Origin of the sequence: Paenibacillus sp. FSL M7-1046, assembly GCF_038007405.1 — a bacterium.
Taxonomy (GTDB): Bacteria; Bacillota; Bacilli; order Paenibacillales; family Paenibacillaceae; genus Paenibacillus_AQ.
Genome location: NZ_JBBOXB010000001.1, coordinates 1,844,655 through 1,902,325 on the forward strand (window position 1 = coordinate 1,844,655; position 57,671 = coordinate 1,902,325).

53 protein-coding genes and 2 riboswitches (2 of these 55 cut by a window edge) are annotated in these 57,671 nt (G+C 50.5%); of the genes, 17 read left to right on the forward strand and 36 right to left on the reverse strand.

The window, feature by feature from the left end; all coding sequences use genetic code 11:
- The 3 genes from NYE29_RS07910 to NYE29_RS07920 form a co-directional block, all read right to left on the reverse strand.
- A protein-coding gene (locus NYE29_RS07910) for a heavy metal translocating P-type ATPase (protein WP_340895241.1) crosses the window boundary here: on the reverse strand, positions 1 to 1,730 show its 5' portion. 724 nt of this gene lie to the left of the window's left edge; only the first 1,730 of its 2,454 coding nucleotides appear in the window; the start codon lies at positions 1,728 to 1,730; its stop codon lies off the left edge, out of view.
- 115 nt (positions 1,731 to 1,845) lie between these two features.
- Positions 1,846 to 2,046, reverse strand: coding sequence for a copper ion binding protein (locus NYE29_RS07915; RefSeq protein ID WP_038585127.1), 201 nt, complete (start codon positions 2,044 to 2,046; stop codon positions 1,846 to 1,848).
- 124 nt (positions 2,047 to 2,170) lie between these two features.
- Entirely contained in the window at positions 2,171 to 2,512 is a 342-nt protein-coding gene (locus NYE29_RS07920) for a metal-sensitive transcriptional regulator (protein WP_038585124.1), read from the reverse strand.
- 171 nt (positions 2,513 to 2,683) lie between these two features.
- Here NYE29_RS07920 and NYE29_RS07925 point away from each other — a divergent pair, with 171 nt between their 5' ends.
- From NYE29_RS07925 to NYE29_RS07950, 6 genes are all read left to right on the forward strand, one after another.
- The gene (locus tag NYE29_RS07925; protein WP_038585121.1) at positions 2,684 to 3,271 is read left to right on the forward strand and encodes a DUF5317 domain-containing protein; all 588 of its coding nucleotides are present in this window, start codon (positions 2,684 to 2,686) and stop codon (positions 3,269 to 3,271) included.
- Between the two features lie 256 nt (positions 3,272 to 3,527).
- Positions 3,528 to 5,366, forward strand: a complete 1,839-nt coding sequence (locus NYE29_RS07930; RefSeq protein ID WP_340895246.1) for a bifunctional diguanylate cyclase/phosphohydrolase — start codon at positions 3,528 to 3,530, stop codon at positions 5,364 to 5,366.
- A 214-nt stretch (positions 5,367 to 5,580) separates the two neighbouring features.
- Positions 5,581 to 7,101, forward strand: a complete 1,521-nt coding sequence (locus NYE29_RS07935) for an MDR family MFS transporter (protein WP_340895247.1) — start codon at positions 5,581 to 5,583, stop codon at positions 7,099 to 7,101.
- A gap of 6 nt (positions 7,102 to 7,107) precedes the next feature.
- A complete protein-coding gene (locus NYE29_RS07940; RefSeq protein ID WP_340895249.1) occupies positions 7,108 to 7,671 on the forward strand; it encodes a PadR family transcriptional regulator in 564 nt (187 codons plus the stop codon).
- A 146-nt stretch (positions 7,672 to 7,817) separates the two neighbouring features.
- A complete protein-coding gene (locus NYE29_RS07945; RefSeq protein ID WP_340895250.1) occupies positions 7,818 to 8,030 on the forward strand; it encodes a hypothetical protein in 213 nt (70 codons plus the stop codon).
- 51 nt (positions 8,031 to 8,081) lie between these two features.
- Complete coding sequence (locus NYE29_RS07950) at positions 8,082 to 9,059, forward strand: aldo/keto reductase (RefSeq protein ID WP_340895251.1); 978 nt, start codon at positions 8,082 to 8,084, stop codon at positions 9,057 to 9,059.
- Positions 9,060 to 9,149: 90 nt separating this feature from the next.
- On the opposite strand, the gene NYE29_RS07955 is transcribed toward NYE29_RS07950, so the two are convergent.
- The 4 genes from NYE29_RS07955 to NYE29_RS07970 form a co-directional block, all read right to left on the reverse strand.
- Positions 9,150 to 9,971, reverse strand: coding sequence for a TasA family protein (locus tag NYE29_RS07955; RefSeq protein ID WP_076111632.1), 822 nt, complete (start codon positions 9,969 to 9,971; stop codon positions 9,150 to 9,152).
- 82 nt (positions 9,972 to 10,053) lie between these two features.
- Entirely contained in the window at positions 10,054 to 10,557 is a 504-nt protein-coding gene (locus NYE29_RS07960; protein WP_076111630.1) for a TasA family protein, read from the reverse strand.
- 86 nt (positions 10,558 to 10,643) lie between these two features.
- Positions 10,644 to 11,237 carry a signal peptidase I SipW gene (gene sipW, locus NYE29_RS07965; protein WP_340895252.1) on the reverse strand — a complete coding sequence of 198 codons (594 nt, stop codon included), beginning with the start codon at positions 11,235 to 11,237 and terminating at the stop codon, positions 10,644 to 10,646.
- A gap of 18 nt (positions 11,238 to 11,255) precedes the next feature.
- The gene (locus tag NYE29_RS07970; RefSeq protein WP_340895254.1) at positions 11,256 to 12,356 is read right to left on the reverse strand and encodes a hypothetical protein; all 1,101 of its coding nucleotides are present in this window, start codon (positions 12,354 to 12,356) and stop codon (positions 11,256 to 11,258) included.
- Between the two features lie 421 nt (positions 12,357 to 12,777).
- On the opposite strand from NYE29_RS07970, the gene NYE29_RS07975 reads away from it, so the two are divergent.
- A complete protein-coding gene (locus tag NYE29_RS07975; RefSeq protein ID WP_038585105.1) occupies positions 12,778 to 13,110 on the forward strand; it encodes a helix-turn-helix domain-containing protein in 333 nt (110 codons plus the stop codon).
- Positions 13,111 to 13,209: 99 nt separating this feature from the next.
- On the opposite strand, the gene NYE29_RS07980 is transcribed toward NYE29_RS07975, so the two are convergent.
- On the reverse strand, positions 13,210 to 13,362 hold the full coding sequence (locus NYE29_RS07980; RefSeq protein WP_081965649.1) for an anti-repressor SinI family protein: 153 nt from the start codon (positions 13,360 to 13,362) through the stop codon (positions 13,210 to 13,212).
- A 27-nt stretch (positions 13,363 to 13,389) separates the two neighbouring features.
- A riboswitch (cyclic di-GMP riboswitch) is annotated at positions 13,390 to 13,474 on the reverse strand.
- Between the two features lie 488 nt (positions 13,475 to 13,962).
- Between NYE29_RS07980 and NYE29_RS07985 the strand changes: the two genes are divergently transcribed.
- Positions 13,963 to 16,830 (forward strand): 2-oxoglutarate dehydrogenase E1 component, encoded by a 2,868-nt coding sequence (locus tag NYE29_RS07985; protein WP_340895257.1) that lies wholly within the window; start codon positions 13,963 to 13,965, stop codon positions 16,828 to 16,830.
- Positions 16,831 to 16,884: 54 nt separating this feature from the next.
- Positions 16,885 to 18,198 (forward strand): 2-oxoglutarate dehydrogenase complex dihydrolipoyllysine-residue succinyltransferase, encoded by a 1,314-nt coding sequence (odhB, locus tag NYE29_RS07990; protein WP_340895258.1) that lies wholly within the window; start codon positions 16,885 to 16,887, stop codon positions 18,196 to 18,198.
- A gap of 166 nt (positions 18,199 to 18,364) precedes the next feature.
- Here odhB and NYE29_RS07995 read toward each other — a convergent pair whose 3' ends face one another.
- The 5 genes from NYE29_RS07995 to NYE29_RS08015 all read right to left on the reverse strand — a co-directional run bounded on the left by NYE29_RS07995 (position 18,365) and on the right by NYE29_RS08015 (position 23,900).
- Positions 18,365 to 19,354, reverse strand: a complete 990-nt coding sequence (locus NYE29_RS07995) for a hypothetical protein (RefSeq protein WP_340895259.1) — start codon at positions 19,352 to 19,354, stop codon at positions 18,365 to 18,367.
- Positions 19,315 to 19,893: an RNA polymerase sigma factor gene (locus NYE29_RS08000; protein ID WP_076111618.1), complete on the reverse strand. Its 579-nt coding sequence runs from the start codon at positions 19,891 to 19,893 to the stop codon at positions 19,315 to 19,317. The genes NYE29_RS07995 and NYE29_RS08000 overlap by 40 nt, the downstream gene beginning before the upstream one ends.
- 284 nt (positions 19,894 to 20,177) lie before the next feature.
- Positions 20,178 to 21,446 (reverse strand): L-lactate MFS transporter, encoded by a 1,269-nt coding sequence (locus tag NYE29_RS08005; RefSeq protein WP_340895261.1) that lies wholly within the window; start codon positions 21,444 to 21,446, stop codon positions 20,178 to 20,180.
- A gap of 124 nt (positions 21,447 to 21,570) precedes the next feature.
- On the reverse strand, positions 21,571 to 22,299 hold the full coding sequence (locus tag NYE29_RS08010) for a LytR/AlgR family response regulator transcription factor (RefSeq protein ID WP_038585089.1): 729 nt from the start codon (positions 22,297 to 22,299) through the stop codon (positions 21,571 to 21,573).
- Positions 22,296 to 23,900 carry a LytS/YhcK type 5TM receptor domain-containing protein gene (locus NYE29_RS08015; protein ID WP_445322200.1) on the reverse strand — a complete coding sequence of 535 codons (1,605 nt, stop codon included), beginning with the start codon at positions 23,898 to 23,900 and terminating at the stop codon, positions 22,296 to 22,298. The genes NYE29_RS08010 and NYE29_RS08015 overlap by 4 nt, the downstream gene beginning before the upstream one ends.
- 619 nt (positions 23,901 to 24,519) lie before the next feature.
- Here NYE29_RS08015 and NYE29_RS08020 point away from each other — a divergent pair.
- A complete protein-coding gene (locus NYE29_RS08020) occupies positions 24,520 to 25,122 on the forward strand; it encodes a nucleotidyltransferase family protein (protein WP_340899641.1) in 603 nt (200 codons plus the stop codon).
- Positions 25,123 to 25,129: 7 nt separating this feature from the next.
- On the opposite strand, the gene NYE29_RS08025 is transcribed toward NYE29_RS08020, so the two are convergent.
- Both NYE29_RS08025 and NYE29_RS08030 read right to left on the reverse strand, forming a co-directional pair.
- Positions 25,130 to 26,080, reverse strand: coding sequence for a VanZ family protein (locus tag NYE29_RS08025; protein ID WP_340895267.1), 951 nt, complete (start codon positions 26,078 to 26,080; stop codon positions 25,130 to 25,132).
- 148 nt (positions 26,081 to 26,228) lie between these two features.
- A complete protein-coding gene (locus NYE29_RS08030; protein ID WP_076111610.1) occupies positions 26,229 to 27,665 on the reverse strand; it encodes an NAD(P)/FAD-dependent oxidoreductase in 1,437 nt (478 codons plus the stop codon).
- A gap of 122 nt (positions 27,666 to 27,787) precedes the next feature.
- A riboswitch (purine riboswitch) is annotated at positions 27,788 to 27,887 on the reverse strand.
- 371 nt (positions 27,888 to 28,258) lie between these two features.
- On the opposite strand from NYE29_RS08030, the gene NYE29_RS08035 reads away from it, so the two are divergent.
- Entirely contained in the window at positions 28,259 to 28,675 is a 417-nt protein-coding gene (locus tag NYE29_RS08035; RefSeq protein ID WP_340899642.1) for a GGDEF domain-containing protein, read from the forward strand.
- 120 nt (positions 28,676 to 28,795) lie between these two features.
- On the opposite strand, the gene NYE29_RS08040 is transcribed toward NYE29_RS08035, so the two are convergent.
- Positions 28,796 to 31,906, reverse strand: a complete 3,111-nt coding sequence (locus NYE29_RS08040; protein ID WP_340895268.1) for an EAL domain-containing protein — start codon at positions 31,904 to 31,906, stop codon at positions 28,796 to 28,798.
- A gap of 314 nt (positions 31,907 to 32,220) precedes the next feature.
- Between NYE29_RS08040 and NYE29_RS08045 the strand changes: the two genes are divergently transcribed.
- The 6 genes from NYE29_RS08045 to NYE29_RS08070 all read left to right on the forward strand — a co-directional run bounded on the left by NYE29_RS08045 (position 32,221) and on the right by NYE29_RS08070 (position 38,829).
- Complete coding sequence (locus NYE29_RS08045; RefSeq protein ID WP_179091777.1) at positions 32,221 to 32,364, forward strand: hypothetical protein; 144 nt, start codon at positions 32,221 to 32,223, stop codon at positions 32,362 to 32,364.
- 452 nt (positions 32,365 to 32,816) lie between these two features.
- The gene (locus tag NYE29_RS08050) at positions 32,817 to 35,051 is read left to right on the forward strand and encodes a TPM domain-containing protein (protein WP_340895273.1); all 2,235 of its coding nucleotides are present in this window, start codon (positions 32,817 to 32,819) and stop codon (positions 35,049 to 35,051) included.
- Positions 35,052 to 35,415: 364 nt separating this feature from the next.
- On the forward strand, positions 35,416 to 36,600 hold the full coding sequence (locus tag NYE29_RS08055; RefSeq protein ID WP_340895275.1) for an acetyl-CoA C-acetyltransferase: 1,185 nt from the start codon (positions 35,416 to 35,418) through the stop codon (positions 36,598 to 36,600).
- 33 nt (positions 36,601 to 36,633) lie between these two features.
- Complete coding sequence (locus tag NYE29_RS08060; RefSeq protein ID WP_340895278.1) at positions 36,634 to 37,374, forward strand: acetoacetate decarboxylase; 741 nt, start codon at positions 36,634 to 36,636, stop codon at positions 37,372 to 37,374.
- 137 nt (positions 37,375 to 37,511) lie between these two features.
- Positions 37,512 to 38,180 carry a CoA transferase subunit A gene (locus NYE29_RS08065; RefSeq protein ID WP_340895280.1) on the forward strand — a complete coding sequence of 223 codons (669 nt, stop codon included), beginning with the start codon at positions 37,512 to 37,514 and terminating at the stop codon, positions 38,178 to 38,180.
- Positions 38,173 to 38,829, forward strand: coding sequence for a 3-oxoacid CoA-transferase subunit B (locus NYE29_RS08070; RefSeq protein ID WP_340895281.1), 657 nt, complete (start codon positions 38,173 to 38,175; stop codon positions 38,827 to 38,829). The genes NYE29_RS08065 and NYE29_RS08070 overlap by 8 nt, the downstream gene beginning before the upstream one ends.
- 103 nt (positions 38,830 to 38,932) lie before the next feature.
- On the opposite strand, the gene NYE29_RS08075 is transcribed toward NYE29_RS08070, so the two are convergent.
- The 20 genes from NYE29_RS08075 to yfcE all read right to left on the reverse strand — a co-directional run.
- A complete protein-coding gene (locus NYE29_RS08075) occupies positions 38,933 to 39,739 on the reverse strand; it encodes a formate/nitrite transporter family protein (RefSeq protein ID WP_340895283.1) in 807 nt (268 codons plus the stop codon).
- 434 nt (positions 39,740 to 40,173) lie between these two features.
- Entirely contained in the window at positions 40,174 to 41,274 is a 1,101-nt protein-coding gene (locus NYE29_RS08080; protein ID WP_038585067.1) for a toxic anion resistance protein, read from the reverse strand.
- Positions 41,275 to 41,285: 11 nt separating this feature from the next.
- Positions 41,286 to 41,996, reverse strand: coding sequence for a hypothetical protein (locus NYE29_RS08085; RefSeq protein ID WP_445322201.1), 711 nt, complete (start codon positions 41,994 to 41,996; stop codon positions 41,286 to 41,288).
- Between the two features lie 34 nt (positions 41,997 to 42,030).
- The gene (locus NYE29_RS08090; protein ID WP_340895288.1) at positions 42,031 to 43,086 is read right to left on the reverse strand and encodes an ATP-grasp domain-containing protein; all 1,056 of its coding nucleotides are present in this window, start codon (positions 43,084 to 43,086) and stop codon (positions 42,031 to 42,033) included.
- The gene (locus tag NYE29_RS08095) at positions 43,083 to 43,916 is read right to left on the reverse strand and encodes an HAD family hydrolase (RefSeq protein ID WP_038585059.1); all 834 of its coding nucleotides are present in this window, start codon (positions 43,914 to 43,916) and stop codon (positions 43,083 to 43,085) included. The genes NYE29_RS08090 and NYE29_RS08095 overlap by 4 nt, the downstream gene beginning before the upstream one ends.
- Positions 43,913 to 45,073, reverse strand: a complete 1,161-nt coding sequence (locus NYE29_RS08100; protein WP_340895289.1) for a cysteine protease StiP family protein — start codon at positions 45,071 to 45,073, stop codon at positions 43,913 to 43,915. The genes NYE29_RS08095 and NYE29_RS08100 overlap by 4 nt, the downstream gene beginning before the upstream one ends.
- The gene (locus NYE29_RS08105) at positions 45,057 to 46,370 is read right to left on the reverse strand and encodes a phosphoribosyltransferase family protein (RefSeq protein WP_340899644.1); all 1,314 of its coding nucleotides are present in this window, start codon (positions 46,368 to 46,370) and stop codon (positions 45,057 to 45,059) included. Before NYE29_RS08105 ends, NYE29_RS08100 begins: the two co-directional genes overlap by 17 nt.
- Before the next feature lie 76 nt (positions 46,371 to 46,446).
- On the reverse strand, positions 46,447 to 47,655 hold the full coding sequence (locus NYE29_RS08110) for an HpcH/HpaI aldolase/citrate lyase family protein (RefSeq protein WP_340895291.1): 1,209 nt from the start codon (positions 47,653 to 47,655) through the stop codon (positions 46,447 to 46,449).
- Positions 47,656 to 47,868: 213 nt separating this feature from the next.
- A complete protein-coding gene (locus tag NYE29_RS08115) occupies positions 47,869 to 48,621 on the reverse strand; it encodes a TerC family protein (RefSeq protein WP_038585053.1) in 753 nt (250 codons plus the stop codon).
- 27 nt (positions 48,622 to 48,648) lie between these two features.
- Entirely contained in the window at positions 48,649 to 49,953 is a 1,305-nt protein-coding gene (locus NYE29_RS08120) for a TerD family protein (RefSeq protein ID WP_340895293.1), read from the reverse strand.
- An 81-nt stretch (positions 49,954 to 50,034) separates the two neighbouring features.
- Complete coding sequence (locus tag NYE29_RS08125) at positions 50,035 to 50,616, reverse strand: TerD family protein (RefSeq protein WP_038585047.1); 582 nt, start codon at positions 50,614 to 50,616, stop codon at positions 50,035 to 50,037.
- Positions 50,617 to 50,684: 68 nt separating this feature from the next.
- Positions 50,685 to 51,260 (reverse strand): TerD family protein, encoded by a 576-nt coding sequence (locus NYE29_RS08130; RefSeq protein ID WP_038585044.1) that lies wholly within the window; start codon positions 51,258 to 51,260, stop codon positions 50,685 to 50,687.
- Positions 51,261 to 51,290: 30 nt separating this feature from the next.
- Positions 51,291 to 51,887 (reverse strand): TerD family protein, encoded by a 597-nt coding sequence (locus NYE29_RS08135; protein ID WP_038585041.1) that lies wholly within the window; start codon positions 51,885 to 51,887, stop codon positions 51,291 to 51,293.
- Positions 51,888 to 52,010: 123 nt separating this feature from the next.
- Positions 52,011 to 52,457 (reverse strand): tellurite resistance TerB family protein, encoded by a 447-nt coding sequence (locus tag NYE29_RS08140; protein ID WP_076111584.1) that lies wholly within the window; start codon positions 52,455 to 52,457, stop codon positions 52,011 to 52,013.
- A gap of 155 nt (positions 52,458 to 52,612) precedes the next feature.
- Entirely contained in the window at positions 52,613 to 53,335 is a 723-nt protein-coding gene (locus NYE29_RS08145; RefSeq protein WP_340899646.1) for an amino acid ABC transporter ATP-binding protein, read from the reverse strand.
- 15 nt (positions 53,336 to 53,350) lie between these two features.
- A complete protein-coding gene (locus NYE29_RS08150) occupies positions 53,351 to 53,998 on the reverse strand; it encodes an amino acid ABC transporter permease (RefSeq protein ID WP_038585035.1) in 648 nt (215 codons plus the stop codon).
- A gap of 92 nt (positions 53,999 to 54,090) precedes the next feature.
- Positions 54,091 to 54,906 (reverse strand): transporter substrate-binding domain-containing protein, encoded by an 816-nt coding sequence (locus NYE29_RS08155; RefSeq protein ID WP_340895299.1) that lies wholly within the window; start codon positions 54,904 to 54,906, stop codon positions 54,091 to 54,093.
- A gap of 254 nt (positions 54,907 to 55,160) precedes the next feature.
- Entirely contained in the window at positions 55,161 to 56,036 is an 876-nt protein-coding gene (gene aguB, locus NYE29_RS08160; RefSeq protein ID WP_038585030.1) for an N-carbamoylputrescine amidase, read from the reverse strand.
- 25 nt (positions 56,037 to 56,061) lie between these two features.
- Positions 56,062 to 57,090 carry an agmatine deiminase family protein gene (locus NYE29_RS08165; RefSeq protein ID WP_340895302.1) on the reverse strand — a complete coding sequence of 343 codons (1,029 nt, stop codon included), beginning with the start codon at positions 57,088 to 57,090 and terminating at the stop codon, positions 56,062 to 56,064.
- Positions 57,091 to 57,201: 111 nt separating this feature from the next.
- Positions 57,202 to 57,671, reverse strand: the 3' portion of a protein-coding gene (gene yfcE, locus NYE29_RS08170; protein WP_340895304.1) for a phosphodiesterase. The gene runs 73 nt beyond the window's last position; only the last 470 of its 543 coding nucleotides appear in the window; the start codon falls outside the window, past its right edge — the gene reads right to left on this strand; it ends in the stop codon at positions 57,202 to 57,204.

Here is a 57,671-nt window from a genome sequence, read left to right on the forward strand (position 1 = left end):
GCTTCAAACTGCTCGGCACCCGGCAGGTCCAGGCTTCTTTCCGCAGCACCAGCCACGATGGCATCCGCCAGCGGATGCTCCGACAGCTTCTCGGCAGCCGCCGTAACGGACAGCAGCCGGTTCTCGGCCAGTACTCTGCCATGTGCGGCGATTCCCGTTGTCGTTATAATATCCGTCAGCACTGGCTTGCCGCTGGTTACAGTTCCCGTCTTATCCAGTACAACGGTCTTGATCCCCTGTGCGGCTTCAAGATGTTCGCCGCCCTTGAACAGAATCCCGAATTCAGCCGCGCGTCCCGATCCGGCCATAATGGAGGTTGGTGTAGCCAGACCCAGTGCACAAGGACAGGCGATGACCAGTACAGCGATGGCTTTCTCCAGTGCATCGGCGAACTGGCCCGGCGCTCCCCAGATATACCAGACTCCAAAGGTTACAGCTGCAATTACGACCACTATCGGCACAAAGATGCCGGAAATCACATCGGCAATCCGCTGAATCGGAGCCTTCGAGCCTTGCGCTTCCTCCACTACTCTGATGATTTGCGCCAAGGCGGTGTCACGGCCAACTTTGAGTGCCTTAATCTTCAGCATTCCGTTCTTGTTCAGTGTTGCCCCAATGACAGTATCTCCCGGCTTCTTCTCCACCGGAATGCTCTCGCCTGTCAGCATGGATTCATCCACAGATGACAGCCCTTCAACGACCTCGCCGTCCACCGGCACCTTCGTTCCCGGCTTAACCAGCACAATATCTCCCGAAATGACCTCTTCCACAGAAATGCTGAGCTCAACACCGTCACGGATGACCAGCGCCGTCTTAGCCTGAAGGCCCATCAGGCTTTTAATGGCGTCGGAGGAACGGCCCTTGGCCAGTGCTTCGAACCATTTGCCGACTAGAATCAGCGTAATCAGAATCGCGCTGGTCTCGTAATATAATTCCACCGAATGGCTCATGCCTGCCATCGACAAGGAATCTATCGTCAGGTACAGACTATAGAAATAAGCAGCCGAGGTGCCCAGAACAACCAGCACATCCATATTGGCACTGCCGTTCTTCAGCGCCTTATAGGCGCTGACATAGAACTGCCAGCCGATAATGAACTGCACAGGGGTCGCCAGTACAAGCTGGAACCAGGGGTTCATCAATATATCCGGTGCCGGAATCCATGAAGTGAAGGAGAAATGCGCCGCCATCGCCCAGAGCAGGGGAAAAGACAGAACTGCGGAAATGATCCATTTATTCCGCTTGCGCACAATTTCCCGGCTGCGCTGATCGGCCGTGTCCTTGCGGTCCTGTTTCAGCGCAGCCTTATATCCGATGCTGCTTACTTTCTCCATGATCTCAGCCGTGCTGATGTTTCCGGGTGTATATTCCACATGCGCCGTCTCCAGGGCCAGATTCACATTGACCGCCGCGATTCCGGGCATGCGCCCAACCACCTTCTCAATCCTTGCCGAGCAAGCGGCACAGGTCATTCCTGTAATATCAAAATCTGCCGACTCCTTCAGCGTATCGTATCCCAGCGAGCGGATCTTCTCTTCAATTTGCGGCAATCCCGCTACCGCTGGATCAAAGCCCACTGTCGCTTGCTCCAGTGCCAAGTTTACGTTGGCCCGCGATACCCCCTCCATCCGGGATAGCCCCTTCTCGATCCGGGCCGCGCAAGCCGAGCAAGTCATGCCGGTAATCTGCAGCGTTGTCTGCTGCAGGCCGGATTCTGTCGTCTTCTCCACGATCTCCGCGCCTCCTCATACCCCTTAGGGGTATATTGTTGTGTAAAAGAAAAGGCTGAAGCCTGCGGAACCTGCAAAGTTCCCCCGCCCCAAGCCTCCTATTCATTCATCCGACTTAAACCACATCGTATCCTTGGTCCTCAATTGCTGTCTTAATCGCACTAAGGCTTACCTTGTTCTCATCGTATTCAACAGCGACAGTCTTCGCAGGCAGGTCGACTTTGGCGGCAGCGCCAAGACCGCTTACGGCTTTCTCCACAGCACTGACACAGTGACCGCAGGACATTCCTTCTACAGTTAACGTTACGTTTGACATATTAAAAACCTCCTAAAAGTTTTGTGAGCTTAACTTCATTGATTCTACTTCGTACAAAACTGTCTTCGAAAGCATACGCTTAGTTTTGTGGGCTTTACTTCATTGATTCTACTTCGTACAATCCTTATTTCATAAGCTTGTTAACCGTGATCAGCAGCTCATCAATAACCTCATGCTCACCGGCTTCAATGCGCTCAATAATACAGCTCTTCATATGTCCTTCAAGCAGCAGCTTTCCGACACCATTCAACGCAGCCTGTACTGCTGCGAGCTGATTAAGCACATCGTCACAGTAGGTATCCCGTTCAATCATGCCCTTGATGCCGCGAATCTGCCCTTCGATCCGGTTGAGGCGGGTCGTGAGCCCATTCTTGAATTCCGGTGAATGGTGGCTCTTGCGTTCTCCGGGGGTATGACAACTGCTATCACATGATTCAGGAGACAGCTTCTCTTCTTTTGGCGCCATCTACGCACCTCCTTGTATCCTGGCTGCTACTTAAGTCTAATATACCCCCCATGGGTATGTCAAGAAAAATCATTTTCCTAAAAAAGGTATTTTGACGAAGCATAACGAATGAAAGACTCAGGGATCCATTTATTTCATATTTTCTATTCTTGAACAGAGGCAGGTAGGGTAATGGTTTACGATGGCATCATTCTTGGTCTAATTGTAGGGTTCTTCCGGGGCGGTTTAAGACACGGCCTCGTCCAGTTCAGCAACATTCGGCTCAAGGCAGGATGGATCTTCCCGCTGCTACTGGTATTCCAATTTTTTATGTATTATATTCAGGAGCGGTCGTCCACTGTAGCCGCAGCCAGCGGTTATATCTTTACCGCTGTGTATGTGGTTGGGCTGATTTTTTTATGGTTGAACCGGCACAACAAAGGATTCTGGCTCATTATGACGGGTGTATTCCTTAACTTCCTGGTTATGCTCGTCAACGGAGGGAGAATGCCGGTATCCTTTGAAGCGGCTTCTGTACTCGATCCGGTTTATCTGGAGATGCTGCAGAGCGGCGATGTGGTGACCAAGCACTATCTGCTTGACGCCTCAACACGCCTGCCGTTTCTTGGCGATATCATCCCCCTGTCCAGCCCTTATCCGCGTACCCAGGCGATTAGCATCGGAGATGTAGTGATGAATCTCGGGATTTTCCTCTACATTCTGTCGATAATGACACCGGCTGCTGCAGACCTGAAAACATTGCCCAAAGTACAGGGATAAGCCGTTAACCAAGTGAAAGGAGGAGTTCCCATGAAAAAGAAACTGGAAGGCATCAAATATTCCCGTCTTGCGATCAATGCTATTATTGTAGCTTCCGTAGTTATCGCTCTTACTTCGGGTTTCAGAATCGGCGGACACTAATTGCTCCACAAGAAGCAGGCTGAAAACAGCCTGCTTCTTTGCAAATTACTATTCATTTATCCCTAAAACCATTATTATGTACACAGGCACATTTTGTTAATAAAGAGGGGTAATCATGACCAAGCTTAAAACGTTTGCAGGCAATATTAATTCAGGCCATATCTATGCACTGCTCATATCTCTTCTGGGAGTAGCGCTTTTCACGTATAGCAATCATTTGGAATTTCTGCAGTATCCAACCCCAAGGTGGGTATGGATTTATGCGCTTACCGGAGCCAGTTTAATACTCACCTTTTCCCTGGTGCAGCTTCCTCCGGAGGGCAACGAACTGACCATGGAATCAGCGGTGTATTTGGCCTGCATTTTTGTCTTTGGCGGCTCTACCACTTTGACTGTTCTTCTTCTCAACTGCCTGATCTTTTTCTTTTTTGACACAAGCACCAGCTGGTGGAAACACCTGACGAATTTCTCGATTTACTCGATTATGATCTGTCTTTCTTCCTACACCTTTGATTTGTTTGGAGGACATCCCGGACCGCTGATCAATGACGAACTGCCGGCTTATCTGATGACACTTGCGGTCTATTTTATAGGTAACACCCTCTTGATCGGACTATATTACTACATCATATATAAAGGCACCCTTTATGAGACGATTAAGGATATTATAAAAGATTCTTTCGTCGTTTATCTGTGCACATTGGTTCTTTCTCTGGTTCTCGTTGTACTGATCGTCCATAACAGCTTTTTCGGGCTTGTCCTATTCTTGTGCCTGAGCACGCTGCTCTGCTACTCCTTCAAGAGATTGTTCTCCATGTACCGCAGCATTGAGGAACGGGCCAATACCGATCAGCGGACCGGGCTATTCAATCACAGCTACTTTGAGGAAGCTTTGGAACAGGAAATCCAGAAATCAAGGGCATCGGGCGTTCCGCTTTCGCTCGCCATGATCGACCTTGACGACTTCAAGAAATATAATGACCATTTCGGCCATCTGCAGGGGGACAAGCTGATCGCATTTGTCGGTGAGACGCTTAAGAGCGAAGCCCAGCAGCATGGGATTATTGCCGCCCGCTATGGCGGTGAGGAATTTACGCTGCTCATGCCGGCCTACGATATCCTGCAAGCCCGTGTTTATATCGACCAGCTGCGCAAAAAGCTGAACAACAGCCGGTTTGACGGCGTTGAAATTTTCCCGCTTGGCTGCCTCGCCTTTTCCGTCGGCATTGCCTCCTGCACCAGCGATATCCACGATAAATCACAGCTCGTCGACCAGGCCGACCAGGCTCTCTACTATTCCAAGCGCCAGGGCAAGAATACAGTGCATACGTATGGAGCATACTCCTCACTGGAGCAGGAGCTTGACTTCAGCCAGGATGTACGCGACATCGAGCAGCAGCTGAACCTGTTTATGTATAAGGATATGGAGACCTTCCGCCACTCCAAACGCGTATTCCGCTATGCGATGGATATCAGTGAGCTGCTCGACATCGACGCCCTTTCCAAAAGAAACTTCACACTCGGCGCGCTGATCCATGATATCGGCAAGCTGGAAATTCCGTGGGGCATCCTCAATAAGAAAGACAAGCTGGAGCCTGAGGAGTGGGAAATGGTCAAGTGGCATGTCACCTGGGGCAAAAAAATGGCGCTCACCAACGACAAATTCAAGGATCTCGCCCCCTACATCGAGCTGCATCACGAACGGTATGACGGCAAGGGATATCCCTACGGGTTTAAGGGTGAGGAAATTCCCCGCTTATGCCGGATGCTGACCATTATCGATTCCTTTGACGCCATGACTACGGAAAGGCCCTACCAGCCAACCAAGTCCGTGGAGGAGGCGATCATTGAGCTGAGAGCTTGTGCGGGAAGCCAATTCGACCCTGAACTGACTGAATTTTTCATTACCTATATTGAAGCCAGAGAGCTTAGCGCCGGAGATGCAGCTATATAGTTGCAGAGTTCCCCGGCCGTAGCTCTTTTTTTGTTCCCTCGTCTAGAAGCCCCCAATCCTGACCACAATACAAAAAGCTATACTTTAATTACTTAATTCCCCCTAAAAAAATAACTCTTGCTCACCTATTCAAATTTGAATATAATGAGTTCTGTTCCACTTGCCGTTTTTCCTTAAGGAAATCATTAACTTTACAAAAAGGAGTCTGCGAAGCATGCACACTAAAGAAAGCAATCTCAAACTTGTAGTTGTCGGTCTTCTGCTTGGTATTCTAATGTCCGCTATGGACAATACCATTGTTGCCTCAGCTATGGGTACTATTGTTTCCGATCTTGGCGGACTCGATAAAATCGTCTGGGTCACCTCGGCTTATATGGTCATGGTCATGGCCGGAACGCCGATCTTCGGCAAGCTGTCCGATATGTACGGGCGCAAGCGTTTCTTCATTTTTGGCCTCGTCGTGTTTCTGGCCGGCTCGGCACTCTGCGGGATCGCAACCAGCATCACGCAGCTTAGCATCTACCGCGCTATTCAAGGCGTGGGCGGCGGCGCACTTATGCCAATCGCCTTCACTATCGTATTTGATATTTATCCGCCGCAAAAAAGAGGCAAGCTGACCGGACTTTTTGGTGCCGTCTTCGGCATCTCCAGTGTAATCGGCCCTTTGCTCGGAGCCTACATTACTGAGTATGTCGGCTGGCAGTGGATCTTCTATATCAACCTGCCGATCGGCATTGTCGCTTTTATTCTTATCTCCATGTTCTATAAGGAATCCGTCTCCCATGCCAAGCAGCGGATCGACTGGGGTGGAGCTTTTACCCTTGTAGGCTCCGTCATTTGCCTGATGTTCGCCCTTGAGCTGGGCGGCAATGAATATGCCTGGGACTCCCCGGTCATCCTTGGCTTATTCGCCGGCTTCGCAGTACTGCTGATTGCGTTCCTCTTTATAGAACGGACAGCAGCCGAACCGATTATATCCTTCGCCATGTTCCGCAAGAAGCTGTTTGCAACGAGCAGCATCATCGGTTTATTCTACGGCTCGGCCTTTATCGTAGCTACCGTGTATATCCCGATTTATGTACAGGGTGTATATGGAGGTTCCGCCACCAACTCGGGACTGATTCTGATGCCGATGATGATCGGCACGGTAATCGGCAGCCAGACCGGGGGGCTGCTCACCACCAAAACCAGCTTCCGCAATATTATGATGCTGTCAGCCGTTTGCTTTGTGGCAGGCGTCTTCTCCTTAAGCACCTTGTCGCCGGATACTTCCCGCCTGCTGCTTAATGTATTTATGGCGTTGACCGGCTTCGGTGTAGGCTTCTCCTTCTCCGTGCTCAGCATGTCCTCGATTCATCATTTCGAGATGCGCCAGCGCGGTTCGGCTACTTCTACCAGTACCTTCATGCGTTCTCTGGGCATGACGCTGGGCATTACCATCTTCGGAATTATCCAGCGCAACGGATTCACAAGCAGCCTTAGTGATGCCTTTGGCGGTGGTGCCGAAGCTTCCTCGTTCGGCGATCCACGCGCCGCCCTGACACCGGAAGCCAGAGCACAAATTCCGGCTCCGGTACTGGAGAAGATTACGGGCGCATTGTCCAGCTCCATTGCCCACACCTTTATGTGGGCGCTGATTCCGGCGGTGCTGGGTCTGGCCTTTGTACTGCTGATGCCTAAAGACCGGCTCACCGATCACAGTAAGGAAACTCAGCCTTCGGGCGGAAGAGGGTAAGCGGAAATGTCCATGAAGATGGTCATTCTCGGGCTGCTGCTGGAGAAGGACAGGCATCCCTATGAGATTACACTCGTAATGAAAGAGCGCATGTATGACCGGATGATAAAGCTGCAGATGGGGTCGCTGTACTACGCTGTTGATAAACTGGCACAGGAGGGACATATCGAAGCTGTAGAGACCATCTCCAGCAACGACCGCCCGGATAAGACCATCTACCGGATTTCCGATAAGGGCAAAGCCCTGTTCGAACAGCTTGTCATTCAGCAGATCAAGAAGACCGATGAGGTCTTTCACCCGCTGTACATGGCTCTTGCGCTCTCGCGGTACATCGATCAGGGCAAGGTGGAGAAGCTGCTGCAGGAGCGGATACGCGAAGTTGAGCATCAGGTCAATTATGCTTATCAGGTGTACGAGGAGCATATCTCCATCGTCCCCCGGTCCGCGCTGCACTTGATGTACGGCAGATATGAGCATAGCCTCACTGAGCTGAAGTGGCTTAAGCGGCTCTATGACGACGTAGCCGCCCGCAAGCTCAGTGACATTGGAACACCGCTCGATTTGCAATAAACGTTATACACTGGAGGCCCTCAGGGGCCTCTTTGCTGTTTAACACCGGTCAAAACCGTTTATTAACGAGCAACTGCAACTGAACACCAGGCGGATATATAGGGCAACTCCGCCTCCTAACTTATAAGAGAGCGAGGAACTCACACATGAGTGAAGAAAAGAAATTTCAAGGAGACAAACGCGACCATCCCGAGCAGTATCCAACCGACACTCCCAGTCTGTTCGACCTGGACGAAAGCGAGCAAAATGTGGATCCGATTCCGCTGGAAGACCTGAAGCTGGAGAAAGAAGAAGAGAAGGATAAAGAGGGCACGAAACACCGCTCCTCCAGCGACAAAAAATACCATACCGGTTTCTAAAGGTGTACAATATCCGGTATAACGTTAATCCTATTTCACGGAGGGATATTATTGCTGAAAACGCTGCCACTGCATACGCGCGGGATTCCAGCCAGCCGCATTGCTCTGGGCTGCATGGGACTGGGCGGAGGCTGGGACCATGAGCCGGTCACTGCCGGGAATGTCAGACAGGGACATGAGGCTGTTGAGGCTGCCCTGTCCATTGGAATCAACTTTTTTGATCATGCAGATATCTACACCCGCGGAAAAGCGGAAAAGGTATTCGGACAGCTCTTCAAAGACCGCCCCGGACTGCGGGAAGAGATTATTATCCAGTCCAAATGCGGCATCAAGCTGATTGAGCCAGGCGATACCTCTAACAGCTTCGACCTCTCCGGGGAGCATATTCTGAAGAGTGTCGACGGAACCCTCTCCCGGCTGGGCACGGAATATATTGATATTCTGCTGCTGCACCGTCCCGATCCGCTTATGGACCCCGAAGAAGTAGCCGAAGCGCTGCGGAAACTCAAAGCGGCGGGAAAGGTGCGTCACTTCGGCGTTTCCAACATGAGTGCCGCCCAGATCCGGCTGCTGGAGCATTATTGTGACGAACCGTTCGTCGTGAACCAGCTGCACATGAGTCTGGCCAAAATAAGCTGGCTGGATGCCATGGTCAGCGTAAACCGTGAACCCTGGAAAGACATCACCTTTCCCGAAGGTACCCTCGAATACTGCAGGACGCAGAACATCCAGCTGCAGGCGTGGGGTCCACTGGCCCAAGGCTTATTCAGCGGGCGTTCACTTACAGGCCAGCCTGAGAGTGTCGTGAACACGGCGGCAATGGTCCAAACGCTCGCCGAACAGAAGAACACCACCCCTGAAGTGATTGTCCTGTCTTGGCTGATGACTCATCCTGCGGCCATCCAGCCGGTAATCGGGACGGTGAATCCGCAGCGGATCGCCGCCTGTGCGGGCGCGGACAAGCTGGAGCTTACGCGCAAGGAATGGTACGACCTGTATGTCAGCTCGCGCGGCGAGAAGCTGCCGTAAGCCTCACATCCTCATTCGCATACCAAAAGGAGCGTCATCTCCGGTTCATGAAGCCGGAGATGACGCTCCTTTTATGTTCTATTCCTGATTCTAATTATTCTTCACCTGCTCAAAGTTGTTCTTGAAGGTGAAGTTAACCGATTTGCCTTGCAGACTGTCATTATCAAAGCCGAGGCCCGTATCATCAACAAAAGTCACGTTATAGGCCAGATGCATCGTCTTCTTGGCAGGAAGAATCAGGTTCGGGAGGTTGGCATCCCGGCCTGCCCCGCTGTTGTACAAATCCTTAAGTGAACCTACATAAGCATCGGAAACGCTAACCAGTACAGTCTGGCCGTTATTGTCTACGCGGTATGTCCAGTCGAGCACGGCTTCTCTGGCAATTGCGAAGGCTTCCTGTCCGTTGCGTGCCAGTGCCTTCAGGAAGGAAGGACCGTTAATCAACGATTTGAACAGCCGGTCTGCAGCTTCGTTCACCTCATTGAGTGCATCGGCATTAAGAGTGACGCCGCCTGGTGCAGCCAAAGCGGCTACAGTAACTACCGCTTGCTCACCGAATGCGAGCGCATCGGCCTGCTGTGCAGGTGTTCCTTCCGGGATGGCAATCAGATCGGTCAGTTTGGCATCCAGCGTTCCGGTATTTTTGATCAGCATGGCGCGGGTGTGGGTATCTTTCGGTGCCCACAATCCTGTTCCCATACGTCCGGCATCGGAGTCGCCCGTATAGAACATCGGGCCTTCAACCGGCACGTCATTGCGGTGAGTACTTAAGGACAACGTACCGGAAGCAAAGGTGTTGCCGGTGTTTTGGGCGGAGCTGGTGAACAAGGCATACGTGCCTCCACCAATGGCGGCGCAGAGCAGCACCACGGAGGAAAATGCGGCAATCAGCATTTTTTTCTTTTTCATCATTGAAGTAAGCTCTCCTTATTAAAAAAGGGGGGCAACCCCCTTTTTATTTGATTTTTAGTTATAGACCCGTTCGTTATAGTGCTTAGTTATTTTTAGTCTGCTCTGCATCTACTTTAATGGAGGCTGTACCCGACTTACCTTGGTAGCTGTTGTCAGCTGCTTTCGGGAACTCTGCTTTGACATAAATCGTCTCCGATCCGCCCACAGCAAGCACACGGTCGGCGACGGTAAGCGGTACCGTTCCAGCCGCATCAGAGTACGCGGTAATGACCAGCGGGGTTGCTCCGCCGCCGAGGTCGCCGCCTGCAGCCAGCGAGAGATCATAACGCAGCTCAAGCGTTCCTTTGTTACTAACTACTACAGGCTGGATTTCAGAATCTCCCGGAGCCCAATTTGTGATGTTGAAATATTTCTGCTGAGCTTCATCCTTCTTATCCAGTTCAATCTTGAGCGTGCCAGCAGCAAACGTATTGCCTGTATTCTGTGCGGAACTCGTAAAGATAGCGAAGGATCCCCCGGCAATTAATGTTGCCCCCAGTGCTGTAGTCGCCATTGCCATTGCCATCGTTTTTTTGAGATTTGCCATTGTTATTTGTCTCCTCCTGGATCTCCATGAATGGAGTATGTTATGAATTATTTATTGAATCTTCCCTAACCACGTTAGGAGAAGCATCAACCGTTCGTAACAGGCGGGGATTCTCCGGGCGCAAGCTGCACCTCTACAGGATCCTCCATGCGCATGATCGATTTGAAGATTGTAATAAGGGAAGAGATGACGAGGAAAATTCCCGGAATAACCATTACGACAATAATCCCGGCGGTCGATTTTACCCAGTTCATGAAATATCCCAGAAACGGAACGGTAAAGTCCGCGTACTGTGCAACAACATTACTCGAAGGAATAGGATCTGCATCCTGCGCATCGTTATTGTCGCCTTTGGTGATATACCGGGTGTTTTCTCCCGAGCCGAGCACGCTGACAATGCGGTGGGTAATCAGGCTGTTTGATCCATCCAGGGCTTTGTAAGTGATTACATCTCCTGGTTTAAAAGATCCCTGACTCTGTTCACTCACCGGTTTGACGGCAATGACAGCCCCCGTCTGGATTCCGGGCTCCATGGAGCCGGAGAGCACCGTTAGAATTTCCTTGCCCAGAATCTTGGGTGTTCCGCCATTCATCCGGCTAGTGATTGCAGATACCAGCGTAAGTAGAAAAATGAGAATTAACACATACATCAATAGGTTACGAGTCCATTTAAGTATCACTGGAGAGCACCGCCTTGTTTAGAATACGCCTTGCTTTTCGCCTATTTTTACCGTTATGCTGTCAGGATTCGCGTCCGGGGCAGGGGCTTCAGGCTTTGCTTGCTCCTCAGCTTCGAGCTTCGCTTTCTCCTCGGCTTCGAGCTTCGCTTTATCCTCAGCTTCGAGCTTCGCCTTCTCCTCAGCTTCGAGCTTCGCTTTATCCTCAGCTTCGAGCTTCGCTTTATCCTCGGCTTTGAGCTTCGCTTTATCCTCAGTTTCGAGCTTCGCCTTCTCTTCGGCTTCGAGCTTCGTCTTCCTCTCAGCTTCGAGCTTCGCTTTCTCCTCGGCTTCGAGCTTCGCCTTTTTCTCAGCTTCGAGCTTCGCCTTTTCTTCCGCTTCGAGCTTCGCCTTCTTCTCAGCCTCTTTCAGTCCTTGGATTACGTCAGCGGCCTCTGTATGCATCAACGAGGTTTCGTCCGCATAACTCCTAGCCTGTTCGGCCGCGTTCGATGCCTGATGATAGGCTGCCTGCACATAAGCGTCCACTCTTCTGATGGAGCTTAGCTTTCTAACCATCTCCTGAAATTCGCCCAGCGTTAGATTGGCTTGGCTGAGCAATTGTTCGAATACCGGGATATCGTTATTTTGTGCGGCTGTTAATTGATTAAAATCGACCTCATATGGAGAAAGTCTCTGGTTCACTTCATTGACTTGCTGCTCCAGCTCTAATTGCGAGCGTGTTAGATAGCCTTGAAGCTCAGCTAAAAAAGCAGCCGCGCCGGCCGCAGCCTCACGCGTTTGTGCAGCAGCCTCTTGAATACCTCCAATACGTCCCTCTGCGGTCTCCGAGTCCGTATTCTTATCCGTTATCTCCGCCAGCACCTCTCTCGCCGCTTCACGCTGCCAGGCAGCAAGCTTCATCGCTTCGCTGGCTTGGTTGGCAATATGATCGACCGTGCTTGGAAACACAAATGCTGTGGTGATATTGGAGGATTCGGTTGCTGCGACGTTAGTCAGCAATGCATACGTGGGCGTTGTAATTTGGCCGATGCCATAAGCCGAAATCACTACGATCCCTGCAATTTGGGGAAGCGTATACCGACGGATATTTCTATTCCGGGAAGAACGTGAAAGCCTCACAGGAGCCTCTCCTTTAGCTGCTTGCAATTTCCTGCAAACAAAGTAATCTATTAACACCCAGCCTTTATGACGAACGTTATTCGTTCGTTATTAAGAACTATGACGTAAGTATATGCCATTACTCCTACAAATCAAAAATCTCATTTTGTTGCAATATTCTTAATAAAGAACGATTTATAGTTAATTTTCTGCTTTTAGCTTCATTTTCCTCAGCTTATCGTACTTTTTAACGAACGTTTTCGCATGAAAAATCTAAATGATACCGCAGAGGGAATAAAAATAATGGGGATGTGGAGTGGAAACGACATAAAAGGGGGATCATTCATACCGGAACTGATTCTATAGTGCTTTGTCCGTCTTCCGGTTATTTGTTATACTGTAACAAAAAGTACGGAGGGGCGTTTTTATCGTGCCAGATAATATGGGAAGTCGCATCCACCATCTCCGTCTGGAAAAAGGCTTGTCTCTTTCGGAGCTTGCGGATAAGGCTGATGTGGCGAAATCATACTTAAGCAATGTGGAAAGAAATATACAATCTAACCCCTCTATTCAATTTATTGAAAAAATCGCTGACGCACTTCAGGTGTCCATTCATGCGCTGCTTTACGGCGAGCCTTCCGATGTGCAGGAGTCACCTCTGGATGGAGAATGGTCCCGGCTCGTACTGGAAGCTATGGCTTCGGGTATAAGCAAGCGGGAATTCAAAGAGTTCTTGGACTATCAAAAATGGCGGCTGGAGCAGAAGGATTCCTGATTCATGCAGGTTCCTTCTACTGCCGGTCATACAGAAAGGGCACAGCGGAGAGATCCGCTATGCCCTTTCTGTATGTACAAAACTTTTAGCAACCAACCGCTACATCGCCTGTAAAGTCTTCTCATTAAAAAATTGGCGGATTTCATCCGCTTTGATGCCCGCCTGCTTAGCCGACATCAGCAAATATACCCATTCTAAATCCAGATCAACTGTCTGCAGTTCTCCGTTGTTCCCCTGGTTGGACTTATCCAAGAAATCTCCTCCTAAGATTACGCGTCCCCAGGCAGTCCGGCCGTCGTAGTATTTCTACATTAGACCCGAGACTTTGTGCCCCTGTCTTTCGGCAGGTTTACCCTTTACTGGATCCTTTACATGAAAGGATCTGGCTAGAAATTCATGAAACCGTTATCCGCAATAACATTATACAATATCTTACACGAAAAGTGTGTCGATTTATGGGAATATTGTATAAATAGAAACGGAAAATAATTGATTATTTTGCCAACAGCTTGTATGAATTACTCGATAACCCAAAAAAATTGTAGAACAAGCCTCTTTATCTATGTATGTATGTATATATGAAAACTGAAAACAACATTTTTATTTCGTTCATTTCAATCACACCGCCGCATCATTTTCATATAGTTAAGAAACCAAACTTATAATAGTTCTGTATGAATTAGGCACTGAATCATACCGTTTTGCGAACGGATTCAACCAAAGTATGAATTGATTACCCGCCTTGAAAGTTGCACAATAAGATGAGGAATGAAACCGCAAACATCGAAGCTCCACAAGGGCGCCGGCGAAATTTTGGCGCGCGTGGAGTTCATCCGTTAGGAGGATGTATTCATGGCAGCCAAAGATCCCTATAACGAAACTGTGTGGAGCAAGTATTACGGACCCAATCTGGGTTACATCCAAGAGAAATATGAGCAATTTGTAAAAGATCCAACTTTAGTAGAGCATAATTACCGCGATCTCTTCACCCTTTCCGGCCCCCCTCCATTGGCTCCTGATGCCGAACAGGCACCGCTGCCTGTGATTTCAGGAGATACTGAGTGGCTTAGAAAGGCCGTAAGGGCCTCCAAGCTGATCGCCAATATCCGCATACATGGCCATATGGCCGCCAATATCGACCCGCTGGACCGGGGAAACAATCCGATGGCGAAATATTTGGAGTACGAAACCTATGATCTGACCCGCGAGGATTTAATGGCTATGCCCGCCTCGCTGATCTGGGAGAATGCCCCGAATGACGTTCATACTGCTTGGGATGCCGTTCACCGGATGCGCCAGGCCTACACGCAGACCATTGCCTATGAATTCGGGCATGTGCGTGACGAGCAGGAGCTGCGCTGGCTGAACAGCCAGGCGGAATCTACCAGCTCTCCCGCGCCTCTAAACAACACAGAGCGCAAAGAATTGCTGAAAAGACTGATTCAGGTAGAGCAGTTCGAAACTTTCCTTCATAAAACCTTTGTCGGCCAGAAACGCTTCAGCCTGGAAGGCAATGACACCTTGGTGCCGATGCTGGATGAAATCGTGCGTGCTGCCGCTCATGACGGTGCCGAACATATCCTGATGGGTATGGCGCATCGCGGACGGCTCAACGTCCTGGCTCATATCCTGGGCAAACCTTATGATATTATTTTCTCGGAATTCCATCATTCGCCGAACAAGGAGCTGTTCCCTTCCGAAGGCTCCATGGGCATCAACTACGGCTGGACCGGCGATGTGAAATATCATCTCGGCGCTGACCGCGCCGTCCGTGAAGGAGAAACCGTCCGTACACGGATCACTCTGGCCAACAATCCGAGCCACTTGGAATTCGTCAATCCGGTGGTTGAGGGCTTCACGCGTGCGGCCCAGGAAGACCGCAGCACTCCGGGTCTGCCTAAGCTAAATACGAATAAAGCCATGGCTGTGCTGATGCATGGCGATGCTGCCTTCCCGGGTGAAGGCATCGTGGCCGAAACCCTTAATATCGGCAAGCTTAAAGGTTATCAGAACGGCGGTACAGTGCATATCATCGTCAATAACCGGATCGGATTCACGACGGAAAGTGAAGATTCCCGTTCTACCCACTATGCCAGTGACCTGGCTAAGGGTTATGAAATTCCGATTGTGCATGTCAATGCCGATGATCCGGAGGCTTGCATTGCCGCCGTCCGTCTGGCCAGCGCCTACCGCAATCTGTTCAAGAAGGATTTCGTGATTGACTTGATCGGCTATCGCCGCCATGGACATAATGAAATGGATGATCCGGAAACGACACAGCCGATTGTTTATGGTAAAGTGCGCAATCATCCTACTGTATACAAAGTGTACGCGGAACGGCTGCAGGAGGAGAGAGTTATTACGGCTGAAGACGTTACATCAATGAACGCCGAAGTTGAAGGCGTACTGCAGCAAGCCTTTGATAAGATGAAGGAAGGCAAGCATAAGAACGCAGAGGCCAAAACCGCAGTTGCACTGGACAGCGTACGTACACCGCAGCGTCCTACAGCGGTTCCGCTTGACAACCTGCAGGAAATTAACCGGGAGCTGCTGTCGGTGCCGGACGGCTTCCAGGTCTATCCGAAGCTGGAGCGGATTCTGCAGCGCCGCAAAGACGCTTTGAATGATGGAGAACGTGTTGACTGGGCACTCGCAGAAGCCCTCGCCTTCGCTACGATTCTGAAGGACGGCACACCGATTCGCCTCAGCGGCCAGGACTCCCAGCGCGGCACCTTCGCGCACCGCCATCTGGTGCTGCATGACAGTGATACAGGGGCACTTTTCTCTCCGCTGCATCAGCTTAAGGACTCCAGCGCCTCCTTCGGGGTGTATAATAGTCCGCTGTCTGAAGCGTCAGTACTCGGGTATGAATACGGCTATAACGTGTTTGCCCCGGAAACCTTTGTCATCTGGGAAGCGCAGTATGGTGATTTCGCCAACGCCGGGCAGGTCATTATCGACCAGTTCATTGCTGCCGGACGCGCCAAATGGACCCAGCGCAGCAACCTGGCGATTCTGCTGCCGCACGGCTACGAAGGCCAGGGACCAGAGCATTCCAGCGGAAGGCTGGAACGGTTCTTGCAGCTGTCGGCTGAAGAGAACTGGACTGTAGCCAATCTGACCTGTGCGTCGCAGTATTTCCACCTGCTCCGCCGCCAAGCTGCCCTGTGCGGCAGATCGGATGCCCGCCCGCTGGTGGTCATGGCTCCGAAAAGCCTGATCCGCAACACACGCAGCACTTCCCCGGGAGCCGAACTGGCTTCGGGAAGCTTCCAGCCGGTCCTGCCGGAGCCGCTTCTGGGCAGCAAGCCCGGCGAGGTTAAACGGCTGGTTGTCTGCAGTGGTAAGGTCGCTATCGACCTGCAGGCCGAGCTGGATTCAGCCAAGGGGCAGGATTGGTCCTGGCTGCACATTCTGCGGCTGGAGCAGCTCTACCCGTTCCCGGAACGGGAACTGGCCGCTCATCTGAGCACCTTCCGCTCCCTGCAGGAAATCATCTGGGTACAAGAAGAACCTAAGAATATGGGCGGTTGGAGTTATGCCGAACCACGGCTGCGCGCCATCGCCCCGCAGAATGTCAAAGTGCAGTATATCGGCCGTCCGGAACGTTCCAGCCCGGCCAGCGGTTACGCCGATGTGCATAGCTTTGAACAGCGGCGTATAGTTACGGAAGCCCTGAAACTAAATTCGCAAGTACAAGCGGCTGTACCGTCCTCCTGAAAAGGGACGGTGTCACGATAACGTTAACTATTATATTTGGGGAGGTAAGGGCCTGTGTCCGAAATTAAAGTACCCGATCTGGGCGAATCCATTTCCGAAGGAACGATCTACAAATGGCTGGTTAAAGAGGGCGATACTGTCGGCCAGGGGGATGTGCTTGCTGAGCTTGAAACCGACAAGGTCAATCTTGAAATCAGCGCGGAGGAGGACGGCGTCATCTCCTCCATCCTGCGCCAGGCCGGCGAGAATGTAGCCGTCGGCGAGGCTATCGGCGTGATCGGCAGCGCAGACGCTGCTGCCGGAAATGCGCCGCAGGCCGCTGCGGGCGGCAAGCCCGAGGCGGCACCTGCCCCAGGCAGCGTTGCACCTGCCGCTGCCGCACCTGTGGCAGCGCCTTCGGACGCTGCCGTTCCTGCCGCCGCACCCGAAGGTGCGGCAGGCAATGCGGCCCTGGCTTCGCCGGGGGCGCGCAAGCTCGCGCGGGAGCGGGGCATCGACCTCGGCGAGGTCAGTGCCCGCGACCCTATCGGCCGGATTGGCCAGGCCGATGTGAAGGACCATGGCGCAGCCGGCCCAGGGGCCGCTGTGCCCGTGTCTCCGGCGCCGCAGGGCAAGCCGGAGCCTGCCAAAGCTGCGGCGGGCAAAGCGCCGCAGCAAGAGGACGGCAAGGCCGTGGAGCGCAAGCGCATGTCGCGCAGACGGCTGACGATCGCCAGCCGCCTGGTCGAAGCGCAGCAGACCGCGGCCATGCTGACCACCTTCAACGAGGTGGACATGACCGCCATCCTCGACATCCGCAAGCGCCGCAAGGATGCCTTCAAAGAGAAGCATGAAGTCGGACTGGGCTTCATGTCCTTCTTCACTAAGGCTGTGATCGGCGCGCTCAAAGCCTATCCGCTGCTGAATGCCGAGATCGACGGCGAAGATCTGCTGCTCAAGAAATATTATGACATCGGCATCGCCGTCGCTGCCAAGGAAGGGCTGGTTGTACCGGTCGTCCGCGATGCGGACCGGCTCAGCTTCCCTGAGATCGAACGGCGGATCGGCGAGCTCGCCTCCAAAGCACGCGCCAATACGCTCAGCCTGCAGGAGCTGCAGGGCGGCACGTTCACCATTACCAATGGCGGCGTGTTCGGCTCACTCTTGTCCACGCCGATTCTCAATACGCCGCAGGTTGGTATCCTCGGCATGCACAAGATCCAGCTCCGTCCGATCGCCCTGGACGAAGAAAGAAGCGCCAACCGCCCGATGATGTACATCGCGCTTTCCTACGATCACCGCATCGTGGACGGCTCCGAAGCGGTAAGCTTCCTCGTCAAGGTCAAGGAACTGCTGGAGGATCCGGAAGCGTTGCTGCTGGAAGGGTAACCCTCCAGTAGCAGCCTTCACTCCTTCAGCCCATAGACAAACAGGCATCCGGAGAGCGAGCACGCCCAACCGGATGCCTGTATTTATTGTTATAACTGATGAATCGAGGAAGCAATTATTTCCAGATTTATCATGGTACAAAAGGTAACCCGTCAGAACTGCCTGCCTATAACCCTCCCTGGATTAACTCTGCTGCCAGCTCCAGCAGCTGCTCCTTAGTCAACGTCCGGTTGCCGTAGGTACTAACTGTGTAATACGCATCCTGTTTCTCGTTGTACCAACTTAGGTAATGATAGCTTACATACGGCTTGACAACTCGGTTGTAGACAATCTCCCTGCCCGCTACCTCCAGCTTCTCCGCGGCAGCATCATCATCTTGCATAAATTGAACATAGCCGCCATACAGCGGGGTTGCACTAATACTAATGTTTGCTCCCTGCTTCGTATACACGCCTTCGAACCAGCCCGCTTTAGTCCACGGCAAGATCTTCATAAACAGATTTCGGCCGGTATTCTGCCTCGCCTCGGCAATCAGCTCGTTAAGAGTCTGACGGTAAAGCGGATTACTACTGATCTCTGCATCGGATGGACCTAGGGGAGAGATCTTTCCCTTTGTAAAAGTATAACCCTTAGCTTCCTTGGGGAGTATCGGCAAGTTCAGCTTGTTCATCTCTGCAAGGAGTGCCGGATAATCATTCAGCTCCAGATCCTTAGACTTAAACTGCAGAGCGGATACTGCTCCTTCTGGAAGGGCTTCTCCTCTGAAGAAATAAGCAATCAGCTCTCCCGGCTCCGCGAAATCCATCAGCTTATGCATATATTGATAGTACGGTGCAGGAGCAGCCTTTCCCCAATTCGGATCCGTTGCCTGATGCTGCACCTTAACCTCGCCTGCCTTATTACGGATCTGAATGTACTCCGTAGCGGCATAAGCCGTTACGGTAATCAGCAGCAGCATAACCAGCATTCCTGAAGTAGCCGCTGTTTTGCCGGCAAATCGGATCCCACGCGGACCTTGCTTCTGATCTGACTTCTGATCCAGTGTCCGAATGCGGGCCATCACCTTGTCTGTCACCTCAATGGTGTGAAGCTGCTGCTCAGGAGCTGCCGCCGCTGTTATATCTTGGTACTCACTATGGATTCCGGTTCGTTCCAAGAGATCCCCTCCTCTATCTGCATAAATTCCCTGACTTTCCGTTTAATCCGTTCCATCCGCTTGTGCAGCGCATTAGGACTGCTGTTCAGAATGTGGCCCATCTCCTGAAAAGTCAGCTCCTCAAACACCCGCAGCACAAGAATATTCCGCTCCTCCAGTGACAGCTGCATCAGCGCTAACTCCAGAGCAGGGCTAAACAGCCGCGCTTCCATCTGTTGCTCCGCGCTCGCAGCTACCGTCTCCGGCCGGAAGATCCGCAGAATATGCCTCTGCAGCCGGCGTCGGCGCAGCAGATTAAGACAATGATTGCCGGCAATCCGGTAGAGCCAGGCGGAGAAGCTTACTTCAGGCTTGTACCCTCTGATTGATTGATAGGCTTTTACCAAAATGTCCTGAACAGCATCCTCCGCATCCTGCCTGTTCCCAAGCAGACGGCAGCAATAACGGTATATTGGCTGCTGAAAAATCTCGACAATGCAGGCGTATTGCTCCCGGTCCCCCTTTTGAACTTGTTCGATTACAGCCTCCACCTGTTTCATATCCCTTAAATGCTCCTGTGACGTTGCCAGCACCTCCTTACTTGTTTATCTCTATAACACTTGTGCCCTGCAAAAAGTGCCTATGCCTGAATTTTTTCTGTACGCCCCGAACTATTTTCCATCCTATACATTTCGAGCAGCGGCAGCACAGTCCTCTTACTGAACCGTGAGTATACAAAAAAGAGATATCCGCCTGCCGTTTGCACGAAAGGCCGGGATATCTCTTTTTCGAATAACTATTCTCTTTGTCTGTATACTTCTTAAGCCAACATGTTTGTATATGGTTAAGCCGTATGCCGTGAAGGCTTCAGGCTCATTCCCTTTTCTCTTGCCTGTCTCTGCACCGGAGGCTTTAAGGAAACCGCCAGAAGACAGGCTACAATACACAGTGCGCCGATGACGATGAAGGTAGGCTTGAACCCGCCGAGAGAAGCGGCGATGAACGAGCCGGACAACGCCCCGATTCCGAAGCCCTGATAGACAATGCCATAGTTCTTGCTATGGTTCTTAAGGCCGAAGAAGTCGCTGACAATCGCCGGGAACACCGTAATGTTGCCCCCGAAGCAGAAAGCAATGGTGGCCACACAAGCGAAGAACAAGCCGTAGCTCAAGGTCGCATAGCTTAAGGTTAGCATCGCCAAGGCTGTGACCAGAAGTGTGGCACTGACCAGCTTCAATCGGCTCATACGGTCGGACAACGCTCCAAGAATCAGGCGCCCTGCAGTATTGAAGATCGCGATCATCGCAACGGCATTGGCCGCTGTAGCGATATCCAGACCCGCCAGCTGCACCCCGATATCCTTAACAATGCCAATCAGGTAGAGGCCGCTCATGCAGGCGGTGAAGAAAATTACGAACAGCAGGTACGCTTCTTTGGTGCGCAGCATTTCTTTGACGGTATAGTCTTTCACTGCAGCCGGAATTGTTGCGGCTGAGGAATCCACCCCTCTGCTGTTTGCTTGTGCCAGTGCCGGAGCAGCCACAGGAGCTTCCCTGACCAGCAACGAGCCTGCGACAACCATGATCATGACGGCCAGGCCCCAATACAGGAAGGTATTCGATACGCCTGCCGACTCGATCAGGCTGCCGTTGATATATTTGAAGATCAGACTGCCGGTTCCGTAGGCGCCGACTGATACGCCGGAGATCAAGCCTTTATGTTTAGGGAACCACTTAATCAGATTGGATAACGAAGTAATATAAGCCGTGCCATCGGCATAACCCACGACTACGCCGGCCAGCAGGTAGAACATCAGGAGGGAGTTGGCCTGCGAGCTAAGCATCAGACCAAGTCCCAGCATAATCCCAGCGGAAGCGGTCAGCTTGCGGAGGCCAAACCGGTCCTGCAGTTTCCCGGCAAACAAGGTTGCGAAGGCAAGGGCAAAGCTAGTAATGGAAAAAGTTATCGAAACAGAGCTGAGCTCAAAGCCGAATTTGCTGACAAGCTGCGCATTAAACAGGCTCCACGTGTAGATTGTGCCCAGTCCCATTTGCATAATCACTGTACCCAGCACGATCATCCAGCGCTTGCTGCCAAATTTAGCCGTAGTCATGAGTCATTCCTTCTTTCTCTCTATTGTCGCTGCAAGGGCTTTCTTTGCTCCTTTATTGTAGCGAAACAACGCTTTCTTGAGAGAAATCGGGAATGAGATGACCGAATGCGGGAATGAAATGCCGCTACAGGCGCATAATCTGCCTGAATTCCTTGACCTTACTGCGGCTTACCGGCACTTCAAAGTCCAGATCACGAAGCCGGAGCAGATACGTATTATTGAACCAAGGGATAATTTCCTTGATCTTGGACAGATTCACAAGATAGGACCGGTGGCAGCGGAAAAAGCTGTCCTGCGGCAGCCGGCTGTGGAACTCGCTGATGCTCAGAGCCATGCTGTATTCCTCTCCCTTAGTCATTACGCTCGTTGTCTTCTCCTGCGCTGAAGCATAATAAATCTCATCGGCATCGACAACGATGATTTTCTCGTTTTTCCACAGATTGACCTTGTTGCTGACCGCAAGATGCCCTTCTTCTCTGGGACGGCTGCGCGCCGCGAATGCTGCTTCCAGCTTGTTCAGCATGGCTTTCATCCGCGATTCACTGTAGGGCTTCAGAATATAGTCGAATGCTTCAATCTCGAAAGCGTCGGCAGCATGCTCCTTGTAGGCAGTGATAAATACTATATAGGGTTTGACCGAAAACCTGCTGATATTCTGGGCCAGCAGCACGCCGTCGATGGACGGAATATTGATATCCAGAAAAATCACATCAACTTCCTCAGCCTGCAAAAATTTCAGCGCATCCAGTCCGTCCTCAAACTCGGCGGTGATCACTATATCGCTGTGTGCTCCGATCAGAAAGGCAAGCTCACTCCTTGCCAGCACTTCATCCTCTACAATTATCGCTTTCATCGCTTCTCCTTTGTGACGTCGAAATAAATTTCCGTCCCTTTATCCAGCCGGTGAATGATCAGACCCTTGCCATAAATCAGCTTTACCCGCTGATGTACGTTATATAGCCCAATTTTGTTATCCGGCATGCTTCCGCTGCAGACCTTCTCCATCGTCTCCTGCGCGATGCCTGCTCCGGTATCGGCGATGCCGATCCGCACGGTCTCTCCCCGGTCTTTTACCGAAATCGTCACCTTGCCCGGTCCCTTCACTTTCAAAATGCCGTGAACAATCGCATTCTCCACCAGCGGCTGAATAATCAGGCTGGGAATACGCACCTCCACTTCGTCGATATCATACTCAACGGCCAGGCGGCTGCCGAAGCGGGCTTTTTCAATCTCCACATATTGCTGGACCTGCTGCAGCTCACGCCGGATATCAATGAATTCATCGGTCAGCTCCAGATTGTATCTCATATAGCCTGACAGGTTGATGATCAGCTCCCGTGCCTTATCCGGGTTAATCCGGATCAGGGAACTAATCGCGTTCAGCGCATTGAACAGAAAATGGGGATTAATGCTAGTCTGCAGCGCCTTCAGCTCGGCTTTGTTAGCCATCTCCTTAATGCCTTCGACCCGCGATACCTCCATCAGCGTCGAAATCATCTGCGACAGCCCTACCGCCATTGCCTGCAGCGAGTAAGTGATTTTGTGGGCTTTGGTATAGTAAATTTTCAGTGCTCCGGTCACTTCGCTTTTCTCTTTCAGGGGAATGATAATCAGCGACCGGATTGCCCGGTTCATATATTCAGTATCGTCATCGCGGATCGTAATTTCGCCGTCCCTCAGCGTCTTTTTCGTCTCTTCACTGATAATCTCGTTCGTCTCGGTGTAATATTCCTCTCCCACTCCGACATAGGCGCGGATGAAGCGGGTATCGGTGATCGCTACCGCATCAGCACCGATGTCCTCCTTGATAATCCCGCAAATGGTGCGCAGCGACTGGGGATTGATGTTGCGGAAATACGGCAGCGTCTTATTAGCAATATCCAGCGCCAGCTTGGACTGCTTCGCGGCAATCCGTTCCTTCTCTCCCTCCACACTCTGGACAAGCATAACAATAAGGCCGACACTGATCTGCCCCACAATCATCGGAAAAGCGATCTTCGAAACGATATCCACACCCAGCGATGAAGGATCTGCCATAACCAGAATAAGCAGCATGGTCAGTGCTTCGCAGCCCATCCCGGCCAGGATACCGGCAATCCAGCGGCGGTCAGCCGTGGTCCGGCGGTAAATAACGCTGGAGACAATTCCCGCCGTGACACTTGTAATCAGGCAGGGCACGGAGGTCACGCCGCCAATATCAATCAGAAAACGGTGAACCCCGGATATAATGCCAGTAATCAGTCCGACCCAAGGACCAAACAGAATCCCGCCGGCCATAATGGCGATAATCCGCACATTTACCAGTGAGCCGTCGACTTTAATGCCGCTGTAGGTTCCGAAGATCGCGAACAGGCTGAAGATCACCGTCACGATCACAAGATCCTGCGGAGCGTAAGCTCCTTTGACAAAAATCTCTTTAAACCGCGGCAGCCGGGTCAACACGAACAGGCACATCAGCAGCAGTGCCGCCCTTTCGAACAATTGCAGCAATATCGTCAAGTTATGTTCCACAGCCACGCCTCCAATGGTCAATCTATCGGTCCATTATAAGATGTGCCAAATCATAATAGCAATCCGCCCTATTGTCTTGTTAGAGTACCCAAGCCTGTAAATTCGGCCTTATAATAGAGGTATCAGATAAAAAAACCGTTGCTTTTATTTAATGCATGTCTTCAAACTGGAAGAGCTCTGGGGAAGCAGGGATTTAGTATTGAAAGTAGGGGCCCTAAAAGCCCGCAGCGGGTTCGTTTACTCGTAAACGGACTCAGGAGGCGCTAAGGAGAGTATAACACCTGTTTATTCTCTTTTGCGGACCCAGGCGACCTTATCTGCTCTGCGTTCTATCTAAAAACGGCCATCAGGGAGAAATAACTGCGCTGGAGTCCGTTGTCCTCCTGTAACTGGCTAAAAGCCCCAATTAAGTGCAACTCGGTCCGTTCGTAAATGCCTTTCTCCGCGTGTGATCAGAAAATGGTACTGTACCCATGATTCCTTAGGGCATACAGCAGCAGATTTTGGCGGGGAAGCGGTTTGAAGACACGCTCTAGTGCAACTATTTAAAGGAGGACCTATGCTGCTGATCCATACCGAGGAAGATCTCCTGCGGGCCGTGAGAGAAGACCCGTGGATGATGAATATTCTATCTGCCGCCCGAGCGCTGATGCTGCCCGATTCCTGGGTCTGCGCCGGATTTGTCCGCTCTAAAGTCTGGGATGTCCAGCATGGATTTACGGAAAGAACACCGCTGGCAGATATTGATGTTATTTATTATGATAGCAGCGACATCCGCGAAGAGACCGAAAAAGCCTGGGAAGCGAAGCTGCGGGCCGCCGATCCGTCCATCCCCTGGTCAGTCAAAAACCAGGCAAGAATGCATGTGGTTAACGATATTCCGCCCTATACCTCTTCTGTCGACGGCATGTCCAAATTTCCAGAGACGGCAACCGCTCTTGGGCTTTCGCTGGATGAACACGGTAATTTAAGGCTGGCCGCCCCTCATGGCATCCGGGATGTAATCCAAATGGAGCTCAGACCCACTCCGAGTTTTATAACCAACCGCCAGCTGCACTCTATCTATGAGAAACGGATCGCCAGCAAGAATTGGAGGTTGTTATGGCCTCGGGTGCAAATTACAGCTGTCGGCCAGCTTGCCCAAGAAGATAGGAACACTTGGTAATATCACTTCACTTCAGAACATTTACGAGCAGCATCCTTGCCGCTTGTTTGCTGTCTCCGTCCAACCAGACTCTGACTGTAGGGGCGGCTGGAGATGACTCCACTATGGAGACCAGGCTGGAAATCGTACCTTCTTCGTAGGTGCTGATAATCTTATTTTGATCAGACGCCAAATGCCTGATAATGATTTTGGTTGAGGCACCTACTGGAATAGTACTATTCTCTTGCCCGGGTTCAGTTGTTTCCGCTGTTTTCTTCAGCATACTATACTTAGGATTGTTATATAGGGTTATTGCGTCAGTCTGGGCAGCGGTCAAATCGCCGAACAGATCCGCCGTACTCTCATCTACGCCTGTCATGATCTGCTTGTTCTCATCTATGTATTCCATCTCCTGATCAGCAAAAGGCAGCAAGCTGCGATCCACCACCCCCGTCACAACACCTCCGCCAATGCCTGCCAGTAAAAAGAATCCAATGATCGCCGCAAGGAGCTGGTTTCCGGAAGGAGTGATCTTCAAGAGGACTTTATACAAGGCTATGCCAATCACACCTCCGGCACAGTTCAACAGAATATCATCAATATCACTGCTTCCCAGCGCAAAGATATATTGAATGATTTCAAAAGCCATACTAACCGAGAAGACAAAAGCAACCTTAAATCCCCAGGTCCTGCTCTTTCCTATATAAGCTGCAGCAAGGCCTAAGGGGATAAAGATCCCGATGTTGCCCAACACATTGGTCACCATTCTATCGCTGCCGATGGATTCATCTGTGAAAAATCCGTAAATCGTGTGGAGTGGGATCAAGTTCACACTTCTTAAGGCCGTGTCCGCCTCAAATATGCTTGTTATAGGAATAGTTTTGAACAAAATTACCTGAACAGTAAATAATGCATACACAATAAAGAGCAAATACACTATCACCTGAAGTCCCCTGCTTTTGTCCTGCTTTGAATCCATTGCTGCATCACCCTCTCGAATTTACAATTATGATAATTATTGTATACCATATGAGCGGGAGTTCAAATGAGAGCTAAATAGAAGAAGGGCAGGCTCAACGCAGAAATTCCTGCAGTGAGTCCGCCCTTCTTCACCTATTTTATTGTCTTTATGCGCCGGTTTGTTCCAGCATCCCCCGGGCAATCCATACCCCGGCGGCTCCGGCTTGAGCCAGACCGCGGGTGATGCCCGCACCATCTCCGCCGCAATACAGTCCGGAAATTTCCGTCTCCAGATTCTCTGTAAGCTTCGGACGGGCCGAATAAAATTTCGCCTCTACTCCATAGAACAGCGTATGTTCGGAGGCGATACCCGGGGTTACTTTTTCCAGGGCTTCCACCATTTCAATCAGGCTCTTCATGGTGTTGTACGGCAGTACCAGTCCCAGATCACCAGGTACCGCTTCCTTCAGCGTCGGCTCCAGGAACCCTTCCTTGATCCGCGTTTCCGTTGAACGCCGGCCACGGAGAATATCGCCGTATTTCTGTACAATCACGCCGCCGCTGGACAAATCATTCGCCCGCTTGCAGATTTCCCGGGCATATTCATTGGGCTTGTCGAAGGGCTCCGTGAACGTATGCGAGACCAGCAGGGCAAAGTTGGTGTTCTTCGAACCCAGTGCAGGGTCCTTATAGGAATGTCCGTTGGCCGCCATCACACCGCTGTGATTTTCCACAACAACATGTCCTGAAGGATTGCTGCAGAAGGTGCGGACACGGGTGCCTACAGATGTATTGAAAATGAATTTACCCTCATAAAGATGTTCATTGATCTCCCGCATTACCACATCCGAAGTTTCGACTCTTACACCTACATCGACCTGATTATTGTACATTTTCAGCCGGCGTTTTTTCAGCACCTCGGTCAGCCAGGCCGAACCGTCACGGCCCGGGGCAATCATAACCTTATCCGCCTCATGGCTTTCCCCGTTTTTCAGCGTAATGCCTGTAATGCGGTGCGTTCCATTGTCTTTTACAGTAACTATATCCTGAACCTCTGTCTTGAACAGCATTTCAATACGTGTTTTCAAATATTCATATATGGATTTAAGAATTTCCAGGTTTTGTTCCGTCCCCAGATGGCGCACCTGCGCCCGCAGCAGCTTCAGTCCGGCAGCATATCCCCGTTGCTCAATATTGCGGATGCTCTCGGTTGTCGGATCGGTAATGACCGGTGTTGCGCCATGCTCCAGGTTAATGCTGTCTACATATTCGATCAGCTCCAGCACTTTGGAGGGTGCCAAATAATCGGTCATCCAGCCGCCGAACTCCGTCGTGATGTTAAATTTACCGTCACTGTAGGCCCCTGCTCCCCCGAAACCGGCAGTAATTGAACAGGCAGGCAGACAGCCAGCAAATTCCTTGCGCCCCGAAGCGGGCGGACAGAGCTTGATCTTCTCCTCAAGGATCGGGCAATTGCGGCGGTAAATATCATGACCCTTGTCCACAAGCAGCACCTTCAGATCAGGAGCCTTTCGTGTCAATTCATAGCAGGCGAATATTCCGGCTGGACCCGCACCAACGACAATCACATCATATTTACTCATCTGTTTCTCTGTTCCTCCTAGGGAGAAACGGCATCGCCGTACTCATGCAGGCCATTGTCCGTTTCTGCGAAAATAGATAGTTTATTAACCACAACACAAAAATCCCGGATACTTCATAGGTATGCAAAATGCACCCTATTCGTAGCCAGGAATTTACGGTCCCCTGTAGAAACCCCCAAACCTTATCTTTGAGGATATACGAACAGCTTAACTTTATTATATGAGCCAATAGAAATTCTACAGATTATTCACGAATGTGTCAAGGACAAAACCATACAATAATTCGCCTTTAGATCTTAATTAGAGAATTTTTAGCTATAACCCCTTATTTTAATTCGCTTAAATACGAACATTATGCCGATCCCGGATTCCCTTATATTTGCTCTAATTCTCGTTTTGGAAGCTATCCGCAAGTGGAAGCCCTTGTTTTCGGAGTTTTCAAATTTTCGCCAGCCATATTTACGCAATTTTGATAATTTCAAATCTTAGCGCGGAATATCATGTCAAACCCCTGATCATGCTCCTCCCTTTGCTTGTCTCTATGATTTATCTGAAACAAAACTATATGAAGGTTTCCTCAGCCGTGCTGGCTGATTGAGCATCAGCAGAGCAACCCCTTCCCGATGCAGCTGGCGGTGATGGATATTGATAATTTCAAAAAGGTAAATGACCAGTATGGGCATTGGGTCGGAGATATCGTTCTTAAGCAGGTTGCAGGAATGGTACTGAAGCATATTGGCTCAGATGACTTTGCCGCACGTTACGGCGGAGAGGAATTCGTCATTATTCTGACCGCCAAGAAGCTGGAGGAATCAAGCGAGATTATAGGGCGGATCTTAAAGGGGATTGCAGGCATGCCGGTCAGCGAAATGGACGGTAAATCCATAACGGTGAGTATCGGGATGCATGACTATCGAGGGGAGGATTCCAAGAGCTCCACCTTTCAGCAGGCGGATGATGCCCTGTACGAAGCGAAGAAGACTGGCAAGAACAAAATTATCATTTTCTAAGCCGTCCAGTAGACATTTGAAGAGACTTTCCCCAGACTATTCCTGCGTGAAAATATAAGTGAGCCCGCGGACTGTGTTGTCCCGGGCTCGCTTTGCTGTGCAGCCATCTCTATTTCTATTTCAATAATGAGGCTCAAGCAGTTCCCATACTCCGCGCTCCGGAACCGGCCTGCTGATTAAATAACCCTGTACCTTATCGCAGTCGAATTGCTTAAGGAATTCCAGCTGTCTGGCATCCTCTACTCCCTCAGCCACCACATCAAGACCCATTTTGTGGCCGAGAATAATGATCGTTTGAACAAAGGATTGGCTGTAGGCCTTATCCTCCAGAGAATCTATAAAGATTTTATCCATCTTCAGTGTGGAAATTGGCAGCTGCTGCAAATAACTCAAAGAAGAGTACCCTGTCCCGAAATCATCCAGGGCGATGCGGATCCCGCGCGACTTGAGGAATCCCAGCTTGCTGACGGTGCTTTCGAAGGATTCCATAAAGATGGATTCCGTGATTTCGAGTTCCAGGCAGCTGGGCTCAAGTCCGCTTTCCGCCAGGCTGTCCAGCACCATTTCCACGAAATCATCCTGCAGCAGCTGAATGATCGAAATGTTGACGGATATTTTATATGGAATTGCGGTGCGGTCATGTACGCTTTTCATGAATCTGCTGGCTTCTCTAAGGACCCATTCCCCGATATATATAATCAGCCTCGAATCCTCGGCAATCTTGATAAATGACAGAGGGGATACAAAACCAAGCACAGGACTGTTCCAACGAATCAAAGCCTCAAAGCCGGAAATCATCCCGGTCCCGATCTCCACCTGCGGCTGATAATGCAGCTCAAATTCCTTGTTGTTCATCGCACTTCGCAGATGCTTCTCAACGTTCATCCGTTCATTAAATGCGGTATGCATGGACTTATCATAGACTACATACGTGCTTTTGCCCTCTTCTTTGGCCCGGTACATCGCCACATCGGCATTCTTCAGAATCTCCTCTGTGGTCTCTCCGTCTTCCGGATAGAAGGAGATCCCGATGCTGGCAGAGATATACAGATTGCTTTCTCCGATAAGGAAAGACCTGCGGAATGACCGCATGATGTCCTCCGCCAAATTCAGCACGGCTTCACGGTCATCCGTATCCTTGAGGAAAATTACAAATTCATCTCCGCCGAGTCTGGAGAGCATGGCTCTTTCATCCACAAGCGACTGGAGCCGTTCACTGGCTTTGCGGATAAGAATATCACCCGATTTATGACCCAGCGTGTCATTGATGTATTTGAAATTGTCGGTATCCACAAACAAGAGTGCCGCTTTGCCGCCAGGCCGCCGGAAGTAATTCTCCATCGTCTCCAGCAGGCTGAGGCGGTTGGGCAGATTACTGAGTGAGTCCACATAGGCCAGACGGTGCATATTCTTCTGATTTTCGACCAGCATATCATATTGTCCTACCAGTTCCTGCTGTGTTGCCGTAAGCTGCTCATACGTCGCCTCCAGCTCCTGATAGCTGTTACTCAGCTTGAACTCAGCTTGCTTGCGTTTGCTGATGTCAATCAGGGAACCCAGGAACAGCACAATCCTGTCTTTTGGATCGACAATCGCTTTGCCGCGCACCTCAAACCATACATAGCTGCCATCATGGGTTCGCATGCGGTATTCAGTCTCGTAAATCGGGGTCAACCCGGACAGATGCTCTTGTCTCGCCTTTCGTGCAGTCTCCTGGTCATCGGGATGAATGATACTGAGCACCCCGCCGTCGAACGAGTTGATTTCTTCTTCATTGTAGCCCATCACTTCGTACCAGCGGTCAGAAAGCTTGTAGACCCCTGTCTCCCAATCCAGCTCCCACATATAAGCACCGGAGCTTTCTGAGGCCAGGCGGAACCGGCGTTCACTGACCCCCAGCTTGTTAAGCTGTTCCTGCAGTTCTACCTCTGCCGCCGCCAGCTCCTCATAGGTCGACTCCAGCTCCTCGTAGCTGAGCTGAAGCTTAAGCTCACTCTCCTTGCGCTCATCAATATCCAGTCCAACCAGTACGAAGATGTCTTCAGCCTGATCATCCATCCCCTTAATCAGAGTAGTCCGCACGGAGAAATAGCGGGCATCCGGCACATGGTCGGGAAGCCGCAGTTCAACGTTGCCTGTGTAGTCCTTGTACACCGCCTTGATAAGGAGATCTCTGAGCAAGGCTGCGCTGCCTTCCAGACCGGAAATATCATCGAGGCTTTTTCCGAGCATGTCCTGCTCCTTCAGCCCTGTCATCTTTTCCGCATACTGATTGAAACGCACGATCCTCTTATCACCCTCCACCGCCCAGACAATCATCCCGGTATGCTCAATAACATCCTCGAAAAATTCCTGCTCGGAGTGGATAGTCCGGCGTAAACGCCTGATGTAAACCCTTATTAGAACAATACCAAAAAGCAGCACACAGAAGCCGATGATGATTCCTGAAATGATCCTCCCATTGGCTAGGGATTGGTAATCATCCGAATGAGCGAAAAAATATTGCTGGTACAGCTCCTCAAAAGCACCGGACCGCTGCAGCCGTTCCAGCCGTGCATTAACGTAGGAGACCAGCTCCGGTGCTGATTTGCTGATACCATAAGCGATATCCTCAGGATATAAATTACTCATTTTGCGAATAATGTCACCGGTTAATCCACGCTCAACAATCAAATAATCGACAACACCCTGGTTCTCGAACAAGAGATCAATCTCGCCTTTCTGCAGAGCCTCCAGCGCTTCTGGTACTGTTGCATATTCTATGTAATGTGAGACTCCTGCTTTGCCGTGCAGCACCATCTCGGAGTACTGACCCTCGCCCACTCCTACCTTATAGTTCTTCAAGGTGCTTAGCTTCACTTCTTCTTTCAGCGCCTGACGCGAATAGACAGAGATATAGCTTTTGAACACAGGCTTAGAGAACAATGCCTGCTTCTTTCTCTCCTCCGTAACGGCCATAAGTCCGGTGGTATCAATCTCTCCGTCAATTAGCCGTTTATACGTTTCCTCCCATTCGCCGGTGCTGTACTGAATCAGATAATCCTGCTTCTCAAAAATCATGCTTGTCAGGTTAATATCAAAGCCGGTCAGATATCCGTTCTGTATGTATTTATAAGGTGGATAACCCAACTCTGTCTGATATCTTATCTCTTGTCTTTCAGCGTGAGCGGCAGCAGGGGGTGCAATCATGAGCACAATGCTAATTAGAAGGATGAGTTTACACCGCTTCATCGCAATTCTCCTTTTTCCAAATAAAAATCGGGCTAAGAGCAGTTATAAGAAGCTGTATTCGACAAAAAATGGTATGGTTCCTGCAAATTACCCGACCTATTGTGATAAATTGTGCAAATATACCAGTTCACTGCCCCGCTTGAGCAAAGTGCTGAACTGTCCATTACAAAAACAGTTCATCTTTTTAATTTATTTATATTGCTTTTTTAGCTTAAAATGTGGATAATAGCAATAACGGTTGATAATGATTATCATTATTGAATATACAAATACATTCAATTCACTATATGGAGTTAAAAGGAGACTGAACACCCATGAACTCAGCCAATACCCGGACCGCTCTGCAGGTTGACGACTATCTGGATCTGCTCAATCTTGCTGTTAAAGTTGGAGATTTGAAATGGCAAAAAGAAATTAAATCCAGATTACAATATATTCTCTGCCTGCAAATCAGATAATGATCGTGCAGAATGCCGCATTCCCGGATTACGGGGTGCGGCTTTTTTTGTGCCATTTTAGAAAAAAACAATTGATAATATATAAGATGGACTAAAGAACTACCTAGAGGCAAAAGCAGCGGAGGGGAAGTTTGGAACTGTAGGAGCGATAGCGACCGCCTGAAAGCTTTCCGTAGGAAAGCTCGCTTCGAAAGCATAAGCAGTCTGCGGATTTCAACCGCACATAGCGGTATAAATCAAGAAATCTGTAGACAACAGCGGCCGGAAGTCCAAACATTCACCGCAGTTGCGTTCTATACCGGCTCGGTAAATCTAAAGTTCAACTTATATAGCTGCAAAAGGGCCATTAATTGCTTAAAAGTGCATCTGCAAAGCTTAGGATGTTTAATGATATAGTATAATAATCAGCATAATATACTGAACAATAGTCCTATAGATCGGAGCGTGCCAGTTTGAAAAAATATATTTCCTTGTTCCTGATCATCAGCCTGCTATGGATGCCAAGTATCTATGCGGCAGCGATTCCCGCTCAGCAGGGACTGGTTACCGATGAAGCCGGCCTGCTCTCGACGCAGGAGGCGGCAACTGTTGCCGCAATTGCTGAGGGAGACCGCTATACCATCCGGGTGCTGACTGTCGATTCTTTGGATGGCGCCGAGCCTGGCGCCTATGCCACTGACGTCTATGATTCCTGGGGCCTGACGCCGCAGGATGTTCTCCTTCTGATCTCTGCCGGAGACCAGAGAGTTGAACTGAACTTCAAGAATCCGGGCCTACAGGGCTATATCAACTCCTGGTCTCAAGCTCAAGGCGGAGCCTTGGATACCGCAGCCATCACGGGGCTGCTGGACACGTATTTTAATCCTTATGCCCGGGAAGGGGATTTTGCCGGGGGAATCCGTTCCATGATTCAGAAGCTGCACTCCTTCGGCGGCACTGGCAGCAGCAGCGGCACTGGCGGCAGCAGCAGCGGCAGCAGCCCAGGCCTTGGGCTGCTGAAGATGGCCGGCATTGTCATTGGGATAGCGCTGCTGGCATTAGTGCTGTATGTGCTGTTCACCGGCCTGCGCAGACGGGGGCAGCTCTGCAGCCAGCAGGAGCAGCTGGCCGACTTGCTGGTCCGGGCGAACCGGGCGCTGGAATCCCTGCAGCCGTTCCAGGGAATTGTTCAAGGCAAGACGGGAGAAATGGTCGATGGAATCTCCAAGCGGCTGTCTGCACAGCTGGTGGAGATCTCTGCATTGCAGAGCAGCCAAAGCTCGCAGCCTCCCTTCTACCGTCTGAAGGCGCTCAAGACTGCCAGCTCACAGTTGCAGCAGACTGAAACAGCTTTCCGCTCCTCGCTGGAGGAAGAAGAGCAGCACATTGCCGTAATCAGTGATGCTGACCGCAACGTTAAACAGCAGATTACCGAACTGAAGAGGGAAGCGCCTGAATTGAACCTCCAGCTTCAGAGTGCGGTCAAGGAGACCGGCTATGGGCTGCAGGAAATTGCTGATGATCTGAAAGAGCTTGCTGAAGAGACCGCGAAAGCGGATGAGCTGGAGCTGTTCGACCCAATTGCCGCACAGGATATGACCGGGGAGGCGCAGGAGAAGCAGGCGCAGATCGAGCAGGATCTGCAGGATGTCGATACGTATGACGACAAATTTAATGACTTTCCTGGAGTTCTGGCGGCTGCCCGCAGCACAATTGCCGCATTGCTCGAACAGAACTCCCTCCACAATATGAAGGTCAAACCTTATGAGAATCTGGATCAGGCCTCCGCAGCCGCGGCAACACTTGAAGCTCCGCTGCGCAGCGGAGACATGGATGAGGTGCGCAAAATCGCTGCCCGTATGGATACCCTGCTGGGCGATGCCATTGCCATGACAGAGCGCCAGGCCCTGATCCGCCAGAATAACCTGAGGGATCTGGATACGATCCGCAGCCGTTGGAGCGATTTGTCTCAGCGGCGCAATGAGCTGAACAGCCGGATCTCCGAAGCCCGCAGCCGGTTTGCGGAGATCCATCTGACCCATCTTGAGGAGGCAATGGAGACTGCGGGAACACAGCTCCGTCAGGGTGCGGGAGAGGTTCCGCAGATCGAAACCTGGACGAGTGACCAGCGGGGGGAATATGACAATGCCCGCAATAGCCTGGACCAGCTGCTCAAACTTCAGGAAGAAACCGCCCAGAAGTTCGACAATGTCGGCGAGAGTCTCAATATGCTGGGCCAACGCTTAGCTAACGTCACCCGGCTCCTGCCGGAAGGACAGGAGCGTGTGGATACGGTCCAGCGGCGGCTTCAGAGCAAGGGAATCGCCTCCAGAAGCCAATTCCAGCTCTCCCTGATCCCTGAGTATGGTGAACTGGAGCAGCGGCTGTCCATCCGGCCTTATAACCTGGATGAGCTGGAAGCCGTTGCACATGCTTACGAGTCCCAGATTTCTTCCTTCGTGGAGGAAGCGAACCGTCTCGTACGCCAAAAAGAAGAAGAGGAGCGCCTGGCACAGCTGGCCATCCTGCGGGAACAGCAGCGCCGGGAGCAGGCACGCAAGCGTGGCTCCTCTTCGGGCGGCTTCGACGGCGGCAGATCATCCGGCGGTTCCTCTTGGGGAGGCGGCGGCCGCTCGACTGGCGGGTCATCCTGGGGCGGTGGCGGCGGCAAATCCGGCAGAAATTCCTCTGGCGGCTCCAAATGGTAGACAGCGAACATATCTATGCAAAACGCCACCGGCCCGGAATAACTGGCCGGTGGCGTTTTTGACTTGAACTCTTTTTCACTTTTCATTCGTTTTTTCTGAAATAACCAGAAATATCCAGAAAAACAATGAAAATGATAGAACGACTTCATTATATGAGTATACAAGGCCCCATACATATCAATATGTAAATTTATGTATTTATTTGAACATTGAGTAAAATGAACATTAGACTTACGATTGATTTGTTAATTAATTCCAAATAAGGACGAAGGAAGGCGATCAAACTATAACGCTCACTCTCATGCACCGTGGTATATACCCGCATGTAAGTTTCTTAAACACAGTGAAAGGAATGTGAGGACTTGTGAAAAAAGTTGCATTGGTAAGCCCATTAAGAACAGCCGTTGGTTCTTTTAACAACGGACTTTCGTCAGTAAGCGCCTCGGAATTGGGGGCAAACGTGATGACAGCCTGCCTTCAGCAAAGTCAACTAGAGCCTGCATTGATTGATCAAATTTACTTAGGAAATGTCCTTCAAGCAGGCACTGGCCAAAACCCTGCCAGACAGGCGGCATTAAAAGCCGGCATCCCCATTGAAGTACCTGCATCAACAATAAACACGGTTTGCGGTTCAGGGCTTCATGCCGTCGCTTTAGCTTACAACTCTATTTTGGCAGAACAAGGCGGCGTCCTCTTAGCTGGAGGTATGGAGAGCATGTCGAACGCCCCTTATGTACTAAGGAATGCACGAAATGGCTACAAGCTGGGCAACAGTGAATTGATAGACACCGTGGTAGCCGACGGCCTTACGTGTCCCATCAATAAATATCATATGGGAATTACCGCAGAAAACATTGCCGCGAAATATAACATTTCAAGACTTGAGCAGGATGAATTTGCCTATGGAAGCCAGATCAAGGCTATAGAAGCAAAAAACAAGCAGGTTTTTGCAGAGCAGATTGTTCCCGTTCTGACCAAAACTAAAAAAGAGAATATTTGGTTCTCGGAGGATGAACATGTAAGAGGAGATGCAAGCAAAGAAAAACTTTCTAATTTAAAACCTGCATTTAAGACAAACGGATCGGTTACTGCCGGAAATGCCTCGGGGATCAATGATGGAGCGGCGGCTGTACTTGTTATGTCGGAAGACAAATGCGAGGAACACGCGGTACAACCGTTGGCCTATATCAAGGGTTATTCACTTGTCGGCGTTGACCCTGCATATATGGGGATGGGCCCGGTGAAAGCCGTTTCGTCACTTCTTAAGGATCAGGGAATCTCCCTTGATGCCATCGATCTGTTTGAGATTAATGAAGCCTTCGCTGCACAAGCATTAGCGGTAATAAAAGAGCTTGGGGTCAACCCGGAGAAGGTGAATGTCAATGGCGGCGCAATCGCGATTGGACACCCTGTCGGTGCAAGCGGAGCTAGGATATTGGTTACGCTTGCGCATGAAATGGTACGAAGCTCTGCGCGTTACGGCATAGCCTCGTTATGTATCGGAACGGGTATGGGAATCGCGATGCTGATTGAGAATGCACTCATCTAACACTCTTCTACAAGAAAGGGAGATCCGATTGTTATGAATCCACAAGAGATTTTTTCACTGCAGTCCATGCCTGCGGCCAGCGCTAGTTATGGTCGTCCCCCCTACCGCTTCATCGACAGGGAATTTTTTATAATTACCTATGAATCCGATCCCGCTGCGATTAGACAGGCGGTCCCGGAGCCTCTTCAGCCGGATGGAAGCAACACCGTTTCCTATGAATGGATCAAGATGCCTGATTCATCCGGTCTAGGAAGCTACGAGGAGAGCGGTATTGTCATCCCGTGTACCTTTCAGGGGGAACCCTGCAATTTTGTTGCTCAAATGTATTTGGATAACGCACCCGCTATTCTTGGAGGACGTGAAATTTGGGGTTTCCCCAAAAAATGGGCGAATCCCCGCCTGAGTGTTGAAGGTACTGAAACGCTGACTGGTACATTACATTATAACCATGTCCTGGTGGCCATGGGAACCATGCCTTTCAAACATAACATTCTCGACGAAAAGGACACGGCTACAGCCATCGCAAAAACCCAAGTGAATCTAAAATTAATTCCCGATGTTGATGGTACCCCTAAAATTGCGCAGTTAGTGGCGTACAATCTCGAGAATATTACAGTAAAGGGCGCCTGGTCAGGGCCGGCCCGGCTAAGTCTGATCCCCCACGTCCATGCTCCTGTGGCAGATTTTCCTGTTAAGGCGTATATCGGCGGCAAACATTTTATTGCCGATTTAACGCTGCCATACGCAAGAGTCATTCATGATTATCTCCAGTAAACTTTGCTTTCCAAGTGGAAACGGCTACGCCGTCCTTTTAAAGGACGGGGTGTTTCAGCAAGAAATAGAAGGATAATATATAGCGTGAAACATATAAATTCTATATTTTCAAAAAAATATACAAGGAGTCTGAAACCATGAACAACAAATTAATCTCCGCAGAAGACGCCGTTAAGAAGGTCAAAGACGGAGACACGGTGATGGTCGGCGGTTTTCTGGCCGGAGGCCATCCGGAACAGTTGGTGCGTGCGCTTGTCGAGACCCATTCCGCCGGTAATCTCTCCATTATTTCCAATGATACTGGCACCACGGAATTATCTATATATAAGCTTGTAAAAAGCGGCAGAGTCAAGCGGATTTGTGCATCCTATATCGGCTCCAATCCGGAAACGGGAAGACTCCTTATGACCAAAGAAGCTGAGGTAAGCCTCTTCCCGCAAGGCACGTTAGCTGAAAAAATACGTGCAGGAGGAGCAGGCTTGGGCGGTGTTTTAACACCTGTAGGTGTAGGTACCATTGTAGAGGAAGGCAAAAGGAAAATAGATATTGACGGAAAGGAATATCTACTCGAACTGCCGCTCAAAGCGGACGTGGCGCTAATCAGAGCCCATAAGGCAGATGAAGCGGGCAATCTTGTGATCAACGGCTCCTCACGCAACTTCAATTTCGTTATGGCTATGGCGGCAGATTATGTAGTTGCCCAGACAGACGAATATGTAAAGCTCGGGGAGATTGATCCCAATCATGTCAACGTACCCGGAATATTTATCGACGCCATTGTAAAGGTAGGGGATACGCATGAATAACCGAGAATTCATTGTGAGAAGAATCGCCCAGGAATTCAAAGACGGCGATGTGGTCAACCTGGGTGTTGGCATGCCTACCATGGCAGTAAACTATATTCCCGATAATGTTCATATTATGCTGCAGGCTGAGAACGGAATCCTTGGTGTTGGCCCCAAAGCCACAAAAGAACAAGAAAATATCGATTGTATTGATTCTGGCGGAAGTTATGTTACAACAATCGCAGGAGCTTGCTATTTTGACAGTGCGCTTTCATTCTCCATCATCCGTGGAGGGCATGTGGACATCACCGTCTTGGGTGCCTTGGAGGTAGATGAGAACGGCAACCTTGCAAGTTGGATGATTCCAGGAAAAAAAGTGCCGGGCATGGGGGGAGCTATGGATTTGGTAGTCGGGGCCAAGCGTGTCATTGTAGCCATGGACCATGTGAACAAAGATGGGGAACCGAAAATATTAGAACATTGCAAGCTGCCCCTGACTGCTGTAAATGTTGTGCAAACCATTGTAACCGAAATGGCTGTCATCGATGTGATTCCGGGCACAGGGCTGATGCTGAAGGAAATTGCGCCGGGTCTGTCGGTGGAAGACGTTCAAAAGGCAACCAGGGCAAAGTTGTTGATCTCGCCAAACTTGAAGGCCATTGCCGTTTAAGCAAAACGGTAACCTACGGTATTTGGCTAATTCCAAACTCCGCCGTCCCAAAAAAACCAGCCCGCCCTCCCTAATCTGGGGAAGCGGGTTGGTTGGTCTTCGGTTAATGCGTATCCTTAGGCTTGTCCTGCTCCTCGTCCAGAAACGGCTTGTTTACATAGTAATACATTACACCCATCAATACACCGCCGCCAATCAGATTCCCGATGGTGACAGGCACCAGATTGTGCACCACACCACCCCAAGAAATCGTACCGGGATGATCCAGCACCAGTGCAATCGCAAAGGTACACATATTGGCTATGCTGTGTTCATATCCGGAAATAAAGAAGCAGAATACGAACAGAACCATGGCGAACATTTTAGCCCCGTCGCTTTTCATGGACATCGGAACAAAAAACGCCAGACAGACCAGCCAGTTACACAGGATGGCTCTGAAGAACAGCTCAGACGCCGGAGCCTCCATCTTATGGGCGACCACATTCAGCAGAAAACCGTTGACGCTGGAATCGTAGAACAGTCCGGTCAAAAAAATCAGCAGCGCAAAGGCCGCAGCTCCAAGAATATTGCCAAGATAGCTGACGGTCCACATCCGCACAACTTCGGTCCACTGCATCTTGCGTCTTAAGGCAGCATACGTGTAATAAAATGTATCCCCAGTGAACAAATCGCCTCCGCCGTAGGAGATCAGGATGATGGCCGCGCCAAACGTAATCGCAGCCATCGGATAGGTCATCGGTGATTGCTCCATGTAGAAGAAGTTGCCCGTCTTGAACGCTACAATTACGCCGAATCCGATAAACATACTAGCCAGCATTGCTCTGGCGATATAACGCAATATGCTTTGCCGATAAATCTTCTGTTTCTTCAGCGCCAATTTCTCAACCTGCAGCAGTGCCTCGTTCTCCATATGACCTCCGCTTAAAGCTTGTATTTTCCGCGATGATGGCAGGCTGATACAGCCTCCTGGGGTATTATACCCAATAAACCGCTGGAAATTGCTTGAATCACAGAGCGTCAATATATTACAAATTTTCTTTAGTGAGAATCCGTTGCCGCTGTGCTAGCTGCCGTCATCCGGATCATTCAGCTTGGCAATGGCTTCCGCCTTTTCGCTGCTGGCTACGACAATAAGCACAAATATCAGGCATCCCAGAATCATCCGCAGTTCCTCACTTCCTCCATATGTTGCCTTAGTGACAACTTATGTAGGGGAGTGCTCTATTATGAATGCTCCTTAAGCTGCTAATATCCGAGGATGAACCGCTATGCGCACAAAAAAGCCCGCTGAACCATCCAGCAGGCTAGAACAAAATAGCTGTTTATCTATACTCGGATAAGGCGTCAGTTCAAGAAGCTACTCAGCTCGCTGTCGCTGCCTGCTTGCTTCAGCGCTTGCGGCTGCGAGGCTTCGTTCAGCCCGAGACGGTTGTTCAGCTGCGTGTTGATTGTCGTCATTTTGGACGTATAATCCTGGCAGCTTTCGATAATCCGGCGGTTGGATTGCTCGGAGGTATCCAAGGCACTGAGCAGATCGCCGATGGCCTGATTCACTGCCTCCAGCGACATGGAAGGCTTGGACAGCAGCTCTGTCGTCTTCTCGGTCGTGGTGCGCAGCAGACGCGCATTCTCCTTGAACTGGTCCTCAATCGTCTTGTTCGTCGCTTCCACGGCGGAAATGACATTTTCCTGATCGGCCAGGGACATTGCAATCATCGCGGATACGGTGATCAGATTTGACGTCTTGTCAATCGCATTGTTAACCGAATCAATCAGCTTATCATTGTTGTCATTGATGATGTCCGTAGCGGCAATGGCCTGATTATAGAGCAGAATCATCTCGGTCATGGACTGGATCCGCACCATGACCTTGCGCAGACCCCGCTCCAGATAAGCCTTGCGGAATTCATTCTCCGGTTTGGCGATTTCCACCTCGAACAGCTCCTTCAGCTTGTTGCCAAAGGCAATCTTGGTCTGCAGGTTGTAGATTTCGTCCATGGAGGTGCGTTTCAGCTGCCGCATGTTGACAATGCTCTCTTCAAGCGTATCACGTCCGTCCCGCAGGCCGGTCACGATGGCATCAATATTGGTGCGTACGGACTGATATTTGTAGACATAATTCTTGAGCGGACTCTTGCGCAGCATTTTGCCGAAAAAGCTGACATTTTTGCTCTGCTGCAGATTCTCGCATTCATTACGCAGCTTCATAATCATATTCGGCACTTCGACGCGTTTGCCGGACATCAGATCATTGACCGGCCGATCCAGCAGTTTCAGGGTTTGTCCCGCTTTTTCCTGCGTCTTCACCCCAAGCTTGCCGATGTCATCCATTAAGGAATCCAGTGCAACGGTATCGGTCTTGGCTACCTTCTCAATTAATTGGGAAGCTTCTGCAACTACCTTCTGCTCATCTTCTTTTTTGAGCTCTATCAACTGCGTGGACATGGGTTTCCCTCCTATAATTCGGAACTGCTGTACCGCTGATGAATCAGTTCCGCCTTGGTTTGAAGTTCCATCAGGTCTTTATGCTCGATCGTAGAGGCGATCTCCGTAATTTTGGAATCGACATCCCGCAGACCGTTCAGCAGCATTCTCCGATTTTTCGTTTTGGCCTCACCGCCCAGCCGCAGGAAAGGATTGATGACCCCGTTCAGGTCCTTCAGCACCAATCTGCGGACCGTGTGGTTGATCTCCCCGTTGCCCAGCTCCTGAAGCAGCGGAATGATCCGCAGGAGCCTGGCGATCAGTGCCAGTGATTTCTCGACAATTTCATTGTCGAGCGTATCCTTCTGGCCCTCCGAAATAATCATATCCTCCAAAATGCTGAGATACTCCACCACCGGAGCAAAATCCGCTCCGATCCTGACCTCAGCCTGTCCTCTGCCGGACAAGGAATGTGGTGCACCGGTTTCCGATCCTGCGGGTGCAGCCCGGATCACTTCAGGACTGCCCGCAGCAGAAGCGGGGGCGATCGCTGCCGGCTCCTGCCCGGCCGGAAGCACCTCCGCCGGCAGGTTGGTTCGTGTGCGCTTGCCTCCAAGCAGTCCGATGGCAGCTCCGGCAACCGGGAACAGCAGAGAGAGCAGCTCTGGCAGGAAAGCGCTCGTCAGCAGAGCCACAACATAGCCGGCTCCTGCATACAACAATACTTTTGATTTCGAATAAATTGTCCTCACCTCTTGTGAGCGTGTGAAATCACACTCAATTCACGGGATCCGTAATAGCGGATTCATCGTGTATTCTCATGATCATAGGCTGCTCTATATGGCTGGCCAGTATATCACCGGCGAACTCGGCAGGCTGAACCTCGCCGCCCAGCGCGCTTTTAACCGCCAGATAAGGGAAGTTGATACCAGTCAGACAAGAAACATGCAGCCCGCCGGACATCCGGGGGTTAATCTCCAACAGCTTGGGAACTCCGCCGCCGTATTTCATTTGTATATTGTAATTATAAGGGATCTGATAGGTTTCGGCGACACGCTTCGCAATATTCCCCAGTTCGGGAATATGCTCCATAACCCGCAGCCGCCCGTTGTCCTTGCGGCGCGGCACGGCGGCAAGCAGCCTGCCGTTCTCGTCCGCCAGACAGTCGATACTGTACTCATACCCTTCCAGAAGCTCCATAACCATCAGGGCAGGAAATGAATCCACTCCGGAAAGGACGCGGTAAGCCTCATCAAACGAAATATGCTGCGTCACATAACCGAAGAGCTCTTCTATAGGGCTGCGGCTGTTATTAATGATGCGGAAGCCAAGTCCGCCTTCTGTTTCGGTAGGCTTGAAGCAGACCTCATGCCCTTTGGCTACAAGATCCTCGTAAGCCGCCTTGAATTGTTCCGCTGTATCAACGACATGATAATCGGGAATTTCCATTATCCCGCTATCTTTAACCTTGCTATAGAACTTGCCCTTATCCAGAATCATCTCCAGCAGGTCCAAATCGCGGCAGACCAGCACTTTTGTGCCGATGGCATCGAACATTGCAGCATGCAGGGCGATATCCATCATATGCAGACGCGGGATGAAGATATCAATCTCATTGCGGCGGCAGAAATCAACACAGAACTGCACGTATTCGATCCCTTCCAGAGCAGGTTCAGTTCCTGCAACGTCAGCGCCTTGCAGCGACATATGCCGGATATCGGGGTGGGTAGCAAAGATTTGAACAGGAATGCCGTCCTCATTATTCCGTATTAGATTCATATAATGAAAAGCCACGGAGAACCAGCGGTTGAAATAAATATTTACCTTTTTCATTGCGGCCCAACTCCCAATGTCGTTAGATTGTTATAAATCTTCTGAACATACTGCATGATTTCTTCCCCGGCATGGACGCCCGACAGCTCTGTAAAAGGATAGTTCAATTCTACTAGAGTGGCCTGCTGCTCGGCAAATATTTCCCCATGCCTCGGGGCAATGGCATAATCCGCACTCTCCAGCAGACATTTGTCCAGCAGGGAATCCCCCGAAGCAACCATCGGCTCCGAATGAACCGTGCGGCGCACATGAACAATCGCATCGCTTTTGTTCACAGCCTCCGGCACTACATACAGCTTGCGGCCCTGCAAAGAAACCTTCCAGCCCAGCCCAAGCAGACGTTCTGCCAGATGGTTAATCTCATCCAGGGGCAGGAGATCGCGGTACACCATAAATGTATAGAACAGCTCATCGCAATACCGTTCGTTGATAATCCATTCCGGACGCACCACCGATCGTACAAGCTTTCCCACTTCTTCAGCGGCAGCTGAATTGCGTTCCACCAGCCTGCCGATCAATGCCCGCCACTGCTGATCTACCACTCCGCGAACCAGAATGTTGCCACCGTTGCTGGTGACGGCATAATCCGGAATAATCGTCTCCTGGAACAGGTTGATCCGCTTATACTCCGCAATAGTCCGCGTAGTCACTGGCATGAAGATGATACTTGCGGTGAGCTCCTTCAAGCGTTGCAATGCTGCGTGTGAAATATAGGAGACCGTTTTGCCGTCAATAATTTCAGCCGGCACCAGTCCCGGTGAATCCTCCGGAACAAGCAGCGCGCCCAGGGAATAGATCAGGGTACGGTCTAAATCGCTGGCGTAAATCAATCGCTTTCCCCTCCTTTCAGCGGCTGGATAATTCCGCAGCAGGAATAGGTAAGCCCGGGATACACTTCTACCGGAACCCCCCGCTCCTCCGCCAACAGCAGAATGTGGCGCAGATTCGGGTTATCCATAGTATCGACAAGAATTTTCCAGGGTACTCTGCGCAGCAGCACACGCGTCGTCTCTCCCACGCCCGGCTTGACCAGATTGATGTTATCAATGCCGAACGTTTCCTGAATACTCTGGACATCACGCATTCCCTGCCAGGTAATCTCCGGCGGCGCTTTCAGCATGCCTGCAGCGATTGCCGCAGCATCTGCGGTTACGAAAGCGAAATGGGGGGTGATCGCTTCGATAAACACATTGGAGAGGTCACTGTCCAGCCATTCCCTATAGAATTTCGCACCATGGAACTCCTCCGGGCCGATCAGATCCTCCCGCAGCACCGTACGGCTTATGAGTCCCGACACCGTCGAATTCAAGCAGGCGCTTGGGATCAGATAATCCTCCCTGGTCCCGAAGGTCTGCGAACAGCTTCCCGGATCCGCAAGTACAGCAAGATCGTCATTCAGCGCAATCCCGTATTTCTTATAGAAATCGGCACAGGATTCAATAAGCACCTGGGTGATTGCGCCTTTGCCCGTCCAGCCGTCAATAAACTGCAGATTGGCATCCGCACCATGCTGCTGCAGCATGTAGAGAATTGCGTTCTCATCCATGCCTTTGCCGCGGATAATCGAGATGCTGTAGTGCGGCAGATCCACGCCGTACCGTTCGGCAATATAGCGTTTAATCAGTACGCCAATCGGCGTTCCCGCTCTGGCCAAGGAGACCAGCACCGTATGGTCTGTACCCCGCCGGGATACGATCAGCTCGGAGACAACCGCAACCGCCTGCGCGACCTTTACCGCAGAGTGCCGGAGTGTCTCCTGAAACAATGCAATATACGGCTCCGTCGGCTGGTATTCCACAGGAAGCATCTCCGAATAGCTCACCCCGGACTGGATGGCTTTCTCCCGCTCCGCCGTACCCAGCTCCAGGGAAACATTACTGAGATCCTTAAGCAGAAAACGAACATCTGATGGAGGATAGCTGCCAAGCGGAACCGGAGGGGCTATTCTTTTGCTCATGATCGTTTCTCCGCTATCCGTTCCCTTCATCAGCGGGCACCTCCACTTCCAGTTCAGGGCCCAGTACAATCAGATGCACCTTGTTGCCGGCCAGTCCCTTCAAAATATCCATCATCGGCTCAATCCGTCTATGGGGTACATCCCGCTCCAGCAGCACGAAAATATCACCATATTGGCCGGGGTCCACATTGTAGATATAATTCGTAATCCCCGTGTCTGTGGCCGATGGATAAGCAGCCGCGCTATGCACGCCATAATCCGGCCGGCGATCCGGATGAATCGGGCTGCGGGTAGACGACTGATAGGCAACCCCTTCCCCCAGTTCGGCCGCAATCCGCATAGGCAGATACATAAATTCACCGACACCCATCACCAGGGCAGAGGGGCTCTCGCGCAGTTTGCGAAGCTGCGCCGCCACCTGTGCTGCGCCCTTGTCGATCCAGACATTATCCTCCGAGCTAAGGCCGAAGCGGCCGCTAAGCTTCAGATACGGCGAAGTGTTGATTTCCCCGCGTGAGTCGGTAGAGCTTACTGCCAGCCGCTCCAATCCGTCCCGGATATACGTAGTCACAACAGGCGCCTCACGGGCTGGCTTCTCCTGTCCTTTACCGGCTTCAGCATCCAGCATAGGCGTCCCCTTCACATCAATACAACCCTGCAGCAGAGACAACGCCTTAATCTGAATCCCGAGCTCCTGCTCCAGATCACGGTAAGCCTGAATATGCCCTTCGCTTCTCCAATCCAGCAGGGAAGCTACTACGTATTCCTTGCGAGGGAACTTAGACTGGATATCCCGGATCGTGTTGATCGCCGTATTACCGGTCGTAATTTCGTCATCTACGAGCACAATCGGCTCTTCTCCAGACAACAGGGCGGTGTCCAGGGCATAACAGAGATGATCAACCGCATGGGAATGCTCTTCTTCAAAGCTGATAATTGACGCCATCTCCGGAATGTCTTCACGGGTGGTATGAATATATGACGCGCCTCCGGCAAAAATGTTGTACATGCTATGACCCAGCGCCGTAGCAGTCTCGGCAAAACCTACAAAAACGACCGGCTGCGGAAGCACCAGCTGAGCGGCCAGCAGCTCATGATAGGCCTCCTCTGCCTGGAGGGGGTGAATGAGGCCGTGAACCGCCGCATTCAGCAGCTTGTCCATCGGCTCGTTGGCGGCAGCCTTAGCCCCGCCGTTCATTTCCCGGTACAAAAGCAGCCCTAGCGCAGCTCCGCTAAGCAGTGGCGTATAGGGCATTACCGGAATATGCTTGCCGAGCACCTTGCTGACAAAGAGAAAGGAACGCTTTTTATTGATCCGTGCAGCCATGGAGAATAAAGCTTCAACCGGCATATCAAAGGGGTTGGATGTTTCGGTTACCGTAACCTGCAGGTTCTGGACGATATTAAACGTGTGTATATTCGTTCTCGGGTAGAAGTAAGGTAAAATGCTGTTGTTCATGTAACACCCCGTATATTTGAGATCGTAGTAAAATACGTCTTGCCCAGTTCAGATGTGGCTTAATTTCATTCATTTTGTTGTAGTATTCGCTCTTGAATACTCCACGGCTGCCATCGTTGCTCTCTACAATGCTTAGTGCATCCACATATTCCTCATGCATCACTGTATACATGGCCTGCACGGGTCTTAGATGGGAAGGATGAATAATCGTCTTACCGACAATCCCGTTTTCTTTATCCAGAATCACTTCACGGATCAAGCCGTCCATGGCGCTGGAATTATAATTGCGCTGCATCTCCCGGCCCTGCCTGCCGAAGGCATCCTCAAAGGCAGTCTGACGCAGCTGCGGGCGGAGCCCCTGCTGTCTTTTGCCGGCAAAATACTCCCAGACCGGTCCTGAAATGACATACCCCTCATCCACCCGGCCAAAGACATTAATAATGTCCGATATACAGTCGCGGATCGGCATCAAATCATAAATGCTGATATCTGGACTGCGGCGCAATCCGAACAGACTGGAGAAATCAGTCGCTCCGATTCGGACATTCAGCACATAATCACGGTAGTCGCCAAGCAAATTACGGATGGCCAGCAAGCTGTCCGTCCGGGTCTCCCGGTAAATAATCGGGGCGCTTTCCAGAATCGGCATGCCATACAGCACAGGGGCAAGATAGCTGCGTGAGCTGTTATAATCGGCAATCGCCTCAAAGTACTCCACACCATTGTCCACTGAGAACTTGGGGAAGACAAAACCAGTGAGCATTGTAATAAACGATCCCAGCCGGAAAATCAGCTTCTGCAGCTGCTCTGGATTGCGGACGCGGATAAATAGCAGGGGAAGACTATTTCGGGGATCAGGCTCATTCTCGGCATAAGCCGACAGAAAGGAAAGATGCCTTACCACTGACTCTTCAGCGTAATCAACCTCTCCATCGCCTATCGCATCCTCCAGATCAATTATGACCGTCACCAGCCCCGCAGCTCTGAGCTTCAGAATATCCTCAGCCACAGTGGACCGGGTAGCCGGCATATAGAGGGCGGCCCCAACAGCGTAAGCCAGCAGTTCCTTGCTTGTAGTATGGTTAAATGAAACAGGCGGAGAGTAGAATAATGACGTTTCTTGCTCTTGCGTCAGGTAATCGAAGTATCTCAAAGGCCTTCCCCCTTATAGTTTTGCAAAGCGGAGCAAAACAAATAGCCTCTCCTTATAGAGAGCTGCAGAACCGGCTATGCCGTCCTCTCGGGGACGGCTTCCGGCTCTCTCAAATACAAGCAAAGGCCATGCTATTCCATATACGATTACCCGGGATAAAAGGGAGTCTCACCTTCCCTGTGAGGGTCCTCTTTATCCTATGAAACCTTGAAATTACGCGTTTCTGTTCATTTCTTTCTTTTTCTTTCCGGAACTGTACAGAATGGTCCCCACAAAGACCGCAATCAGAATGGTGAAGAAAATGAAATGCGGCATTTCAAATCCGAACGCTCCAGCAAGCATTTTGCCTGCAATCAGGGCAATTAACAGGAACGCCGTCTGCTCCAGTTCAGGGAACTTGGCAATGAGCTTCAGGAACACCTGCGCCACACCCCGCATCATCAGCACGCCGAGGATACCGCCCAAGAAAAGTACCCAGACTTTGTCGCTCAACCCGAAGGCAGCTACCACGCTGTCAATACTGAACGCAATATCCATCAATTCAACCAGCAGTACAGTTTTCCAGAAAGAGGTGCCTTTGTGTTCTTTCCCTTCTTCACCTTCGCCGGATTCATTTCGCTTGAATAATCCTTTATAAGCGATATAAAAGAGATATAATGCCCCAAGGACTTTGACGAGCGTAAACTTAATCAGGAATGTCCCTAATCCGATCGCCAGGAATCTAAAGAGGTAAGCTCCCAATATCCCGTAAAACAACGCCTTCTTCTGCTGTTCTTTCGGCAAATGCTTAACCATTACCGCAAGCACAAGCGCATTATCTGCCGATAGCAGCCCTTCGAGCAAAATCAAGCTCCCGATAATCCCCCAGCTGACCGGGTCAGAGAGCGTTCCTACAATGTCGCTCCAAGAGAAAAAGTGCCCATAATTCTCGCTGATACTTCTAAAAAAATCACTGAACCAATCCATTTTGCTTGCGCCTCCGGAAAAATTAAATTATTTACTACCCGCTACCCAGCGCAGTCCCCAGCCATAGGCCTGATCCATCTCCTGATGGCCGCTGAAATATTGCACAAGCCGTTCAATGCTGAATGTATCGCCTACGTTCCGGATCAATGCAATAGCGCACATGCCCTTCCGGTTGTTATGCTCGTCCAGATTCACAATAATCTCCGGACCCCCAGCCTGAGTGATGGTGACAACTCCATCGGCTTCAGACCAGTGCGTAACCCCCTTGTAAATAAATGAAAAGATTAAAATTCGTTCTATTTCCGCAAGCTTACTTCCGTTTATACGCAAGTTCTCGCCGGATGTTACGGTGCCTGTCCGGTCATCGCCATCGAGCACCACATAAGGCGGCTGCTGAAGATTTCCAAAAGCATTTCCCAGCGCTTGAACGACTCCTTTGCGGCCATTCTTCAACTCGTACAGGCAAGCGAGATCCAAATCCACGCCCCCTTTACGGCTGAACAACCCACCGCCTTGCTTCTGATTCCAATTCAGATTGATGAGCACTTCTCCAAGACCGGCAGCTGATTTCTTCAAATTTATGGAATCGCCCTTTTTCTTCAGCTCAATCTTCTTGAGATTGAGATTCAGAGGCGGCGCAGAAGCCTCTTCAATCTTCGATGGTGCAGGCGGTACAACTGGCGGAATACTCCGGGATTCTTGCACAGGCGGTACGGATGGCCGTACCATTTCCGGTGCAGGACCTTTCTGCGGTTCATGGAGTTCAGGAACCGGATCATCTTCGACCTCAATTCCATAGTTAGCGCACAAGGCTTTAAGTCCGCCGTTAAATCCAGCCACAATAGCACTGAATTTCCACTCACCGCCATATCTATATAATTCTCCTACTACAACAGCTGTTTCCACAGAGAAATGATTTTCAAGATTACAGCGCAAAATCTCCATACCCGTCGCCCGATCCAGAATCCGGCAATGGGCCTCGCTCATCTGCCCGAACATTTGATTGCGGTTTTCGCCATCGTACAGTGTAATTGCAAATGCAATCCTCATCGTCTGAGCAGGAATGGTATCCAGCTCGATTTCAAAGTGTTTAAGACCGCTTGATTTGGTACCGGCTACATCCTTATATCTGATGTACGCCGTAGATGGATTGTTGTAAAAGATCAGATCTTCATCGCTACGCACTTTGGCTTGTTCTCCAAGCAAAAATGCAGAGGCATCAATTTCCATAGAGGACGGAGCCTGCCAGCCAATCTCCACGATAATAGAGCGAAGCCCGGGATTTGCTTTGGTCAGGTCTGCCTTCTGGCCCTTAACCACTTCAATATTCATTCTTAAGCCACCTTTGTAAATGGATAAGAGTATAAAAAGGGCAGGATCGAAGAGATCCCGCCTTTCAAGCCTTTGAAGCTGTTATTGCGCGTCCAGTCCATAGTTTCTGCATAGAGCACTTAGGCCGCCGGCAAATCCGCTTCCAATTGCCTGGAATTTCCAATCGGCACCATGCCGGTAGAATTCACAGAATACAACAGCTGTCTCCGTTGAGAAATCTTCACCCAAATCATATCGCAGCACTTCGCGATCGCTGGAAGCGTCCACGACACGAACAAATGCATTGGACACCTGTCCAAAGTTCTGTGCCCGTGCATCACAATCATAGATCGTTACCGTGATCCCGATACGCTGAATATGTGCAGGAACTTTGCTGAAATCAACAATGATCTGCTCGTCATCCCCGTCGCCTTCTCCTGTACGGTTATCCCCCGTATAGGTTAAGGAGCCTGCGCCGCCGGTCGGATTATTGTAGAATACAAAGTCGTCCGCCCCTTTGGCCTTGCCGTCTTCATGCAGCAGGAACGCTGAAGCATCCAGGTCAAAATCCTTGCCGCCACTGTATTTGTTCGTATCCCAGCCGAGTCCCACCACTACCTTCGTCAGACCCGGATTAGTCTTGGTAAGATCGATCCGTTGTCCTTTAGAAAGACTGATCGTCACTGGCATCAACCCTCTTTCGTGAATGGTTTCATCTAAGGTCTAGATGTCTAGGTTGGCTGCAGTAAATTTTATTGCAGTCCGTAATCGCGTGTCAGACCGGCAAGACCGTCTTTGTAGCCTGCGCCGATAGCATTAAATTTCCACTCTGCGCCGTGACGGTACAGTTCACCAACTACCACGCCCGTTTCAACGGAGAAATCTTCACCAAGGTCGAAGCGGATCAGCTCCTCATTGTTCTCCTCGTTGACGATACGCACATAAGAACGGGATACTTGTCCAAAGTTCTGGCTTCTGGACTCCGCTTCATAAATGGTAATGGTAAAAGCAACCTTCTCCACATCAGCAGGGATGTTCTTCAGATCCACTTCAATCACTTCATCATCGCCATCACCTTCACCGGTACGGTTATCGCCGGCATGAACAACAGAAGCATTCTCATTCTGCTTATTGTTGAAGAAGATGAAGTTGCTTTCTTTCCCAACTTTACCTGCAGCATTTGTCAGAAAGACGGAAACGTCGAGGTCAAAATCCTTGCCGCCATCGTATTTGTTGGTATCCCAGCCGAGGCCGACTTTGATTTTGGACAATCCCGGATTGCTTTTAGTCAAATCGATCTTTTGCCCTTTGGATAAATTAATTGCCATAGTTATTAAACCTTCTTTCCGAAATTAGATTTAAATGTATCGTTCAGCCAATTGATTGATATGTGCGGCATGGGCACCTTCACCGATTGCGGCAAATTTCCATTCTTCGCCGTGCCGGTAAAGCTCCCCGCAGATCAGCGCCGTAAAGCCTGTGTAATTGTCGGTCAGATTAAACCGGATCAGCTCGGCATTTCCGGCAGCATTGATAATGCGGATATACGCCGATTTGATCATGCCGAAATCCTGCTTGCGGTTCACGGCATCATAAATGTTAACTACTACAAGTACCTTGTGCACATCGGAAGGGATCGCCTTCAGATTGACATTGATTTGTTCATCGTCCCCGTCACCATCACCCGTCAGGTTATCCCCGGAATGAACAACGGAATTGTTCGGATTCTGCTTGTTGTGAAAGCATACCAAATTCATCTTGCTGGTCAGCTTACCATTCTCGCTCAGCAGCAGCGCCGAAGCGTCGCAGTCCACATTCGCCTGTTTCTTCGCACCGAAGAACCCGCGGGCAGGTTCGGCAGGGTCCCAGCCCAAACCTACAATAACGTTAGCCAGCCCGGCATTTCCTTTAGTTAAATCAATCTTCTGTCCTTTTACCAAATTAATTCCAGCCAACTTTACGTACCTCCGTTTCCGAAAAGAATCACAGCCTGTAAGTCTAGCATTTTGGATGTTATACCACTCATACGGGAAAAAAACCAATCCGTTTCATCCGGTTAATGGATATTTGTTCCTGTCTTAGAGACTGAATTCGCTTGGACTTAGTCCCAGTACACTGCAGATATTCCGCACAACCGCTTTCTCATGCTCATCAAAATCACCGTCTGCTGCACCGATAGCCGAACACACACCAACAATTACGCGTCCAATTTCCGGCTTGCTGCTGAATTTAGCAATAGCTTTGAGTGCTTCCTGTTTGCCGATTTCCGGGGAAAACTCAAAATTGCTTACGTAGAAATTGAACTGGGCAATGACATCTCTCATGTCAAACACTTTGAGTTCATTGCTGAGATTCATATACCCCGCCATTTTGTTCTTTTCGGTTTCTTCAATCTTGCCATCAGCCGCCGCAACCAGCGCGCAGCCTGCAACTACCGCGTTCATGAAATCTTTATTTTTAAATTTCTTAACTTGTTCGGTTAACCCGCTCTTTGTTGTATTCAACCAATTTTTAAATGTGCTCATCGTATTCTCCTTCTATCATTATAGAGTATGATAAATAAAGATATCCCAGAGCCTCCTCTCCTTCTATTCGACAGATATTCTTAGTATTTGTCGATCCGTAAGTTTACTATTCTAATATAACCGATAGAAAAACAATATTCTAGTTTGCCACAATTTCACAGTACTTTCGACAAAAATTCCTTAGTTCTTTCATGTGAAGGATTGCCAAACAACTGTTCCGGGATACCCTCCTCAACCACCACGCCCTGTTCCATAAAAAGTACACGATCGCCTACTTCGCGCGCAAAACCCATCTCATGCGTGACTACAACCATCGTCATACCTTCACGGGCCAAATCCTTCATTACCGCCAGCACCTCACCGACCATTTCCGGGTCCAGCGCCGATGTCGGCTCATCGAAGAGCATAATCTTCGGCTCCATCGCCAGCGCCCGGGCAATTGCGACCCGCTGGGCCTGCCCGCCCGACAGGGATGCCGGATACATTTCCGCCTTCTCGCTTAAGCCGACCTTTTGCAGCAGTTCCAGCGCCTTCTGCCGCGCTTTGTCCGCAGGCCATTTACGAACCTGCATCGGGGCCAGCATAATGTTCTCAATGACCTTCTTGTGCGGAAACAGATTAAATTGCTGAAACACCATGCCAACCTCTGTACGGATATCGTTAATTCTTGTACTTTTGGCCATCAAGGAAGTTCCTTCAATGATGACATCACCCTCTTGCGGCTCCTCCAGCAGATTAAGGCAGCGTAAAAAGGTCGATTTTCCCGAACCCGATGGCCCGATTACCACCACAACCTCCCGGCCGTGGATATCCACGTTAATATCGCTCAGCACCTGATGGGCACCGAATGATTTATGTAAATGCCGTACCGAAATAATAGGCTTCATATAAGGTTACACCTTCCGTTCAATATAATTGAGCAGCTTGCTGAGTGAATAGGTAAGAATGAAATAGATAAAGGCAGCGGTCAAATAAGGCTCCCATATCCGCAAGTATTGGCCTTTCATCGTATTGCTCCAGTACATAATCTCTGGGGCGGCAATAAGCGCAAGCAAGGAGGAATCCTTGACCAGGACAATAAATTCATTCCCGAACGCCGGAACCATCCGTTTGATCGCCTGCGGCAGAATGATAAAACGCATCGCCTGCCATTTGCTCATTCCAAGCGACAACGCGGCTTCCCGCTGCCCAGGATCGATCGACTGGATACCGGCACGAAAAATCTCGGCGGAATAGGCGGCAGAATTCAGCGAAAGCGCGACAAATGAGGTCATCAGGACGTTGGTCGTGCCGTAAAAAAGTGGAATTACCCCAAAATGCACGATCAGGATCTGTACATACAGCGGTGTGCCACGAAAGAAGTTAATATAGGAATGGAACGGCCAGCGGAAATACCATTTCGGAGCCATTTTGCCGAAGCCCATCCCCAAGCCCAGGATCGAGCCGCAAAGAATAGATACAATAGATACTCCAATTGTGAATAACGTTCCCTTCAGTAAGACCGGCAAATAATGAACGATGATGTCGAATCTGAAGTCCATAGAATTCTTCCCTTCTCTTCTGCTCTAAATTTCAAAAAAAGAAGCATGCGCAATAGCAATCATTACGCACGCTTTGTCGTCTCCCTGCTTGCTTACTCCGCGCTAAGAAGAGTGGCTGTATCCGGTTCTTCCCCGAACCAGGTTTTGTAGATCTCGGCATACTTCCCGTTCTCTATAACAGTTTTGATTGCCGGATCCAGTTTGGCTTTCCACTCACTGCCCTTAGGGTACAGAATGCCGTAATATTCGGAACCAAAGTTCTCCTTATCGAGGATGCCCGTTACTTTTTCTTTCGGATTGTTCTTAATGTATTCATTCACGATGGCGATATCAGCCACCACCGCGTCGGCTCCGCCGCCTTTCAGTTCCATCAGCGCTACCGCATTGCTTTCAAAACGTCTCAGCTTGGTGTTGTCGACCCCCATAATCCCGCTCATCAGATCATCGGCCGTTGTAGCCCCTTGTACCGCTACGGTTTTATCTTTCAGGTCCAGCGCATTCTTAATGTCACTGCCCTCTTTAACCATAATCATATTAGTGGATTCAAAGTAGGGGATAGAGTAGTCATAGGTTTCCTTGCGTTCGTCCGTAATGGATACCGAGGATAGACCTGCCTGATATTCCGTGCCCTGCTTCACACTGGAAAGCATCGTGTCCCATCCCGTATTCGTCACTGTATAATCGATACCCGCTTCTTCCATAACCGCCTTGATGAAATCAATGTCAAAACCCTTGATCGTATCCGTGTCCATATACTCCATTGGCGCGTAGCTGGCGTCACTTGCGAATTTGATCGACTCTCCTGCCGCATCTCCGCTTTTGGCATTATTGTTGGAACCACAGCCCACCATAGACAAGACCAAAAATGCTACCAAAGCTGACATTGCCCACTTTTTTCTGATCCCCATTTTCCAATCCCCCACTCATTTTGTAAAATACTTAAGGAGATTTTAACAGATCACTGTGGTGATGACAATTAACTTTTCTCAAATGTGTAATGTTATATAACACTAAATTCATAGATTGTAACATTTATCGCTAGACACGACCCTCTTATCTCCCATGAACATGCCATCAAAGCAAAAAAGACACGGCCAAGAGATCATGATTCTCCCTGGCAGTGCCTTTTATTCCATGTTATATACTTCTGTTCAATTATACCTTAAAAGGTTAAGTCCCCATCATACGAAGATATCATTCTGTACAGCTCCGGACGGCGGTCCCGGAAAATGCCCCACTCAATCCGGCCCACTTCCAACGCATCCAGATCGAATTCGCTGACCAGTACCGTCTGCTCATCCCGCCCGGCTTCGACGATTTTGTTGCCCTGCGGGCCGGCAATGAACGAGGAGCCGTAGAAGTTAATGCTGGAATCCTCATCAATTTCCTCGCCGATCCGGTTGGAGGCCACGACAGGAATCAGATTCGCCGCCGCATGGCCCAGCATGCAGGTCTGCCAGTGATCTTTGGAATCAATGGATCCGTCCTGCGGTTCTGAACCGATGGCTGTCGGATAGAACAGAATCTCCGCGCCCATTAGACTCATGACTCTGGCGGCTTCCGGGTACCACTGGTCCCAGCAGACGCCGACACCGATCTTGGCATAGCGGGTATTCCATACCTTAAACCCGGTATCCCCCGGATTGAAATAGAATTTCTCTTCATAGCCGGGACCGTCAGGAATATGGCTCTTGCGGTATTTGCCCAGCACCGTGCCGTCGGCATCAATTACCGCCAGCGAATTGTAACGGGCATAGTTCTTTTTCTCGTAGAAACTGATCGGCAGCACGACTTGCAGCTCTTTGGCCACAGCCTTGAAATGATTCACTGCTTTATTCTGCTCCAGCTCAGTAGCGTAGACGTAATAATCAGATTTCTCCTTCTGGCAGAAATACGGGGTTTCGAACAGCTCCTGCAGCAAAATAATCTGCGCGCCTTGAGCCGCTGCTTCTCTGACCAGACTGTCAGCCTTGCGAATATTCTCATCAATGTCGCCGGAACAGCTCATTTGTGTAGCGGCTACTTTTACTTTTCTCATGATTCTGTCCTCCCTAGCGAGTAAATTACTTTGCAGCAGGCATCTGTTGGGTCGTGCAGTGCACGTTTCCGCCTTCGCCGATGACCGCCATACCGTTTACCGTACGGATTCTGCGGTCCGGGAATAAGGCAGCCAGACTCTGCTCCGCCAGCTTATCTGTCTCGGAAGCCGTCCCGCCGAATATCGGCAGTATAATGCCGCCGTTGACGAAATAGAAATTCAAATAGCTAAGCGTCAGGCGGCTGTCCTCATAGTCCACACGGGGCGGCTGCTGAATCTGGATAATCTCCAGCTTCCGGCCTTTGGCATCCACCGCATTCTCCAGAATACGGAGATTCTCCTGAGTGATGCCGAAGTTCTCATCCTGCGGGTCGCCGCAGACCTGAATGATGACTTTGCCCGGGGCGGCGAAGCAGGCAATATTATCTACATGGCCGTCAGTCTCGTCACCGCTGAGGCCGCGCTTCAGCCAGATGATCGACTCGGTGCCGGTATATTTCCGTACATATTCTTCAATGTCTGCCCGGCCCAGCTCCGGATTGCGGTTCGTGTTCAGCAGACATTCCTCCGTGGTGATCAGTGTGCCTTCACCATCGGTATGGATAGAGCCGCCTTCCATTACCAGCGGTGCGTCAAAACGTTTCATCTTCAGCTGCTCCAGAATTTGCGGAGCCACCTCATCATCCAGATCCCACGGCGAATATTTGCCGCCCCAGGCGTTAAATTTCCAGTTCACACCGGCGAGCACGCCGTCTTCACCTAGAACAAACGTCGGCCCGTTATCACGCAGCCAGGCGTCATTATGCCGGATCGGCAGCAGCGTTACATTCGCCCCGAGTTCCAGTTCCTCTACCATCCCCAGATCGTCCGGATTGACAACTACGGTAACCGGCTCGAACTCAGCAATGGCACGGATGATTTCGGCATAGCCGTCACAAACGGATTTATGGTTGTCCGGAAAAACCATGGACGCCTGAACCGGCCAGGAGATGAAGGTCCGCTCATGCTTGCCCCATTCCGCCGGCATTGTATAGTTCATATCTTTAGGATACATTTGTTGTTTACCTCTGCTGTTTATATTTGAAGCGGGAAGATCCCTGAAAGCTCCTTACCCATCATACAATAAACCGTCATTACGCTCAATGCCGCGCAGAATAAGGTCACCCTACAGTTTGAGATGCTTAACGACGTTGCCCGTAAAATCTTTAACCGTGAACTCCCCGTTCTCAAGAATTCCGTAGGAATTCGGGTTATTCTTTTTTGGCAGCGAGATTGAGCCTGGATTCAGCACATAGATGCCTTCTTTTATATCGGCTACCGGCAGATGGGTATGTCCTTGGATAAATACATCTCCTTCAGCAAGTGCAGGCAAATGGTCAATGCTGAAGCCATGCCCGTGAGTGGCATAGATTTTCCGGCCTTCGTGGAGAATCAATACATAATCCCCCATCATCGGGAACTCCAGCAGCATCTGATCCACCTCGGCATCGCAGTTACCTCTAACAGCCACCAGAGATTTCCCGTACGCGTTAAGCTTCGCTGCGACTCCCTGGGGATTATAACCGTCCGGCAGTGGATTTCTCGGACCGTGATATAAGAAGTCCCCCAGAATCACTAGCGTATGCGGCTGCTCCT

What these genes read in the sequence shown, in the direction of transcription:
- NYE29_RS08115 (WP_038585053.1), bottom strand. Translation starts at nt 48,621, where the DNA reads ATGGATTGGTTCAGTGATTTTTTTAGAAGTATCAGCGAGAATTATGGG.
- NYE29_RS08100 (WP_340895289.1), bottom strand. Translation starts at nt 45,073, where the DNA reads ATGAAGGGAACGGATAGCGGAGAAACGATCATGAGCAAAAGAATAGCC.
- NYE29_RS08105 (WP_340899644.1), bottom strand. Translation starts at nt 46,370, where the DNA reads ATGGCTGCACGGATCAATAAAAAGCGTTCCTTTCTCTTTGTCAGCAAG.
- NYE29_RS08130 (WP_038585044.1), bottom strand. Translation starts at nt 51,260, where the DNA reads ATGGCAATTAATTTATCCAAAGGGCAAAAGATCGATTTGACTAAAAGC.
- NYE29_RS07930 (WP_340895246.1), top strand. Translation starts at nt 3,528, where the DNA reads ATGACCAAGCTTAAAACGTTTGCAGGCAATATTAATTCAGGCCATATC.
- NYE29_RS08090 (WP_340895288.1), bottom strand. Translation starts at nt 43,086, where the DNA reads ATGAAAAAGGTAAATATTTATTTCAACCGCTGGTTCTCCGTGGCTTTT.
- NYE29_RS08080 (WP_038585067.1), bottom strand. Translation starts at nt 41,274, where the DNA reads ATGTCCACGCAGTTGATAGAGCTCAAAAAAGAAGATGAGCAGAAGGTA.
- NYE29_RS07925 (WP_038585121.1), top strand. Translation starts at nt 2,684, where the DNA reads ATGGTTTACGATGGCATCATTCTTGGTCTAATTGTAGGGTTCTTCCGG.
- NYE29_RS08015 (WP_445322200.1), bottom strand. Translation starts at nt 23,900, where the DNA reads ATGTGCCTGTTCGTGTTGACCCGGCTGCCGCGGTTTAAAGAGATTTTT.
- NYE29_RS07915 (WP_038585127.1), bottom strand. Translation starts at nt 2,046, where the DNA reads ATGTCAAACGTAACGTTAACTGTAGAAGGAATGTCCTGCGGTCACTGT.
- NYE29_RS08165 (WP_340895302.1), bottom strand. Translation starts at nt 57,090, where the DNA reads ATGTATCCTAAAGATATGAACTATACAATGCCGGCGGAATGGGGCAAG.
- NYE29_RS07960 (WP_076111630.1), bottom strand. Translation starts at nt 10,557, where the DNA reads ATGGCAAATCTCAAAAAAACGATGGCAATGGCAATGGCGACTACAGCA.
- NYE29_RS08155 (WP_340895299.1), bottom strand. Translation starts at nt 54,906, where the DNA reads ATGGGGATCAGAAAAAAGTGGGCAATGTCAGCTTTGGTAGCATTTTTG.
- NYE29_RS07940 (WP_340895249.1), top strand. Translation starts at nt 7,108, where the DNA reads ATGTCCATGAAGATGGTCATTCTCGGGCTGCTGCTGGAGAAGGACAGG.
- NYE29_RS08045 (WP_179091777.1), top strand. Translation starts at nt 32,221, where the DNA reads ATGAACTCAGCCAATACCCGGACCGCTCTGCAGGTTGACGACTATCTG.
- NYE29_RS08000 (WP_076111618.1), bottom strand. Translation starts at nt 19,893, where the DNA reads ATGAAACAGGTGGAGGCTGTAATCGAACAAGTTCAAAAGGGGGACCGG.
- NYE29_RS08030 (WP_076111610.1), bottom strand. Translation starts at nt 27,665, where the DNA reads ATGAGTAAATATGATGTGATTGTCGTTGGTGCGGGTCCAGCCGGAATA.
- NYE29_RS07945 (WP_340895250.1), top strand. Translation starts at nt 7,818, where the DNA reads ATGAGTGAAGAAAAGAAATTTCAAGGAGACAAACGCGACCATCCCGAG.
- NYE29_RS07935 (WP_340895247.1), top strand. Translation starts at nt 5,581, where the DNA reads ATGCACACTAAAGAAAGCAATCTCAAACTTGTAGTTGTCGGTCTTCTG.
- NYE29_RS08010 (WP_038585089.1), bottom strand. Translation starts at nt 22,299, where the DNA reads ATGAAAGCGATAATTGTAGAGGATGAAGTGCTGGCAAGGAGTGAGCTT.
- aguB (WP_038585030.1), bottom strand. Translation starts at nt 56,036, where the DNA reads ATGAGAAAAGTAAAAGTAGCCGCTACACAAATGAGCTGTTCCGGCGAC.
- NYE29_RS07920 (WP_038585124.1), bottom strand. Translation starts at nt 2,512, where the DNA reads ATGGCGCCAAAAGAAGAGAAGCTGTCTCCTGAATCATGTGATAGCAGT.
- NYE29_RS08040 (WP_340895268.1), bottom strand. Translation starts at nt 31,906, where the DNA reads ATGAAGCGGTGTAAACTCATCCTTCTAATTAGCATTGTGCTCATGATT.
- NYE29_RS08005 (WP_340895261.1), bottom strand. Translation starts at nt 21,446, where the DNA reads ATGACTACGGCTAAATTTGGCAGCAAGCGCTGGATGATCGTGCTGGGT.
- NYE29_RS08065 (WP_340895280.1), top strand. Translation starts at nt 37,512, where the DNA reads ATGAACAACAAATTAATCTCCGCAGAAGACGCCGTTAAGAAGGTCAAA.
- NYE29_RS07955 (WP_076111632.1), bottom strand. Translation starts at nt 9,971, where the DNA reads ATGATGAAAAAGAAAAAAATGCTGATTGCCGCATTTTCCTCCGTGGTG.
- NYE29_RS08025 (WP_340895267.1), bottom strand. Translation starts at nt 26,080, where the DNA reads ATGGATTCAAAGCAGGACAAAAGCAGGGGACTTCAGGTGATAGTGTAT.
- NYE29_RS07975 (WP_038585105.1), top strand. Translation starts at nt 12,778, where the DNA reads ATGGGAAGTCGCATCCACCATCTCCGTCTGGAAAAAGGCTTGTCTCTT.
- NYE29_RS08070 (WP_340895281.1), top strand. Translation starts at nt 38,173, where the DNA reads ATGAATAACCGAGAATTCATTGTGAGAAGAATCGCCCAGGAATTCAAA.
- NYE29_RS08075 (WP_340895283.1), bottom strand. Translation starts at nt 39,739, where the DNA reads ATGGAGAACGAGGCACTGCTGCAGGTTGAGAAATTGGCGCTGAAGAAA.
- NYE29_RS08140 (WP_076111584.1), bottom strand. Translation starts at nt 52,457, where the DNA reads ATGAGCACATTTAAAAATTGGTTGAATACAACAAAGAGCGGGTTAACC.
- NYE29_RS08060 (WP_340895278.1), top strand. Translation starts at nt 36,634, where the DNA reads ATGAATCCACAAGAGATTTTTTCACTGCAGTCCATGCCTGCGGCCAGC.
- NYE29_RS08150 (WP_038585035.1), bottom strand. Translation starts at nt 53,998, where the DNA reads ATGGACTTCAGATTCGACATCATCGTTCATTATTTGCCGGTCTTACTG.
- NYE29_RS08120 (WP_340895293.1), bottom strand. Translation starts at nt 49,953, where the DNA reads ATGAATATTGAAGTGGTTAAGGGCCAGAAGGCAGACCTGACCAAAGCA.
- NYE29_RS07985 (WP_340895257.1), top strand. Translation starts at nt 13,963, where the DNA reads ATGGCAGCCAAAGATCCCTATAACGAAACTGTGTGGAGCAAGTATTAC.